53 protein-coding genes and 1 riboswitch (2 of these 54 only partly in view) are annotated in these 57,671 nt (G+C 41.5%); of the genes, 28 read left to right on the plus strand and 25 right to left on the minus strand.

Annotated elements, in window-relative coordinates:
* From J2W55_RS04965 to J2W55_RS05015, 11 genes are all read left to right on the plus strand, one after another.
* Positions 1 to 1,045, plus strand: partial view of a glycosyltransferase gene (locus J2W55_RS04965; protein WP_310092622.1) — the 3' portion only. 140 nt of this gene lie to the left of the window's left edge; 1,045 of the gene's 1,185 nt are visible here — the last part of the coding sequence; the start codon falls outside the window, past its left edge; its stop codon occupies positions 1,043 to 1,045.
* Positions 1,046 to 1,076: 31 nt separating this feature from the next.
* Positions 1,077 to 1,766: a glycosyltransferase gene (locus tag J2W55_RS04970; RefSeq protein WP_310092627.1), complete on the plus strand. Its 690-nt coding sequence runs from the start codon at positions 1,077 to 1,079 to the stop codon at positions 1,764 to 1,766.
* The gene (locus tag J2W55_RS04975) at positions 1,756 to 2,601 is read left to right on the plus strand and encodes a glycosyltransferase (RefSeq protein ID WP_310092630.1); all 846 of its coding nucleotides are present in this window, start codon (positions 1,756 to 1,758) and stop codon (positions 2,599 to 2,601) included. Before J2W55_RS04970 ends, J2W55_RS04975 begins: the two co-directional genes overlap by 11 nt.
* Before the next feature lie 18 nt (positions 2,602 to 2,619).
* Positions 2,620 to 3,972, plus strand: a complete 1,353-nt coding sequence (locus J2W55_RS04980; protein WP_310092633.1) for a hypothetical protein — start codon at positions 2,620 to 2,622, stop codon at positions 3,970 to 3,972.
* Between the two features lie 114 nt (positions 3,973 to 4,086).
* Positions 4,087 to 4,779 carry a glycosyltransferase family 2 protein gene (locus J2W55_RS04985; protein WP_510184526.1) on the plus strand — a complete coding sequence of 231 codons (693 nt, stop codon included), beginning with the start codon at positions 4,087 to 4,089 and terminating at the stop codon, positions 4,777 to 4,779.
* Between the two features lie 5 nt (positions 4,780 to 4,784).
* Positions 4,785 to 6,029 carry a WcaI family glycosyltransferase gene (locus J2W55_RS04990; protein WP_310092640.1) on the plus strand — a complete coding sequence of 415 codons (1,245 nt, stop codon included), beginning with the start codon at positions 4,785 to 4,787 and terminating at the stop codon, positions 6,027 to 6,029.
* Between the two features lie 302 nt (positions 6,030 to 6,331).
* Positions 6,332 to 7,681 (plus strand): sugar transferase, encoded by a 1,350-nt coding sequence (locus J2W55_RS04995; protein ID WP_310092644.1) that lies wholly within the window; start codon positions 6,332 to 6,334, stop codon positions 7,679 to 7,681.
* 153 nt (positions 7,682 to 7,834) lie between these two features.
* A complete protein-coding gene (locus tag J2W55_RS05000; RefSeq protein WP_310092647.1) occupies positions 7,835 to 8,422 on the plus strand; it encodes an RNA polymerase sigma-70 factor in 588 nt (195 codons plus the stop codon).
* Positions 8,423 to 8,494: 72 nt separating this feature from the next.
* Positions 8,495 to 9,463 carry a FecR family protein gene (locus J2W55_RS05005; RefSeq protein WP_310092649.1) on the plus strand — a complete coding sequence of 323 codons (969 nt, stop codon included), beginning with the start codon at positions 8,495 to 8,497 and terminating at the stop codon, positions 9,461 to 9,463.
* A 185-nt stretch (positions 9,464 to 9,648) separates the two neighbouring features.
* Positions 9,649 to 12,330: a TonB-dependent receptor gene (locus J2W55_RS05010; protein WP_310092651.1), complete on the plus strand. Its 2,682-nt coding sequence runs from the start codon at positions 9,649 to 9,651 to the stop codon at positions 12,328 to 12,330.
* A 5-nt stretch (positions 12,331 to 12,335) separates the two neighbouring features.
* On the plus strand, positions 12,336 to 13,157 hold the full coding sequence (locus tag J2W55_RS05015) for a DUF4249 domain-containing protein (RefSeq protein WP_310092654.1): 822 nt from the start codon (positions 12,336 to 12,338) through the stop codon (positions 13,155 to 13,157).
* Between the two features lie 51 nt (positions 13,158 to 13,208).
* Here the strand turns inward: J2W55_RS05015 and J2W55_RS05020 are convergent, their stop codons facing one another.
* The gene (locus J2W55_RS05020; protein WP_310092656.1) at positions 13,209 to 14,489 is read right to left on the minus strand and encodes a hypothetical protein; all 1,281 of its coding nucleotides are present in this window, start codon (positions 14,487 to 14,489) and stop codon (positions 13,209 to 13,211) included.
* 235 nt (positions 14,490 to 14,724) lie between these two features.
* Between J2W55_RS05020 and J2W55_RS05025 the strand changes: the two genes are divergently transcribed.
* From J2W55_RS05025 to J2W55_RS05040, 4 genes are read left to right on the plus strand one after another with little or no spacing between them, the layout of a single operon-like run.
* On the plus strand, positions 14,725 to 15,657 hold the full coding sequence (locus J2W55_RS05025; protein ID WP_310092658.1) for a hypothetical protein: 933 nt from the start codon (positions 14,725 to 14,727) through the stop codon (positions 15,655 to 15,657).
* Between the two features lie 7 nt (positions 15,658 to 15,664).
* Entirely contained in the window at positions 15,665 to 16,309 is a 645-nt protein-coding gene (locus J2W55_RS05030) for a LamG domain-containing protein (protein WP_310092660.1), read from the plus strand.
* The gene (locus J2W55_RS05035) at positions 16,306 to 16,953 is read left to right on the plus strand and encodes a hypothetical protein (protein ID WP_310092662.1); all 648 of its coding nucleotides are present in this window, start codon (positions 16,306 to 16,308) and stop codon (positions 16,951 to 16,953) included. Before J2W55_RS05030 ends, J2W55_RS05035 begins: the two co-directional genes overlap by 4 nt.
* A 5-nt stretch (positions 16,954 to 16,958) precedes the next feature.
* The gene (locus J2W55_RS05040) at positions 16,959 to 17,597 is read left to right on the plus strand and encodes a LamG-like jellyroll fold domain-containing protein (RefSeq protein ID WP_310092665.1); all 639 of its coding nucleotides are present in this window, start codon (positions 16,959 to 16,961) and stop codon (positions 17,595 to 17,597) included.
* A 61-nt stretch (positions 17,598 to 17,658) separates the two neighbouring features.
* Here the strand turns inward: J2W55_RS05040 and J2W55_RS05045 are convergent, their stop codons facing one another.
* The 7 genes from J2W55_RS05045 to J2W55_RS05075 all read right to left on the minus strand — a co-directional run bounded on the left by J2W55_RS05045 (position 17,659) and on the right by J2W55_RS05075 (position 26,105).
* On the minus strand, positions 17,659 to 18,255 hold the full coding sequence (locus J2W55_RS05045) for a phosphatase PAP2 family protein (RefSeq protein WP_310092668.1): 597 nt from the start codon (positions 18,253 to 18,255) through the stop codon (positions 17,659 to 17,661).
* Positions 18,256 to 18,605: 350 nt separating this feature from the next.
* Positions 18,606 to 20,465, minus strand: a complete 1,860-nt coding sequence (locus J2W55_RS05050) for a DNA topoisomerase 3 (RefSeq protein WP_310092671.1) — start codon at positions 20,463 to 20,465, stop codon at positions 18,606 to 18,608.
* Positions 20,466 to 20,627: 162 nt separating this feature from the next.
* Entirely contained in the window at positions 20,628 to 20,858 is a 231-nt protein-coding gene (locus tag J2W55_RS05055) for a DUF4287 domain-containing protein (RefSeq protein WP_310092674.1), read from the minus strand.
* A gap of 121 nt (positions 20,859 to 20,979) precedes the next feature.
* The gene (locus tag J2W55_RS05060) at positions 20,980 to 21,624 is read right to left on the minus strand and encodes an START domain-containing protein (protein ID WP_310092679.1); all 645 of its coding nucleotides are present in this window, start codon (positions 21,622 to 21,624) and stop codon (positions 20,980 to 20,982) included.
* A gap of 135 nt (positions 21,625 to 21,759) precedes the next feature.
* Positions 21,760 to 24,444, minus strand: a complete 2,685-nt coding sequence (locus J2W55_RS05065; RefSeq protein WP_310092682.1) for an alpha-L-rhamnosidase — start codon at positions 24,442 to 24,444, stop codon at positions 21,760 to 21,762.
* Positions 24,445 to 25,325: 881 nt separating this feature from the next.
* A complete protein-coding gene (locus J2W55_RS05070) occupies positions 25,326 to 25,880 on the minus strand; it encodes an arylesterase (RefSeq protein WP_310092685.1) in 555 nt (184 codons plus the stop codon).
* A gap of 15 nt (positions 25,881 to 25,895) precedes the next feature.
* Entirely contained in the window at positions 25,896 to 26,105 is a 210-nt protein-coding gene (locus J2W55_RS05075) for a YtxH domain-containing protein (protein WP_310092688.1), read from the minus strand.
* A gap of 126 nt (positions 26,106 to 26,231) precedes the next feature.
* Here J2W55_RS05075 and J2W55_RS05080 point away from each other — a divergent pair, with 126 nt between their 5' ends.
* From J2W55_RS05080 to J2W55_RS05100, 5 genes are all read left to right on the plus strand, one after another.
* Positions 26,232 to 26,987 (plus strand): YdcF family protein, encoded by a 756-nt coding sequence (locus J2W55_RS05080; protein WP_310092690.1) that lies wholly within the window; start codon positions 26,232 to 26,234, stop codon positions 26,985 to 26,987.
* A gap of 116 nt (positions 26,988 to 27,103) precedes the next feature.
* Positions 27,104 to 27,805, plus strand: coding sequence for a response regulator transcription factor (locus J2W55_RS05085; RefSeq protein WP_310092692.1), 702 nt, complete (start codon positions 27,104 to 27,106; stop codon positions 27,803 to 27,805).
* Positions 27,789 to 29,162 carry a HAMP domain-containing sensor histidine kinase gene (locus J2W55_RS05090; protein ID WP_310092694.1) on the plus strand — a complete coding sequence of 458 codons (1,374 nt, stop codon included), beginning with the start codon at positions 27,789 to 27,791 and terminating at the stop codon, positions 29,160 to 29,162. The genes J2W55_RS05085 and J2W55_RS05090 overlap by 17 nt, the downstream gene beginning before the upstream one ends.
* Positions 29,163 to 29,265: 103 nt before the next feature.
* Positions 29,266 to 29,745 carry a hypothetical protein gene (locus tag J2W55_RS05095; RefSeq protein WP_310092696.1) on the plus strand — a complete coding sequence of 160 codons (480 nt, stop codon included), beginning with the start codon at positions 29,266 to 29,268 and terminating at the stop codon, positions 29,743 to 29,745.
* 20 nt (positions 29,746 to 29,765) lie between these two features.
* A complete protein-coding gene (locus J2W55_RS05100; protein ID WP_310092698.1) occupies positions 29,766 to 30,698 on the plus strand; it encodes a bestrophin family protein in 933 nt (310 codons plus the stop codon).
* 271 nt (positions 30,699 to 30,969) lie between these two features.
* Here J2W55_RS05100 and J2W55_RS05105 read toward each other — a convergent pair whose 3' ends face one another.
* Positions 30,970 to 32,064, minus strand: a complete 1,095-nt coding sequence (locus J2W55_RS05105; protein ID WP_310092701.1) for an acyltransferase family protein — start codon at positions 32,062 to 32,064, stop codon at positions 30,970 to 30,972.
* Positions 32,065 to 32,258: 194 nt separating this feature from the next.
* On the opposite strand from J2W55_RS05105, the gene J2W55_RS05110 reads away from it, so the two are divergent.
* Positions 32,259 to 32,996 carry a proteasome-type protease gene (locus J2W55_RS05110; protein WP_310092702.1) on the plus strand — a complete coding sequence of 246 codons (738 nt, stop codon included), beginning with the start codon at positions 32,259 to 32,261 and terminating at the stop codon, positions 32,994 to 32,996.
* 2 nt (positions 32,997 to 32,998) lie between these two features.
* Positions 32,999 to 33,847, plus strand: a complete 849-nt coding sequence (locus J2W55_RS05115; RefSeq protein ID WP_310092704.1) for a transglutaminase-like domain-containing protein — start codon at positions 32,999 to 33,001, stop codon at positions 33,845 to 33,847.
* Here the strand turns inward: J2W55_RS05115 and J2W55_RS05120 are convergent.
* On the minus strand, positions 33,825 to 34,229 hold the full coding sequence (locus J2W55_RS05120; protein ID WP_310092706.1) for a transmembrane 220 family protein: 405 nt from the start codon (positions 34,227 to 34,229) through the stop codon (positions 33,825 to 33,827). The two genes, J2W55_RS05115 and J2W55_RS05120, sit on opposite strands and share 23 nt — an antisense overlap.
* A 384-nt stretch (positions 34,230 to 34,613) precedes the next feature.
* On the opposite strand from J2W55_RS05120, the gene J2W55_RS05125 reads away from it, so the two are divergent.
* The 4 genes from J2W55_RS05125 (at position 34,614) to J2W55_RS05140 (ending at position 39,098) form a co-directional block, all read left to right on the plus strand.
* A complete protein-coding gene (locus tag J2W55_RS05125) occupies positions 34,614 to 35,984 on the plus strand; it encodes a DUF3943 domain-containing protein (RefSeq protein ID WP_310092709.1) in 1,371 nt (456 codons plus the stop codon).
* 458 nt (positions 35,985 to 36,442) lie between these two features.
* A riboswitch (SAM riboswitch) is annotated at positions 36,443 to 36,551 on the minus strand.
* A 146-nt stretch (positions 36,552 to 36,697) separates the two neighbouring features.
* Positions 36,698 to 38,032: an argininosuccinate lyase gene (argH, locus tag J2W55_RS05130; protein WP_310092711.1), complete on the plus strand. Its 1,335-nt coding sequence runs from the start codon at positions 36,698 to 36,700 to the stop codon at positions 38,030 to 38,032.
* A gap of 84 nt (positions 38,033 to 38,116) precedes the next feature.
* Positions 38,117 to 38,320 carry a YwbE family protein gene (locus tag J2W55_RS05135; protein ID WP_112572483.1) on the plus strand — a complete coding sequence of 68 codons (204 nt, stop codon included), beginning with the start codon at positions 38,117 to 38,119 and terminating at the stop codon, positions 38,318 to 38,320.
* A gap of 79 nt (positions 38,321 to 38,399) precedes the next feature.
* Entirely contained in the window at positions 38,400 to 39,098 is a 699-nt protein-coding gene (locus J2W55_RS05140) for a DUF1345 domain-containing protein (protein ID WP_310092717.1), read from the plus strand.
* 7 nt (positions 39,099 to 39,105) lie between these two features.
* Here the strand turns inward: J2W55_RS05140 and J2W55_RS05145 are convergent, their stop codons facing one another.
* The 3 genes from J2W55_RS05145 to J2W55_RS05155 form a co-directional block, all read right to left on the minus strand.
* Positions 39,106 to 40,023 carry a DUF72 domain-containing protein gene (locus J2W55_RS05145; protein ID WP_310092719.1) on the minus strand — a complete coding sequence of 306 codons (918 nt, stop codon included), beginning with the start codon at positions 40,021 to 40,023 and terminating at the stop codon, positions 39,106 to 39,108.
* 45 nt (positions 40,024 to 40,068) lie between these two features.
* Positions 40,069 to 41,694, minus strand: a complete 1,626-nt coding sequence (locus J2W55_RS05150; protein ID WP_310092721.1) for an amidase — start codon at positions 41,692 to 41,694, stop codon at positions 40,069 to 40,071.
* A 166-nt stretch (positions 41,695 to 41,860) separates the two neighbouring features.
* Positions 41,861 to 43,132 (minus strand): alkaline phosphatase family protein, encoded by a 1,272-nt coding sequence (locus tag J2W55_RS05155; RefSeq protein ID WP_310092723.1) that lies wholly within the window; start codon positions 43,130 to 43,132, stop codon positions 41,861 to 41,863.
* Between the two features lie 179 nt (positions 43,133 to 43,311).
* Between J2W55_RS05155 and J2W55_RS05160 the strand changes: the two genes are divergently transcribed.
* On the plus strand, positions 43,312 to 43,770 hold the full coding sequence (locus tag J2W55_RS05160; protein WP_310092726.1) for a hypothetical protein: 459 nt from the start codon (positions 43,312 to 43,314) through the stop codon (positions 43,768 to 43,770).
* A gap of 11 nt (positions 43,771 to 43,781) precedes the next feature.
* On the opposite strand, the gene J2W55_RS05165 is transcribed toward J2W55_RS05160, so the two are convergent.
* Positions 43,782 to 44,543 (minus strand): MBL fold metallo-hydrolase, encoded by a 762-nt coding sequence (locus tag J2W55_RS05165; protein ID WP_310092728.1) that lies wholly within the window; start codon positions 44,541 to 44,543, stop codon positions 43,782 to 43,784.
* A complete protein-coding gene (locus J2W55_RS05170) occupies positions 44,540 to 44,812 on the minus strand; it encodes a hypothetical protein (RefSeq protein ID WP_310092730.1) in 273 nt (90 codons plus the stop codon). Before J2W55_RS05170 ends, J2W55_RS05165 begins: the two co-directional genes overlap by 4 nt.
* Positions 44,813 to 44,948: 136 nt before the next feature.
* On the opposite strand from J2W55_RS05170, the gene J2W55_RS05175 reads away from it, so the two are divergent.
* Positions 44,949 to 46,013, plus strand: coding sequence for a polysaccharide deacetylase family protein (locus J2W55_RS05175; protein WP_310092732.1), 1,065 nt, complete (start codon positions 44,949 to 44,951; stop codon positions 46,011 to 46,013).
* A 20-nt stretch (positions 46,014 to 46,033) separates the two neighbouring features.
* Here J2W55_RS05175 and J2W55_RS05180 read toward each other — a convergent pair whose 3' ends face one another.
* The 10 genes from J2W55_RS05180 to spt all read right to left on the minus strand — a co-directional run.
* Positions 46,034 to 46,603 carry a CAP domain-containing protein gene (locus J2W55_RS05180; RefSeq protein ID WP_310092735.1) on the minus strand — a complete coding sequence of 190 codons (570 nt, stop codon included), beginning with the start codon at positions 46,601 to 46,603 and terminating at the stop codon, positions 46,034 to 46,036.
* Positions 46,604 to 46,772: 169 nt separating this feature from the next.
* Positions 46,773 to 47,540, minus strand: coding sequence for a hypothetical protein (locus tag J2W55_RS05185; protein WP_310092737.1), 768 nt, complete (start codon positions 47,538 to 47,540; stop codon positions 46,773 to 46,775).
* A gap of 214 nt (positions 47,541 to 47,754) precedes the next feature.
* Positions 47,755 to 48,693, minus strand: a complete 939-nt coding sequence (locus J2W55_RS05190; protein WP_310092740.1) for a phosphatase PAP2 family protein — start codon at positions 48,691 to 48,693, stop codon at positions 47,755 to 47,757.
* Between the two features lie 2 nt (positions 48,694 to 48,695).
* On the minus strand, positions 48,696 to 49,322 hold the full coding sequence (locus J2W55_RS05195) for a sterol desaturase family protein (protein ID WP_310092742.1): 627 nt from the start codon (positions 49,320 to 49,322) through the stop codon (positions 48,696 to 48,698).
* 234 nt (positions 49,323 to 49,556) lie between these two features.
* Complete coding sequence (locus J2W55_RS05200) at positions 49,557 to 50,273, minus strand: CDP-alcohol phosphatidyltransferase family protein (protein WP_310092745.1); 717 nt, start codon at positions 50,271 to 50,273, stop codon at positions 49,557 to 49,559.
* A 28-nt stretch (positions 50,274 to 50,301) separates the two neighbouring features.
* A complete protein-coding gene (locus tag J2W55_RS05205; RefSeq protein WP_310092747.1) occupies positions 50,302 to 52,860 on the minus strand; it encodes a DUF5686 and carboxypeptidase-like regulatory domain-containing protein in 2,559 nt (852 codons plus the stop codon).
* A gap of 593 nt (positions 52,861 to 53,453) precedes the next feature.
* Positions 53,454 to 54,776 (minus strand): inositol-3-phosphate synthase, encoded by a 1,323-nt coding sequence (locus J2W55_RS05210; protein ID WP_310092749.1) that lies wholly within the window; start codon positions 54,774 to 54,776, stop codon positions 53,454 to 53,456.
* A gap of 209 nt (positions 54,777 to 54,985) precedes the next feature.
* Positions 54,986 to 55,972, minus strand: coding sequence for an NAD-dependent epimerase/dehydratase family protein (locus J2W55_RS05215; RefSeq protein ID WP_310092752.1), 987 nt, complete (start codon positions 55,970 to 55,972; stop codon positions 54,986 to 54,988).
* Positions 55,969 to 57,087: a hypothetical protein gene (locus tag J2W55_RS05220; RefSeq protein ID WP_310092754.1), complete on the minus strand. Its 1,119-nt coding sequence runs from the start codon at positions 57,085 to 57,087 to the stop codon at positions 55,969 to 55,971. Before J2W55_RS05220 ends, J2W55_RS05215 begins: the two co-directional genes overlap by 4 nt.
* Before the next feature lie 104 nt (positions 57,088 to 57,191).
* A protein-coding gene (gene spt / locus J2W55_RS05225) for a serine palmitoyltransferase (protein ID WP_310092756.1) crosses the window boundary here: on the minus strand, positions 57,192 to 57,671 show its final stretch. It continues 726 nt past the right edge of the window; 480 of the gene's 1,206 nt are visible here — the last part of the coding sequence; its start codon lies off the right edge, out of view; it ends in the stop codon at positions 57,192 to 57,194.

Below are 57,671 nucleotides of genomic sequence, written 5' to 3' on the forward strand. Positions count from 1 at the left end.
ACAGGAATATATCGATTTATTTTCACCTTATGCGAAAGTTATATATACAGATATATTTAAAACTTTTACAATACCCTGGTTTTTAAATAAAGCGTTTAACCGTGCGTTTAAATATCAATTGCCGTTATATATGCTTTTTAAAAAGCATAAAATAAATGTTGTTTCACATTCTTTTTTTTGGGGAAATTATCGATCCTTAAAATTAATTAATTGGATTCCTGATTTTCAACGACTCCATTTTCCGGAATTATGGACAAAAGAACAACTGGACAATATCACGAACATTGATAATAATATAGTAAAGTATAGTGATGTAGTAATTTTGAGTAGCTATGATGCGCTAAATGACTACAAAAAATTTGTCCCCGAAAAGTTACGTAAAGCAAGAGTTTTACAATTTGTTTCTCAACCCGGTTCAATTTCTGATGTAAATAAATTGTATCCGCAGGTTAGAAAAAAGTATAATTTGTTAGATGAATTCTTTTATTTGCCGAACCAGTTCTGGTCTCATAAAAATCATATTGTTGTGTTAAAAGCGATTAACCTGATGGTAAAATCCGGATTGAACCCGATATTGGTAACAACAGGCGTAATGAATGATTTTAGAGGTAATAACCAGAATCTGGTTATTATTAAGGATTACATAGAAAAAAATAACCTGACGAAGAATATCCTGCTTTTAGGGCTTATTCCTTATAATGAAGTACTGATATTAATGCGTAAATGTGTAGCCGTTATTAATCCTTCTTTTTTTGAAGGCTGGAGTTCCACTATTGAGGAAGCCAAGAGTATTGGAAAAACGGTCGTTTTGTCAGATATACCTGTGCACCATGAACAAAACCCCAATCACGCATTTTATTTTAATCCTAGAGACGAAAAAGAGCTCGCCCACATTTTGACAAATCTATGGAGCAATCGGGATGTCCTGCTTATTGAGCCAACTGAAAAAATTAAAGAAGAACTTAAGGATGAATTATTGAGAAGAACAAGGGCATTCTCTGAGAATTATTATAAAATCATCAAAAGCTTGATGCAGAATAACTAAGCGTTGTTTTGTTAATGAATAATATCAATTTATGAAGCATGTTAATGGCCCTTTAATTACTGTAATAACAGTTACATATAATGCCGTAAGTTCAATTGAAGCTACCATTCAGTCTGTTATAAATAGGGTTAATAATAATATTCAATTTATAATTATCGACGGAGGTTCAACTGACGGCACCATTGATATAATAAATAAGTATAAAAACCAAATAACTTACTTTGTGAGTGAACCCGATAGTGGGTTATACGATGCTATGAATAAAGGATGGAAGGTAGCCAATGAATTTAGTTATATTTTATATTTGGGTAGTGGCGATAAAATAATAAGTTTTCCGCACAATGATTCTTTTGCAAAAGCAGGCATTATAGCTGGTGTAGTTTCAATAGGCAATAAATTTTTATATGAGCCTAAAATAGATATAAGACTTAAATTAGGCAATACTCTGCATCACCAGGCTCTACTCATAAAAAAGTCCCTTCATCCATTACCGCCATTTGATATCACTTTCAAAATATATGCAGATTTTGATTTTAATCAGCGGTTATTAAAAGCTGGGTATAAAATTATTATCGACGAAAGTTTTAAAGCTTATGCAATGGAAGGTGGCGTTAGCTCAAGTTTTAATGAAACGGAATCACTTGAAATAGTGAAGAAAAATTATGGGTGGTTTTATCATAAATTTGCACAGTTATATTATTTGCTAAGACATGAAATTTAATGAAGGCATACTGGCAATAATAGTTTTATACAGAACTAAACTCAGTGATTCAAAAACCTTTTTGTCGTTAACGGAAGCTTTAAAGTTTAGTGATATGAAGCTTGATTTGTTTGTATACGATAACAGCCCGCAATATAATATTGACAGTTCATTTGAACATGACAATTGGCAAATAACCTTTAAGCCTGATATAAATAATGGTGGTGTTAGTGAGGCATACAATCAAGGGGCTGATCTCGCTGTTGAAAAAGGGAAAAAATGGATTATGCTTTTTGATCAGGATACTACTTTCCCTCAAAATACTATTAATAAATATATAGAAGCAATAACCAATTACCCCGAGGATAAATTGTTTGCACCCATAATGTTAGTAGATAGCCAAAATATTGTTTCTCCATGTCATTTTAGATTTATGCGGGGCTTTTATTTACGTCATATAGACGTAGGACCTAACAGCTTGAACAAACTTTCCATAATCAATAGTGGTATGTGTATAGCAGTGGAGGCTTTTAAAAAGAACATGGGTTATAATGCGCAAATAAAGCTTGATTTTAGCGATCATGACTTTATTAAGAGGTTCAAAAAAACGGTAACCGATAGATTTATTGTTATAACTTTAAAAGTTCATCATGAGTTATCAAGTTCTGGGAAAAATTCAATGAATAGTGACCTTACTAGGTTTGATTACTATCTAAAAGGATCGGAACAGATGTCATCATCTATGTATGAAAAAGTGTTTCTGAAAGCTCATGCAGGTTTACGATCGTTAAAATTATCCCTAATTCACAGAAACCTTTCATTTGTTTTTAAATTTTTAAAATCATGGATGGTTTAATTACTGATCGCTGAGTTCATGGAAGAATTAGTATTTTCATTAAATCTAGTCTCGCTGTTCATTATAGGGGTATGTATATTTACGGCTAATTATTTTCTTTTAAAAAGGTACATCTTTTTTTGGTTTGATCCATTGCTCGTTTATACCATATTTAATAGTTTTTCCATCGCTTTTGTCATCTATCTGTTTTTTGTGGATAAACAGATAAAAGAGTTTTATCTAATAACCTATTTACTCTCCACAATCGGACTTTTAACTGGATTAATCATTGGTTCAGAAATAGCTCTCAGAAGAATTTCTGTTGCTAAAAAAACAATTAATAAGACAGTGCTTAGTAACTACGACCAAGTATTTGAGGTTTTTTTGGTGATATGTCTTTTTATTGTCGTCACTTCAAATTTAATTATGCTCGCTTCTGTAGGTACGTTACCAATTTTATCTGCCGATCCTAGTAAGGCCAAAGTTGAATTGTATACAGGAGGCTGGGGAATTATTAGGCGTATTGATCTGATGTGTGTTAATTTTATATTTTCAATTGCGCTCTTAAAGTTATTTCATCCGTTAAATGAAATTACTAAGAAGAAAAAAATCTTTTGCTGGCTTAGTATCCTCATTGGTACTTTGATACTGTTTACCATGGGATCTAAATCCTCCTTAATTGGTATCTTAAATTCCTTGTTTGGTGTCGCCATGATAAATCTTTACTTCGGTAAGAACATTTTTGAAGGACAACGCAATATGATCAACATCAGTACCATTAAAACATTCGGAAAATATGCGCTCATTATAGGTTTGGCCTACATGTTTTTAATAATTTTAAAGGATGGTGTTGAAACCAACGCGCTCAATGTCTTTATTACCAGGATGGTTGGCTCGGGTGATACATTCTACTTTTTTTATGTTTATGATCTTTATGACAATTTTAAATTAAATCCGATTGATTATATTGTTCATGTCGTAAACCCCATTCTTGGATTTTTTCGCATAGTGCCATATGAATATCCTGTAGGAGCCTATATACTATTATATGCCTTGGGAGTACCCTTAGGTTCATTTGGCCCTAATGCACAACACCCTATAGAAGGATTGTTGTACTTTGGGAAAACTGGAACTTTTTTTTATTCTCTGGCCATTGGTGTTTTAATTGCTCGCATGCGTATATCATTGCTTAACAGGGCCCTTGATAATCCTAACTTTTTACAATTGATTATATACATATCGATTGCTTCAATAGCGGTAAACCCAGCTATTGAAGTGGATTTTTTTCTCTTGTTATTTTATGATATTTTCATGTTTGGTACCATTATATTTCTGATCTCCCTGACGTTAGTTAACTATGTAAAGAAAACCAGAAATCTTCCAACCGCATAATAAAAAAGAATGTCGGTTTATTTGACCTATGTTAAACAATAAAGCCGATTTAAGTTAATTCCATCTACTGGAAACTAAAAAAAATAAAAATTGAAAACAAGATGTTCAGTTTGTATGGCAACATACAATGGCGAAAAATACATAAAGCAACAAATAGAAAGCATATTAGCGCAATTATCTGATGACGATGAGGTAATCATTAGTGATGATTCATCAACTGATAATACAATTGGAATAATAAAATCGTTTAATGATAAGCGCTTAAAAGTTTTTGTAAATACGCACGCAAAAGGACCGGTAGGTAACTTTGCCACTGCCCTGGCAAATGCCAGTTTTGATTTTATCTTCCTTGCTGACCAGGACGACTTATGGTTGGAAGGAAAAGTAAAAAGACACATGGAGTTGATGCAGCAATTTGAACTGGTTGTTTCTGATGCAATTGTGGTTACAGAAGACGGAACTATTTTATTTGAGTCGTTTTTTAAAGCAAGGAATTCAGGTAAAGGTTTTTTTAAAAACTTAAAGAAAAATTCTTACTTAGGTTGCTGTATGTCATTCAGACGAAGCTTGCTGAACAAAGCTTTTCCTTTTCCAAAAAAACTTTACATGCATGATTGGTGGCTGGGGCTGGTAGCCGAAATAGAAGGAAACATTTGCTTTTGTGAAGAAAAGTTTCTGCATTATATAAGGCACACTAATAATGCCACGCAAACACTTCAAACAAAGTTGCCGTTATCAAAGATGATTGCTAACCGTTGGGGATTTATTAAGGCCCTTATCATTCTGAAAATCAAAGGTCAATTTTAGTTATAATGTCATTCAACAAAAGTTTCTTGTTAATATCCACTAATTATTTCCCTGAACCAACTGCAACAGGTAAATATAATGGCGAACTGATTGATTGGCTCATAAAAAAAGGGCATGATTGTACAGTTATCACAACTTATCCGCATTATCCCTTCTGGAAAATTCAGCCGCCTTATAAAGGCAGGTTCTTTAAAAAAGAGATTTTTTCATCAGCTGACAATGGCAAATTAACGGTTTACAGATGCCCTTGTTATATACCTTCTGTACCATCAGGTGCAAACAGGCTTTTGATGGAATCTACCTTTTTATTTTCTTCAATTTTTATTATTGCCCGTTTGTTATTTAAAATGAAGTTAGATTATGTTTTAGCCATTGCTCCTCCTTTTCACATGGCTTTACCGGCACTTTTATACAGGTTTTTTAAAAAAGCAGTTGTCATATTCCATATACAAGATTTGCAGGTTGACGCTGCTCAGGGCTTGGGAATGTTAAAAAATAAGTCCCTTTTCAATGTTTTGTATAAAATTGAGAGGGTGTTTTTGAAGAAGTCAAACTTCGTAAGCAGTATTTCCGATGGAATGATCCGTAAGATCAAGTTCAAAATCGATAGGGATGTGATCTTATTTCCCAATTGGGTTGATACAAATCAGTTACATTATATTGCAGATAAAACCTTATTGAAAAATAAGTGGGGATACTCTACCAATCAATTCATTTGTCTTTATTCGGGTGGGATAGGTGAAAAACAGGGTTTGGATACCATCATAAATGCAGCAAACCTTCTTAAGGGCAATAATAAGTTCAAATTCGTTATATGCGGCTCGGGGCAATATAAATCTGTTCTGCAACAAATGGCCAAAGAGTATAACCTTCAAAATGTTGACTTTTTGCCGTTACAGGATAAAGTTGTTTTTAACGAGTTTTTGAACATGGCCGATCTGCATTTGATAATTCAAAAGTCACAGGCAGGTGATTTAGCTCTTCCATCAAAATTAACAAGTATACTGGCTGTTGGTGGTATCACTCTGGTAACAGCAAACCCCCAAACTACGCTGTATGACCTTATAACTAAAAACGATGTCGGATTTATATGTAAACCAGAAGATCCCCAGTCGCTCGTGGACACATTGCTTAATATATATGATGACAATATTGAAGGGAAAAGACTAAATGCCATCAGTTATGCAAAAAAATATATTCATATAGATAACGTTATTAATGATTTTCTTTTAACGATAGAAAAACCATAAATGTTCTTTTGTGTTAAAACTATAAAGAAGGTAATTCTTGGTGTTATCGGGCTATTGATTCTGAGTGAATATCATTTAATTACAAAGAAATTATGAGATATGTTCCTGGCCTCCAACTGATCATGGCTGGCAACAATAAATGGAGTATAAAAATAACATGTAATGAAATTTTTACATGGAGGATAATAAAAATAATTTATTTGTAGCGTTTCTTAGGTTTTAAACGTATGGGTGATAAAATATAAATTTTTTAACAAACCGTATTATAACGTTATAAGATTTATATTTGCAAAATATAATATATGGCAATACGTTACTCAAAATTCCTTCCGGCTATTACCTTTATAAGCGATTTAATAGTATTAAATATATCCCTGCAATGTGCTCATTCATTGGCTTTTAAGTACTATTCGCCGGAAATACACTCCGTTAATTTTATATTATTAGTTAATTTGGTATGGGTTTCCATTACTACATTAACTAAAAATTACGTTATTCAAAGGCCGTTGGTGCTGAGCGATAATATCAACAGATTTTTATCGTCTCTGCTTTACCACTTATTAGTGGTTTTGGGAGTAATATACTTCTTCAAGTTGTATGAAATTAGCCGGTGGGAATTATTTTTTACCTATAATGTATTCTTCTTTTTAACCATCATACACCGGTCGGTTGTTTTTTTTACCCTTGATTACATCAGGAAAAAAGGCTATAACAAAAGACACGTGCTTGTTATCGGCGACGAAGATATTGCAAACCGCCTTATCAGTTCATTTGCCAGGCACCCGGAGTACGGGTATTATTTTACAGATTTTATTTCCGAAGAAATGATAAAGGATTACCCTGAATCAGTTCTGATGGAAAAACTAATAAGTGGAAACCCCGACGAGATATTTGTATGCTATAAATACTTGCATCCTGCACTATTGCAAAAACTGGTTGATTTTGGCGACCAGAATGCTATCAAGATCAAATTGGTATCTGATCTGGTATTAAATAATAGTTACGCAAGCATAGTTAATTATGCAAACCTGCCGGTTATTCAGCTATCATCAGACCCAGGTCTTAGCCTTAAAGTTAAATTCTTTAAAAGAAGCTTTGATATTGTATTTTCAATATCCGTAATGACGGTTGGCTTTCCGGTATTTGTTTTATTGATACTGGTTACAAGGCTAACATCTAAAGGCCCCGCTTTTTATAAACAAGTGCGCATCGGGAAAAATCATAAGCCTTTTACCATATATAAGTTCAGAAGCATGTATGTAAATGCCGAAGCCGCAGGGCCGCAGTTATCAAGTGAATCAGACCCGCGCATAACCGCATGGGGCAGGGTTTTAAGACGGTCACGGCTGGATGAATTACCACAGTTTTGGAATGTTTTAAAAGGCGAAATGTCTGTAGTTGGTCCGCGCCCCGAGCGGCAGTATTTCATTGAACAGCTTATTGAAAAATCTCCAAGCTATAAAAAGTTATTGCGCATTAAACCGGGTCTTACTTCAATAGGCCAGGTAGCCTACGGTTATGCAGAAAACTTGGACCAAATGCAAAATCGCCTTCGTTATGATTTGATCTATCTCAACAATATTAATTTCAATAGCGATATGGGGATAATCTTAAAAACCATCCGGGTAATGGTGCAGTTAAAAGGTAAGTAACCTTTTCCTGCCCTCTGCTTTTCTTCAGTTTAATTTAACGGAATAGGTAAATAACTGATAAAACACGCTCAGGTATAGCGCGATCGGATGATTTCTTGTAAACTTGCATTATTGCTGTGTAACGAATGCAGCAATTGATCGTCATAGCTTAATATGCAGCGTTACCAACTCCAGACAGCAACAGATCATCAGTTATTGGAATTGATCGGCAAAGACGACAGGGAGGCATTTACAGAACTATATAATCGTTACTGGGACAAATTATTTACCGTAGCGATGCACCGCCTGGCCGATGAACACGAAGCCGAGGAGGTAGTGCAGGAAGTATTTTTAAGCCTTTGGCAGCGCCGCCATACATTAAAACTTACCCATACTATAAATACCTATTTATCGGTAGCTGTCAAATACAGGATCATTAACCACCTGGACAAGCAATATCGTAAAAAAGAACATATCAATAGCCTGGCTGTTAGTTTACCACAGGGCGAAGACAGTACCAGCAGTTGGTTGTCTGAGAAGGAACTAAGGGCTCAGCTTGAAAAAAGCATCAACCAACTACCTCCGAAATGCAGGATAGTTTTTCTGCTAAGCCGCGACGAACAAAAAACCAACGCGGAGATTGCCGCCGAACTGAACATAGCCGAGAAAACGGTTGAAGCACACATGACCAGGGCACTGGGCGCCCTTCGTCAAAATCTTAACTTATCTGTTCCGCTGCTGCTTTATCTTCTCCATAAATAATTTTTTTTCATTTTTTACTAAGGGTAAAGCCGGGGATAGCTGACTATAGCCATAGAAACACCAAGAGTGAATATGGACAACAGTAGTTTTAACCCGCAGGAACTGGCGCATAAATGGCTGGCAGGCACACTCACACCCGAAGAAAGATCGCGGTTTGAGCAATGGTATGCTGATTTTAATGATGAAGAGCTGCTGCTGTCTGACAGTAAATATACTACTGCCGATCAGATCAGAGCTACCATGCACAACCGGCTCACCGAACAAATGGGTAAGCCGGAAGTACCGAAGATGAAAATATATACTCTGTGGCCAAGGGTAGCCGCTGCAGCGGCTATTGTATTCGCCGTTGGTATGGCGGTGCTTTACCGGGTGCCCATACTCAACCTGATCAACCCGGTGAGGCAGGTACAGTTAACAAGCAAGCCCGGCCAGTACAGGCAGATCTACCTGGCCGATGGTACCCATGTTTGGCTCAGCCCGGCAACTACCATCAGTTATCCCGAAAAATTCAGAGGTAAACAACGTGAGGTAACCATTACAGGCGAAGCGTATTTTGAGGTGGAGCATGATGCCGCGCATCCTTTCGTTATTCAATCTGGGGCTGTAAAAACAGTAGTGCTGGGCACCAGTTTTGATATACAGGCATACCCGCGGTCTGCTTCAATAGAAGTAACAGTTGTAAACGGGAAAGTAGGTGTATCAGCAACCGGTAAAACACCCGAACTGATAACTGCCGATCAGAGAACGATATATCACAAGGCCACCGCCACACTTATCAAAGAAAATTATCCTGCAGCTTCAAAATTTCTTAACCAGCGCAAGGGCATCTTTGATTTTAAAGGCACATCGCTGCAGCAAGTGGCCCATGAGCTGGAAACTCAATACGGTGTACAGATAAGTTTAGCACCGGGCTTAACCAACAAAGCTTTTTATGGCCGCCTGCAAACCACCACCCCAATTAACCGTACGCTTAATAAGTTGTGCGCGGTTATGGAAACCCGCTGGGAAAAACAAGGCAGCGCTTATATCCTGCATCCTTAAAAATAATTCATTTATTCATCCCCATTATTTTATTACAAACAACTATGAAATTTTAGCCTTTGCCCTACACATCTATGAAAAAGCCCGGTCCGGGGAAACGGAACGGGCATGTATTTAATTTAACGTTTTAACCCGCCTTTGCCTTCCAAAACTAACGGCCGGTTATTATTAAACCCCTTAAAGTTATGAAAAAAAACGAACCGATAAGGTTCTTTAACCTGATTTACCCTTTAATGAAGCTGCACCAGTTTTTAAGAATATTTTTTTGCATCTCGGCGCTGGCCGTTACGGGCAGTTTGTCTGCCTTTGCACAATCTTCACTTGATAAAACAGTTACTATCAGCCTAAGCAATGTGCCGCTTAAACAGGCGCTTGACAAGCTTACTGCTGTTACCGGCGTCCGATTTACTTATAACGAAGCGGTGGCCGCCAGCAATATCAAACTAACTATAAATGCTCAGGCACAAAGTCTGAAAACGGTTTTAGATGTTGCCCTGACCAATTACCCCTACAGTTATTCGGAACTGGATCAGGACATATTGATCCGTTATGACGCGACGAAGCTAAAAAAGCCCGCGGCCGCACCGGCGGCAAAACCGGCAGCAGGAAAACACACCATAAGCGGAACCATTACATCAAAACAGTCTGGTGAAACCATGATAGGCGCTACGGTACGTGTGGCCGAAGGCAACCAGGGAACTGCAACAAATGGTTATGGTTTTTACTCACTCACTTTGCCCGCAGGCGACCATCAGCTCATCATCAGCGCGATAGGGCAAAAAACGGCCGTTATCCCCATTAGCCTTACAGGCGATAAAAAGCTGAACATTGCACTGGAGGATAACGCCCAGGAATTGCAAACCGTAGTTATAACTGCCAAACAAAAAGGCGCGCGCGACTTAAAAAGCCCGCAAATGGGGGTTGAGCAACTTAGCATCAGGGAAATTAACAATGTGCCGGTATTGCTTGGCGAGCATGATGTGATCAAAACTATACAATTGCTGCCCGGTATCAAATCTGCTGGCGAAGGCAGCGGCGGCTTTTATGTACGCGGCGGCGGGGCCGACCAAAACTTGCTCATGCTTGATGAAGCTACGGTTTACAACGCGTCGCACCTGCTTGGTTTCTTTTCTACCTTTAACTCAGATGCTATTAAAAATGTAAGCGTTTATAAGGGCGATATGCCGGCGCAGTATGGCGGCAGGTTATCGTCGGTAATAGATGTTAAAATGAATGATGGCAACAACCAGAAGTTTGGCGTAAGCGGCGGCATAGGCCTTATAGCTGCCAGGCTGAATGTGGAGGGACCTATACAAAAAGGTAAATCGTCGTTCCTGATATCGGCACGGCGCACTTATGCCGATGTGTTCCTGAAATTAGCAAAAGATACAACCATTAACCGGAGCAAACTATATTTTTATGATTTTAATGCCAAGGCAAATTATGTTTTAGGCGATAAAGACCGCGTTTATCTTTCGGGCTATTTTGGGAAAGATGTACTCTTGGCTGCCAATGTTAGTGGGATCAACTGGGGCAATACCACGGGCACCCTGCGCTGGAACCATATTTTTAATAACAGGTTTTTCTCAAACACCTCGCTTATTTACAGCAATTACGACTACGAAATAAAAATAAAACAGGATGTAAACAATTACAACATCACCTCGCGCATCAGGGACTGGAACCTAAAGGAGGATATGCAGTATGAAGCAGGCGACAACCATGCACTGAGTTTTGGTTTTAACAGTGTTTACCATACCATTAAGCCCGGCGAGATCACGGCTACCGGTAACTCAGGCGTCATATCGCAAAAGCTCGAAACCCGTTATTCCTGGGACAACGCAGCTTATGTAAGCGATACCTGGAAAGCTACCGACCGGTTCAGCTTAACATATGGGGTCCGGGTGTCTGCCTTTAGCATAATGGGTGAGGGTAATTACTATAACATTGATGCCGATGGTAATATAACCGGTTCTACACACTATAACTCCGGGCAGGTTGTTAAAACATACGTTAATCCCGAGCCCCGGGTGGCTGCAGCTTTCCAGCTTAATGATATTAGCTCGGTTAAGGCGTCGTATGCGCGTAACGCGCAAAACCTGCACCTCATCAGCAATTCAACACCGGGGTCGCCAACTGATAAATGGGTGGCCAGTACCAACATTATCAAGCCGGAGCTTGCCGACCAGTATTCTATTGGCTATTACCGCGACCTGAGCGAGCATAAGTATGAACTGACTGTTGAAACCTATTATAAAAGGCTTCAAAACCAGGTTGACTACCGTAACGGAGCCAATATTTTTACAAATCAGCCAATTGAAACCCAGTTGCTGTATGGAAAGGGCAGGGCTTATGGAGCTGAGTTTTATATCAAGAAAAAAGCGGGGCGCTTAACCGGGTGGATAAGCTACACGCTTTCAAAATCAGAACGCCTGATTGATGGCATAAACGACGGCCAATGGTACAATGCCCGGCAGGACAGGACACATGACCTGGCTGTAGTTGGCATTTACAAACTCAATGAAAAGTGGACGTTGTCAGCCAACTTTGTTTTTTACACCGGCGATGCGGTTACTTACCCCAACGGCAAATACCAGATAGACGGAGCCAATTATTACTATTATACAGATCGTAACGGATCAAGGCTGCCAGCCTATCACCGGCTTGACCTGGGTGCGACCAAACAGCTAAAGAAAACAAAAAAATATAGTTCGGAACTTAGCTTTAGCCTTTACAATGCTTACGGTAACAGGAATGCTTACCGCATATTTTTCAGGGACAACAAAACAGACCCGAACAGAACCGAAGCGGTACGTACCACTTTATTTACCTATGTACCTTCTATAACTTACAACTTTAAATTTTAATGACTATGAACACTATACGTTTTTTTGCTTTTTTACTATTGCTGGGCCTGTTTTGTTCCTGCGAAAAGGCGATAGACCTGAAACTGGAGGATAGCGCACCCAAGTATGTGATTGAAGGTACGGTATCAAATGAGGCCGGCGGAGCCAAAGTGTTGATCAGCCAGTCAAAAAAATTCACCGACGACAATACTTTTACCGGGGTAAGCGGCGCGCAGGTTAGTATTGAGGGCGATGGCGCCGTTTATGCTCTTGATGCTGCCGGTAACGGTGTTTATCAAAACAACACGTTTGCCGGTATCCCGGGGCACACGTATCATTTAACGGTTAAGCTAAATGATAAAACCTTTACTTCGCTAAGTACTATGCCGCAGCCCGTAAGCCTCGATAGCATTTATGTAATTACAGATGAATTTAATACCAATAAAGACGGCAGCAAGCAGCGTTTGGCTATCGTAAAATATAATGACCCGGCCGCAGTTAAAAACTACTACAGGTTTATACAATACATTGATAACAAAAAGGAAAAAACCTTATTTGTAAGTGAGGATGAGTTTACCAACGGTCAAACGGTAAACAGCCGCCTTAACTATAATAATGACAATGATGACCCGGCCCGCGAGATCAGGACGGGTAAACAATTACTGATTGAGATGCAATGTATTGATGCCGCCGTGTACAAGTACTTTTTTAGTTTAACCGCGGGCGCCCTGGGCGATGGAAATAACGCGGCCCCATCAAATCCCATGAGCAATATTTCGGGCGATGCACTGGGTTATTTTAGTGCTTATACCATAACCCGTAAAACCATAACAGTACCGGCCAATTAAATGTTAAAAAACACCTGACTTTATTCAATAATGATGCGAAAGACTCCTTTTTTAAGGAGTTTTTTGCGTTAAAAATGCCTGGAATACCACCTTGTCGCCGCGCTTCAGCTCAACATTTCTTACAGACCCCGTTCCCTGAAAATAATAGCCGAGGCCAACAATACTTATTTTTGCATCCGGCATAACCGACTCATAGGCCAGCTTGTCATTAACATAATACTGTATTTTATTGGCCGTGCTGCAGCACCTAACCCTGATCCAATCAGATAACCCGGTGCCAAAGCCAGACAAGTCCGTTTTTTTACCCGATATCATGTGTTGTCCATCAAGCAGGTTGAGTTCAGATACACAGCCGTTGGCAGATAAGGGGATAACTACAGGCACCTTGTTGGTTATAAGGCCAACTTCCATAAACCGGCAGGTGGCAGCCCCTTCGTAATAGCCGCTTTTTACCTCAACGCTAAATGAAAAATCTTTAAGCGGCACAGGTTCAAAGTTGCCCACATTATAAAACTCAACTACAGGTGGCTGAGGCTCAAGCTCTATGTTTTTTTTCAGGATAGTTGATACCGGGAGGTTTATTATATCCCTGGTAATAAATTCGTTATTATTAAGGTAAACCGGAACCGGTTTGTGCGCTATTAGGCCAAGCCAGCCATTGGTTGCTATTAGCAGGGGGCGCTCTTTTACTATTTGATTATTGACCACCAGTTTGGCATGGTATGAACCCGGCCGGTAATAAACTGAAGTATGCTGATGTTGGTTCTTGTCAACAAGTGTGCGGGTTTGCGGATCCCAGGATTGCTGTATAAAAACAGAATCGCTGGGAGCGGCCTTGGCGTCATAACTAAAAATCACTGAGTTAGGAATATCGCGGGTAACCGGTTTAAAGCTGAAGGTATAGGCGTTGGAAGCAACCGGGGCTGGTTCTTTCCTGATATACATGGCGATAAGGGTGGTGGCAGCAACAGTAATAATGATCAATGCTGCCTTTAATCCCCAGCTGTTTTTTTGTTTTGGAGGCGGTGGGCCAATGTTAGTTTTTTCGTTTGCGGATATGGCCGTGGGTTTTTGTTGCCTTGTAAATGACCGCCAGTTTTCAAATCCGGCAAAGCAGGCCAGGGTATCCAGCGTAGTGCCGCTTGGTAAGTGATGATATTCTACCCGTCCCCACAACCTCCTGAGGGTACTGGCGCTTAGTGAAACTTTTGTTTTTTCAAAAATGAGCAGATTCAGCTTTTCAAAATCTTTGCTTTGCCATGTTGTAGCATCTCCCCAGTCAAGTTGCTGTTCAATAATATCTAATAATTGTTTTATAGCTGGAGTATCCATATTATGACCAGATGAGTTTTAAGATACCGTATACTGCAAGACGCATCAACATACGGTTTCGTGACATCAGAAAAAATATCTTTGACATTAATTAACTTGCTTATTTTCAAAAAGATATAATTTGAAAAAACTTGAATAATAAATGAATTGCAGCTTTGGGCCTGCAATTTTAAGTTTGTTACCGACTGATCACTTATCGAGATAAAAATAAATCAATTTACCTTATCGGCAAATAATGAAAAAGCTATTTCTTTTACTCCTGATAGTCCAGTCGGGATTAAGTATTAAACTCACCGCGCAAACAAACTTTTGGAACAGTACCGCTGCCTGTCTGGGGCAAAAACCTCCGGGAGATAAACCTGAGGTATTTGCTCAAAGCCTGTTATCAAAGGCCGATACCTTTGCATTTGACCGGGTTGCTTTCTCTGCAGATGGAAAAGAATTTTATTATCCTACCAATACTACCTGGTTTAATAACAAAACATTAGAGATCAGATACTTTAAACACGACGGGAAAAAATGGAACGGCCCATTTTTGTTGAACGAAAAATATAGCGCGCCTACTTTTTCAATGGATGGTAACACCATGTATTTTTTAGGCGGTAAACGCGATAGCCTGCATTCGCAAGTATGGCAATCACAGCGAAAGGGCGGAGGTTGGTCCGAACCATCTTTATATCTCAGCAAAACCTATGGGCTTTATGATTTTATGCCCACCAAAAGCGGCGTTTGTTATGTAGGAAGTAATGCGCACCAGGGAAGCCTGCGCGACTTTAGTACCTACGATATTTGTGAGTTACGCATGTCGGCAACCGATACCACTATTACAAGCCTGGGCAAGCCCATAAATACTCCCGGCTTTGACGGCGATTTTTATGTTGCGCCCGATGAGTCATACATTATAGTAAGTGCCAAAGAGACCAAAGATTTTGAGTGCGAGCTGTATATCACTTTTCATAAACCCGATAGAACCTGGACAACACCGGTAAGCCTGGGGCCAAACATTAACGACGGTGTGGCCCACCGCTGGGGCGAATATGTTACACCAGACGGTAAATACCTGTTTTACTCAAAAGGCACCAGTCCGAAAGATTGCCATATTTATTGGGTACGGTTTGATAAACTGCTGGCAAAGCTGAAACAAGAAAACTTAACGACAAGTAATTGAAACAACCATGAAGAAGATCACTTTCATAATCTCATTTTTACTGACGGGCCATATATGGGTAGCTTATGGCCAGCAGCAGGTTTTCGATTTAAGCCGTATGTTAACCGAAAACAAGTTAGTCGCATCTCCGGGTAAACAGGTTACCGCTTTTAAGGATGGCGATAAACAAGGCGTTAGCTGCAACAGTATTGTTTGGCTAAAGGACGTTAACTTTAAGCACGGCACAATTGACGTTGACCTGCGGGGCAAGGATGTTTTCCTGAAAAGTTTCCTGGGCATTGCCTTTCATGGGGTAGATACAACCACCTGCGATATCCTCTATTTCCGCCCGTTCAATTTCAGGCATGCAGATACGCTGCGGCGAAAATGGTCGGTTGCGTATATGAGCCTGCCTGATAATGATTATGCCCGGCTGCGTAAAGAACACCCGCTGGTATATGAAAACGCGGTAAATCCAGTTCCAAAAGCCGATGAATGGTTTCATGCCAGGCTTGTTCTTAAAGGTAAAAGGCTCAGCGTCTACGTTAATCACTCATCCCGGCCATCACTGGAGGTTACGCTGCTTAATGAACGGGCCGACGGACTTTTTGGCCTTTATGCTGATGGCCTTCCGGGAGATTTTGCCAACCTGACCATCAATACAGAACCATGAAAATAGCAGGCACAACATTAGCATTACTTTTTAGCTTATCTGTTGTTTTTGGACAACAAAGTAAGCTGCCCGAACATACCACGACCGAGAAATTCAAAGTATTTAACAGAACAGTCAGTACCGAAAAGGATGCCGGTGCAGCGGTGGTAAAGGTAAACGAGGCCAACGGCCCCGGCATTGTATGGATGAGCGGAGAGCAGTTCACCGAAGGTATTATAGATGTGGATATAAAAGGCAGGAACCTTTTTCAGCAAAGTTTTGTAGGGATAGCCTTTCATGGTGTAAATGATACCACTTATGAGGCGGTTTATTTTCGTCCGTTCAACTTTAACTCTAATGATCCTGTAAGAAAGCTGCATGCGGTGCAGTATATCTCCAATCCGCAATTTGACTGGCCAAAGTTACGGGCTGATTTTCCGAATCAATATGAAAAACCCGTAAGCCCGGCACCTGATCCTGATGAATGGTTTCATGCCCGGCTGCAAGTAAAAGGCGGAATGATCAGTGTATTTGTTAACGGCAGTACATCGCCCGCGCTTACAGTAAAGCAACTGGTTGAGTCCCGCGGAAAACTGATTGGTTACTGGGCCGGTAGTGGCTCGGCCGGAAGCTGGAAGAATTTTAAGATCACTTCATTAAAATAAAAACGATGAAAACTATTCTTTTTATCCCTGTATTGTTCATAGCCTTATACGGCTCCGCCCAAAACAGGCAACTTGATTATTCCAATGTTAAGCCTGCCCAATGGGTTATCCCCAAAACTGATACCCTGGGTTATGGTTTGAGCAGCTATAAAGGAAAGCCGGCTTTTCTTTTAAAACGGAAATTTGCAAATTACAAATCGGCCAGTGTTGCATATCCTAAAGCCCTTAATTTTAAAGACGGTATCATTGAGGCAGATATTGCCGCGCCCACCGGGAAGGCTGGGTATGTAGGTTTAGCTTTCAGGATCAGGGATGCGCATCATTATGAAACCCTTTATTTCAGGCCAGGTTCGTCAGGTACCATTAACGCCATACAATATATGCCCGAAAAAAAACCGGAATTCAACTGGTGGGATTATGAAGCTGAAAAATACCAGGCAAAAGCCATACTGCCCCTTACCGACTGGTTTCATATTAAGGCCGTAATAAAAGCGCGTGTACTTACTGTTTATATCAATAATCAGCCCAAACCGGTAATGGTATTCAATTCGCTTGATCCTGATCTTAAAGCGGGTTCTGTAGGCTTTTGGCTTGGCAACAGCGCTGCCGGTGCTTATAAAAACCTAAAAGTGAAAACCTTTTAAGATATACGATGCTAATGGTAAACCAGCCTTTAAATTGCCGATAGAAGGTGCAATTTCCTGTTTACTTTTTAAGCGATTGTAAAATAAACGCCGAGCCCACGCCTAATGCTGCCCCAGCCGCCACATCGGTAGGGTAGTGCACACCAAGATACATGCGCGAATAGCTAACCGAGCCGGCCCATAAATAAGCAGGTGCTATAACATACCATTTAGGATAAGCCCGTGAAAGGGCTGTTGCGGTTGCAAAGCTGCTGGAGGTATGCCCGGAAGGGAACGAGGTACTCCCTGCCCGGTAAACGGGTACAATATTAATATTTTGAACAAAGGGCCGCGGGCGTTTAACAATATGCTTAATTAAAAAAGTAAGCCCGAATGAGAGCGCCGTACTGCTGGCTATATACAATGAATTTTGCCGCATTTCTTTATTGTTGCTGATGATACCGCCTGCCAGCAAGCCCGCCGGAATGCCAATATCTCCATATAAATTGGTGCGCGACAAAAACAGGAATACGCCGGTTTGCTCGGGTGTTCGGTGATCCTGCAGGTCAATCATAATGCGGTCATCCAAACGCTGTAAGCCCGACTGTGCAAAGGAGCCGGGAGCAAATGCCACCAATTGCACCAGGCAAAGAAGATATATTTTTTGAATGAACTTCATAAATAGCAGGAGTAGTACAAGGCTTGTTTCATCATAAATACACTCAAAGGTAATTGTTAATCAACTTTAACAATTGTTAAAAATGAAATATGGCTCAATTTTTAATTTAATGATAAGGTAATATCGTTAATAACGAGAGACGATAACTTTGCAGCGTTATAAAAAACGAAAGTCCCCTAAGCGCTCGCCGCCGGGGACTCTCAACCTAAACCTTATCACAATGAGTAAACAGAATGTTTACCCTATAGATAGGCGCAAGTATATAAAAAAAAATTAAACACCAATAGGCCAGAATTATCTTTTTAATGGAAAATTATTGACAATAACGATTTAGTAGCACCTAAATTGGCCTATTTTACCATTTGCTGACTTTCGGCTGCCTCCAGGCGCTTCGCCATTAATCCTTTACCGGCCTGTAACAACTCCTGGGTAATATTGCGGGTGTAGGTTTTAATCTCCTGCTGAAATTCATTTACCGACGCGCCCGATCTGATTTCTTCCAGGCGTTTCTCCCAATTGCCGGTAAGTTCCGCCTGGGCTATTTTTTGATCTTTTACCACATGGTATACATTCAGGCCGGTTTCCGTTGGCACCAGGCTCTTTTTTTCGCGAATTATGTAATTCCGCTTAATAAGGGTTTCAATGATAGCCGCCCTCGTCGCGGGTGTTCCCAGGCCGCTATCTTTCATGGCATAGCGCAGCTCCTCGTCTTCAATTTCCTTGCCCGCTGTTTCCAGCGCTTTTAATAAGGAGGCCTCATTGTACAACGGCTTTGGCTTGGTTTGTTTTTCGAGCAGGGCTTTTTCAGGTATAGGTAAACGCTCGTCCTGCTGTACTTTGGGCAGGCTCGCGTTTTCTTCGTCTTTCTTTTCTTCGTCAGGCTCATTCAATACGGCCCGCCAGCCGGCCGAGCTGATCACCGTTCCGCTGGCCGTAAATATCGCGCCCGATTGTACCGTAATCTTAGTGATCTCTTTGATACATTCCTGGTGAAAGGCCTCCAGCATGCGTGCGGCTACCAGGTCATAAACCGCCTGCAGGTCATTTGACAGCTGATAAGGCTTTTCGCCGGTAGGGAGTATAGCGTGGTGGTCGGTCACCTTTTTTGCATTTACGCTCCGTTTGTTGAGCTTTGTACCTGTAAGAAAGGTTGCCTGTTTGCCAAATTCCGGATGCGCCGTAAATTTATCTATCAGTGCAGGTACGGTGGCAAATACATCATCGCCAATATAACGGCTGCCCGTACGCGGGTATGTTACCAGTTTGTTTTCGTACAGGGTTTGCAGCAGGGTGAGCGTTTGATCGGCGGTAAAGCCTTTGCGCTTATTGGCTTCCTGCTGCAGGCTGCTCAGATCATGCAGCAGAGGGGGCGGTTCTTTACGGGGCTTGGCCTCAACACTGATGATGTGCCCGCCCGCAGCAAATCCCGAAGGTACATCTTCTACCTTATCAACAACAGCCTGCGCCTCTTCTTTGGTTTTAAAACTTTCGACCGATATAGCCCTGAAAACCTGGCCGTCCTTATCAACCTGGATGCTTACCTGGTAATACAGCTGGGGTATAAAGTTTTTGTTTTCGAGATACCGCGAGCAGATCATGGCCAGCGTAGGGGTTTGCACTCTGCCCAAAGAGAGTACCGACCGTGTACCTGATGAGATACTGAGTGCCTGAGTTGCGTTCATGCCCACCAACCAGTCCGACTGTGAACGGCAATGCGCCGAATTGAACAGGGTATCATAATCACTACCTGGTTTCAGGTTGCGAAAGCCATCTTTAATGGCCTCGTCAGTTTGTGAGGATATCCAAAGCCGCTTAAAGGGCTTTTTGCATTTTAGGTAATAATATATGTATCTGAAAATGAGCTCGCCTTCGCGCCCGGCATCCGTAGCTACTATAATCTCGGTGGCTTCGTCAAACAAAGCCTTAATGGTATCCAGCTGTTTTTTTACCGAAGGGTCTTCAACAATGCCATCCTTTGTTTTTACTTTTCGGATGCTGAGCTTGAACTTAGGCGGCAGCATAGGCAGATTTTGAACGCTCCAGCCGTAAAATCCGTATTCCTGCGGCGGCGCAAGCTGTAACAAATGGCCAAATGCCCAGGTAAAAGTATATCCCTTACCTTCCATATAACCGTCTTTTTTAGTAGTAGCACCAAATACTTTGGCAATCTCCCTGGCAACGGACGGCTTTTCGGCAATAATAACTTTCATGTACAGGATAGTTCAAGATCAGTATAAGGGGTGAAAGTTAGATAAACCCGGCGGCTGTCACAATGGGTGTTGAAAAATGAATATAGGCCGGTGCCAATCGCCATTTAAGGAATGGCGATAGATAATTTTAACATCAGTCCCTGAATGGCAGCTGCTGTGGGGCTACTCGCTGTCTTCGTTTTTTATGCCTTTAAGCAACGCGAAAATAGCCATGGAATGGCCGTGCCCAAGCTCAAAATCGTCCTTGAGCCACTTTACAATATCACCGGCTTTAGTGCTTGCCTTAAGTTCGCCATTTTGCGTAAAACCCTTTTCTTCGGCAAGTTTTCTGAACTCCGCGGGGCCTTTGCCGGTTTTTGATCTGATGGTAGTAAGATATCCCTGAAATGACATGTTATAGGTTATTTAATTGGTTTATACTATGGGTGGTGGTTGAAACCTCGTTGTTATCCAACAGAAGAACAATCAAGTACAATATCAGCATTTTCCGCCTATAAAACCGCTTTTGTTATTGTCAATCAGTAATGTAAGCCAGCTTTACATTTTTATAGGCTGGTTTTTGGAGCTGAACTTTGAGCTTTTTAAAGCTTTCTGTTGGCCCCTGGGTAATGAACATATTTAGCAGCCAGGCAGGCACGCTGCCGCCTGCATCAAGGTGCAGGGTATATTCAATTTTTACGTGGTTATTATCAACGGGGGTAATTATCCATTTACCTACGGAGTGTTCAATGCGCACTATTCCATCTTTAACGGGTACCATATCGGGCAAACAGGGGGCGTCAACGGTAACAACCCTGGTTACGGGATCCTGGGTTACTTTAATGTGCGCTATAAAATCGCGGTTGTGCAGCGGCCACGGGATAGATACTTCTGAATAATAATATAACTCTGACGGCGAAACCTGTTTTATAAGGCTTACCGACTTGGTATGGTATACCCACTCTATACTGCCTTTAATATCAAGCAGAACGGCTACCAGTTGCGCGGCCGAAGCATCAAACTGGCACTCCACCTTAATGGCCTTTATTTTTGAGTTTGATACATGGCGGGTATAAACCTTTACGCCGTCTTTATTGGTACTTAACGCCCAGGGTTCTTCGGCATTGGCTATAGTCAGCGATAACAGGAACAGCAGTAACAAGGATATTTTTTTGTACATGATAAGCAGTACCAATATTTATTGGCGTAACAAAAATATATACAAAACAGGCCGGTTAATTAACCGGCCTGTCAACAAAAGGTCATTTGATATTAAGACAATGTAAATATGATATATTAATGTCAATTCAGCTCGTCATGGTTTCACTTCAAAAACATAACTCCCGGCGGTAACTTTATATGGCTTTGTGCCGGTTATCAGCTTTTTCCCTTGATAAATTTTGCCCTGGGGAAATTTGATAGTAGCCGTTGAATTGGCCGGTACGGTAACCTTATAGGTAACACCGTTATTGCCGCGTTGCCATGAGGATATTATTTTACCGTAGGGTCCGTTATGTGTGGCGGTAAATTCATTTAACCCTGCTACAAAATGCGGCTGCAGGATAATGTTTTTAAAGCCTGGGTTATCCTGGTCGGGGTAAATGCCGGCAATGCCCTTGTAAAGCCATGCGCCAATTTCGCCAAACATAATGTGGTTAAGCGATATGTCTGATTTGGCATCTATTTTCCAGTTTTCGTACAGGGTGGTAGCCCCGTTAACCATCCACCATCCCCATGAAGGGTAGGTTTCCTGCGATGCTATTTTATAAGCCACATCCGGATAACCGTTATTACTTAACGCGCCTAAAATGGCTTTGGCGCCTAATATCCCTACATCAAGGTGATAATTATCGGCCACCACACGGCTGGCCAGCTTAGCGGCTACTTTGCCTTTGAGGTTTTGGGGCACTACATCCCAGTAAAGTGGCACGCTCAATTCTGTTTGTAAACCCTTGCCGTACATGCCGGTTTCGGTATTCAGGTATTTGGCGTTAATGGCATTTTTTATTTTGGTCGCCAGGGCCGAGTATTTTACAAAATCAGCTTGTTTACCCAATATTTTTGCGGCTTTGGCCAAAATGCTGGCATCTGCATAGTAATATACCGACGAGGTAAGCTCAACCGGTGAAACGGACTTAACCGGAACCCAGTCGCCCAGGCCCCAGCTGGTAAGGCCCGTTGGATAAAGCTCATCAATATGGTTTACATATTTTTCAATGCTGTTGTAGTTGTCTGCCAGCAGCTTGCTATCGCCATAAAACATATAAATGTTCCACGGAATAATGGCGATGGTGCTGGTCCAGTCGGGCCCGTTACCCCATTCATAACCCCAGCCCGCAGTTGGAATAATAGATGGCAGTACGCCGTTTGGTTGTTGTTCATCGCGATGATCGGCAAGCCATTTTTCATAAATAGTTATGGCATCGAAATTATAAAGACCCGTTTCATTGGCAATATGCGCATCACCTGTCCAGCCATTCTTTTCGCGTTGAGGGCAGTCTGTAGGATAACCAAACAAATTGCTGAGGTAGGAGTTATTGGTGGCGCTCCAGATTTGGTTAAGCACCGGGTTTGATGAGGTCACCGTGCCTACGGGTTCCACATCGCTATGCATAAAATATGCCTTGAGGCTTTCTTTGGTGAGTTCAACTGGCTTGCTGCTGCTTACCTCTATATATTGAAACCCCTTGTAGTTAAATTTGGGCATAAATGTTTCCTGGCCGGCTCCTTTGAGTATAAAAATATCGGTTTGAAAAGGGTCTTTATCGTCAGTAGGGCGATAGTGAAGGTCGATGTTGGATTGATCAACATGTCCGTTCTTATTCAGCCGTTCGGCATGTTTGAGGCGGATAACGGTACCGGAGTCACCTTTTACGGTGATCTTGCTCACCCCCGATATATTGCGGCCAATATCAAACACCCATAGGTTGTTATCAATTTTGGTGATGCCTTTGGCAGCAATTTCCTCTACATTGCGGATAGGCTGCAAGCTTTGTGCTACTATGTTTTGCGACGGCGCGGAGCGGTTGATGACCGGTTTCCAGGCGGTATCAATAAAATCGGGCGTGTTCCAGCCTGGTTGTTCGCGGCGCGCGTCATAATGCTCGGCGGTATAAATGCTGTTAAATACCACCGGGCTCAGGGAGGTTTTCCATCTGGTATCGGAAGATATGGTTTCTACCGAACCATCGGTATAGGTAATGCGCAGGTCCATACAAAATGTGGGGCGACCGCGCCAGGGGGCCTGGTGAAAAAACCACACCGCGGTGCTCTGGTGGTTATACCAGCCATTGCCCAATAACACACCGATAGCGTTTTTGCCGCTTTGCAGCTGGTGGGTAACATCATAAGTTACGTATAGCGTACGCCTGTCAAACCGGGTGTACATGGGGTCGAGCCGGTGGTTACCAATTTTTTGCCCGTTGATATACATTTCATACAAGCCCGCCACTGCGATATAGGCCCGTGCCGAGCGGATTTGTTTGGCAACCCTGAACGTGTGACGAAAATAGGGGGCAGGGTTAACCGCGATGCCCTTGTTATCGCTTATCCATGAGCCTTTCCAGTTGCGCATATCCATCATGCCGGTTTCAAAACTGGCAACCGCCGATGTACCCAGTTTTTTACCCGCCTGATCCCACAGCTGCACACGCCAGTAATATTTGGTAAATGGCTTTAAGGCCTTACCCCGGTAACTCACTAAGTTTGCCGGTGATAAAACTTTGGCGGTTTGCCAGTTATCGCCCTTGCCGGCGTTTACCGCTGCAGAATCGGTGCCAACAAAAAGCTGGTAAGCGGTTTGGGCGGCACCCTGCCGGTCATCAGCCAGCAACCATGTTAAACGGGGGTGTGGGGCATCAATGCCTATGGGATTGAGCAGATGCTCGCATTGTAAACCGTCAGCCTTGCCCGGAATATCCGCAACGGCATTTTGAAATATAAGAAGGCAGTTAAACAGTAAGGCGATGTAAAGCGCAGACTTACCTAAAGTTTGTTTCATAGGATAGGATAAAGCGGTTATAAATGCAGACAAATGCTTTTAGCAAATATTTATTAAAAAAGTAAAAGCTTATTGTCGCCATCGGTTTTAATTGGGTTAATAACAATGTTAAGTGGATATTTTTGTTTATGCAACATCAACTGTCCTGTACTGTCTGGTGTAAACGCCGCTCGCTTGTTTGAACGCGGGCTCGACTCACCCCGGCTACGCTGCGCTGGCCGACCCTCTCTTTGGCTTCGCCATAAAGAGGGTTGAGGAGATGATTGGTTTTTGCATTGATTTTTTCCCGTTCCCTCTTTGCGCCGGAGGCGGAGAGAGGGATGTCGAGCGAAGCGATGACAGGGTGAGTCAAAACGCGGTGGACTCACCCCGGCTCCGCTGCGCTGGCCGACCCTCTCTATGGCTTCGCCATAAAGAGGGTTGAGGATAATTGTTTTTTGTATTTGATTTTTTCCTTTCCCTCTTTGCGCCGCAGGCGTAGAGAGGGATGTCGAGCGAAGCGATGACAGGGTGAGTCAAAACGCGGGGCAGACTCACCCCGGCTACGCTACGCTGGCCGACCCTCTCTTTGGCTTCGCCATAAAGAGGGTTGAGGAGTTGTTTTTTCTTTGCTCTTTGTTCAATTATCTTTTATTTGATTTTTTCCTTTCCCTCTTTGCGCCGCAGGCGGAGAGAGGGATGTCGAGCGAAGCAATGACGGGGTGAGTCAATTCTAAAAGCGCTTAATTTTATGTTAAAATTAAGCTATAAAGATCAGATAAATTGCGAAATGAAACAAAAACGCATCAAAAATCACCGGTTTTTATGCTGAAGATACTGACACTATTTTGTCAGTGTTCGAGGCGTCGTGGGGGTTTTGCTTTTGCTGAACCGAGTGTTATCTATAGCAATTTTCGCAATACAGGCCAAACATTGTCGGCCATAATGTGGTAGCCATCTGCAGATGGATGCAGCATATCAGGCAGGTTCAAATGGGCTTTACCGGCTACACCGGCCAGGTAAAAAGGTACAAAAGCCATCTGATTATCATCAGCCAGTTTTCTGAATATGGCCCTGAACTCCGCCGCGAACGGGCCAGGGATAAAAGGCGGTATCTCCATACCCAACAACGCAAGCTTAATATCAGGAAATTTTAGTTTAACCTTATTGATTATCAGCTGCAAGTTTTTATAAGTGGTTTTGGGTGATATACCCCTGATAATATCATTAATGCCCAGTTCCAGAACAAAAATGTGAATGGGCCGGTTAGTCCAGTAGTCTAAACGAAAAAGGCCCCCGGCCGAGGTATCTCCACTAAGACCGCCATTAATAACATGATAAGGCAATTTTTCAGCGTCTATTTTTTGTTGTACCAGGGCCGGAAGCGATTCTGTTTTTGCATCTTTAAGACCATAGCCAGCGGTAAGGCTATCGCCAAAAAAAAGAATATTGTACATGCAGGATAATGTGATCTAAGACCTGTTATTATCCCTGAAATTTTGTGCGCGAACAGCTATTTGCTCCAAAGTGAGCTCGCCGTATTTTTTTGCACGGTCCATCCATTCGGGTCCGTTTTCAGTAAGATCATCAATGATCGATTTACCATCAGGACCTTTTTTTGTAACATAGTTTATGCCGTAAGCAACTGCTGCACCAACGACCAGAAATTTCAATAAGCCCATAATTTTGTTTTTTTAATATTTGTATGACAATGATGATGCCAGTTTGTTACATGGCTTATTTATAAGATGCTTTTGCCCAAACAAAGTTTAATGTTTTAATTACTTTTACGGCAAAGCAGGTGCAATATGTTTTTTATCTTATCAAAAGTATTAGCCTTTTTACTTTTTCCGATATTGTATGTATTTGTTTTGCTGCTGGTATCACTTTTTTCAAAGAATGCTAAAAGGAAGCGCATATGCCTGTTGTTGGCTGTGGCGATACTGTACTTTTTTTCGAACCCATTCCTGATAAACCGTTTTGCGAAACTTTGGGATGTCCCTCCTGCGAAACTGGAAAATGGCAAAGTATACAGCACTGCCATAGTATTAGGCGGTTTTGCATCGTATGACAGTAAGGCTAATGGATTATTTAGCACCGCAGCCGACAGATTTATACAAGGAGTTCTTTTACAGAAAAGCGGCCGGGTACAACATATTTTAGTAACCGGGGGCAATGGCAATTTAAACCCGGGAAGCTTTAGGGAGGGCAGTTGGGCCAAAACCCAGCTCAGTGCAGCACAGATACCCGATAGCTGCATATTGATAGAAGATCAGTCACGCAATACACTTGAAAACGCATCGCTCTCAAAAGCGCTGCTTCAAAAATATAAACAGCAAGGGCCATATTTGCTGGTTACTTCGGCCTTTCATATGCGGCGCTCGCTCAGAATATTTAAAAAAGCCGGAATTGATGTGATACCATATCCCTGTAATTATATTGCCGGAACGGGCGATTTTTCTGTTTGGGAATTTGTACCTGATGCGGATACTTTAAGTAAATGGAATAACTACATTAAAGAAGTTGTTGGTGTTACAGTTAATTTAATTTTAGGACAGGGTTAATTGACATTTTAGCTTTTGCAATTGTCAAACTTTAAAACTTAATAAAGGTTTATTGCTTTATAATGACCTGGAAGAGGTATATGTTAAGTTATACTTGAAATAAAGCATAAGCGAATATGGGGATACTGTTAGTTGAAGACGAGCCAAATGTGGTATCGGTAATAAAGCGCGGACTTGCGGAGTATGGTTTTGAGGTAAGTGTGGCGGCTAATGGTGTAACCGGCTTACAAATGGCGCTTGATAATGATTTTGACCTGGTGATATTAGACGTAATGTTACCTGTAATGGATGGGATACAGGTGTGTAAACTTATCAGAGAACATAAACAGGCGATACCTATTATTATGCTTACCGCGCTTGATTCGACCGAGAATATTGTAAGCGGATTAGACAGCGGTGCTGATGATTATTTAGTTAAGCCTTTTAAGATAGCCGAGCTGGCGGCCCGCCTGCGTACTTTAATGCGCCGCAAAAATGGTGACATACTGCATAAAAATAACACATATACCATTAATGATCTTGAACTTAATGCCGAATCGAAGATAGCCTATCGCAAAGGGGAGCCTTTAAAACTCACCGCCACGGAGTTCAGGCTGCTGGAATATTTTGTTAAAAATCAAAACAAGGTATTGTCACGTATACAAATCCTGGAAAATGTGTGGGATATTGATTTTAATATGGGTACCAACGTAGTTGACGTATATATAAATTATCTGCGTAAAAAGCTGGAAAAAAACGGAGCCGCAAAACTTATACATACGGTTTTTGGCATGGGATATATGATGAAAGACAAGGACCCGGATGAAAATACAAAGTAAAATAACCTTACTGTTCCTGCTGCTGTCCGGAGCAATATTACTGCTGCTTAACTTAACTATCTTTTACCTGGTTTACAGGTTTGGTTTTGATGATTTTTTTAAACGGCTTGAAGCAAGGGTAAATATATCGGCCGAGGTAAATATTTTTGTCAGTGCAAAAAGCAAGGCTTATCTGGAAGTGCGAAACAAATACCTTGAAAGGCTGGAGGCCGAAAAGGAATATATTTTTGATATTGATACTTTAAATACGGTTCATATCCCCGGAAGCATTAAAGTAAAAAGCGATTTTATTCAGCAGATCTTAAGAGACGGAAATGCCCGTTATAAAGTTGATAACATCTTTTATGCCGGGAAAGTGTTTAAAAGTGGAACCAAAAAATACATAATAATTGTTTCAGCAGCCGATCCGTCGGGTTTTCAGGAGTTGAGAGATCTGCAAAAAATACTTGTATACGGTTTTTTGGTTGCTATGATCCTGGTATATTTTGTGGGAAAAATATTTTCGTTTTACACCTTTGAGCCGGTAAGGCGCATTATTAATAACGTTAAAAACATAACCGCTAATAACCTGCATTTCAGATTGGATGAACTAAGCGGCAGGGACGAAATAGCAGAGCTGTCATATACATTTAATGATATGCTTAACAGGCTGGAAACAGCTTTTGAAACACAGAATAACTTTGTAAGTAATGCTTCGCATGAACTGCGCACACCGCTAACGATTATCAGCACTGAAGCTGAGCTGGCTTTGAACAGGAATGACATAAACCCGCAACAGCGCCAAATATTTAGTACCATTTATTCAGAATCAGAAAAACTTGGCCAGATACTGAACAGTTTGTTAACGCTGGCACAATCAGGTTTTGATGGCAAAAAACAACAATGGGAGAATATCAGGGTAGATGAACTTTTAATGATCGCTTCAGAATCAGTTAAAAAGATCAATCCGGAGAGTTATATCCAGATAGATATGGCGGATATGCCTGATGACGAAAATTTGCTTTACGTAAGCGGCAACAGCAATTTACTCAGACTTGCCATTACCAATATTATCAGCAATGCTTCTAAATACTCTGACAATCAAATAGTTAAAATAAGATTGCTGACTGAAAATAATAAAGTGATCATTTCTATCACTGATCAGGGCATTGGCATTCCGCAAACTGAGTTGCAGCATATTTTTGAACCATTTTTCAGAGCTTCGAACGCGCATAGTTATGAGGGCCATGGTGTGGGTTTGCCGTTAACACTTAATATTATACGCCTGCATAAGGGCAGTATAGGTATACGCTCTGAGGTTGGGGTAGGTACGGAAATAAAAGTGTTTTTGCCGGTTAGTTCTTCATCAAACAAGTAAAACTCTAATCAAATTCTAATAACTTTCTTAGATCATCTTAATTATTGCTGGCTACTCTTGTATCAAACAAATATACAAGTAAAACCAATAAATTAAAATGTCTATGAAAACTCTGCTTGTCCCCACCGATTTTACCTACCAATCACTTCAAAGTATTCCAACCATAGCACAGCAATATTATCCTCAAAAGCTGAATATTGTGTTGGTACATATGCTTAAGATAACCGATTCCATAAGCGAGTTGTTGATGCTTTCGCGCCGCTCTGCCGAATACAGGCATATTCCTGATAATTTTTATATACGCTGCCGTGAGCTTGAAAAGGATTACAGCCATTTGATCAACAAAATAAGTATCGATTTTTTTTATGGCAGTACGCTGGCTGTGTTTAACAATTATCTGGATGGCCATCAGATAGACGGGATTGTAACACCGCATGACAATTATCAATTACTTTTTAAAAACAGTATAGATCCCCAAATACTGATAACACGTTGCGGAAAACGGATAATACCTGTAACCGAAACAGCAGGGTTGATGACTGATGTTTTTGCAGGCGACCCCGAATTAATTGAACAACAATAATTACTTAATCAATAAATATCATGCTACTAAAAGAAAACATACCGGTAACCTATGTATTGGGTAAAATAAGGAAAGAGCTCATTTTGGTGGCCATTTATTCGTCGGCCATCTATTTTATCCATCAGTATTATAATTTTAAAGAGGTATCCATCCCATTAACAGTGCCGACTATATTGGGTACTATTATATCATTATTGTTGGCTTTCAGGTCAAATCAGGCGTATGACCGCTGGTGGGAGGCTCGTATTTTATGGGGGGCTATTGTAAATGATTGCCGCACATTTACCCGCCAGGTGTTAACTTTTGTTGACAGCAGTTATGATGGCGACGAAAAGCGCGCCCTGAAAGAAAGAATGGTTAAACGGCAAATAGCCTGGTGCTATAGTTTAAGCCGGCATTTACGCAAACAGAACGCCAGGCAAAATCTTGAGGCCTATTTAAGTGATGATGATATTAAAAACATAGAGGCGATGGATAACGTACCCGTAGCTTTAAACGAGTTGCAGGGGCATGATCTGCGCACCCTGTACAAATTGGGCTGGATCAATGAGTATCAGCAGGTAACTATGGACAGTACCCTTACTGGCTTTATCAACTCAATGGGAGGGTGCGAACGTATAAAGAATACGGTGTTCCCTTCTACCTATAGTGTTTATATTCACTGGCTTGTGTTATTTTTTGTATTGCTGCTGCCCTTTAGCCTGATTGAGTTTTTTGGCATATTTCAGGTGCCGCTGGTAATAGCTATCTCGTCGTCATTTTTCCTGATCGAGAAAATGGCCATCCATTTGCAGGACCCGTTTGAGAACATGCCAACCGATACGCCTACCACGGCCATCAGCAGGAAAATCGAGATCGACCTGACGCAAATGCTGAAAGATGAATTGCCAAAAGATACCGATATGGTTGCCGACAAACAGCAGCAAACGCAGGCAGTGTTTTATATCTTATGATAAGTTTTAAGAAAACTTTTTGAAGTTTATTTTAACATTAATCAGTGAAAAAAAGCGATCAAAAACGCATTAAAAACTGTAGTACACAATAAAAAAGACGTTGATTTTAACACTTTTTATTAAATTTTTTTGAGGTTTAAAAAGTTTTGATGCACGGCTCGTTATATTGATACTAAATTCCTTTTTTTTGATCTTTTACATACCTCATAAAAACAGCCCGGCACTTTAAAATAAGTGCCGGGCTGTGGTGTTATATAAGTGAAATTTGTTGCTAAACGCTTGGGGCTTGTTTCCTTTTATTTGTTAAATATTTTCGGACAGGCATGTCATAAAACACCATTACCAAATAGGCTATCCCAATTAAAAGAATTACACCGGTTATGATAATGAAAGTTACCTGTGTTGCGCCTGGTTTTTGGCTGGTGTAATAATTTCCGAATATCCATATCACCGCGTAATGTGTCATATACAGGGGGTATGATATTTTTCCGGAAAATACGCATAGTTTTTTAACCCCCGGTGTTAGTACGGTGCCGGCTCCCAGCACAATCATTAATGGAAAGTAAAACAGCACCACCAGGGGCTCGGTGAGCCAGTTCCATTTGGAGAATGGCATAATGAATGATAAAGCTAATAATACCGCCAGGCCGATAAAACCCAGTTTGTTTTTGATGATCCAGTTTGAGCGGTAAATAAGCATCCCGGCTAAAAATGAATAGCTGATGCGCGCGCAGCCGTCCCAAAAGGTACCCTTACTCCAGCCGCCCATTAAATTCCCGGATTGATAAGCCACAAGACAGATCCATGCGCCCGAAAGTATAGCCAGCAAAAATAAATAACGGCGACCAACCCTGTAAAGGACAAGCGCGTAAAAGATATTGGCAATGTACTCCCAAAATAACGACCATGCCGGTGCATTTAAATTAAACAAATTGAAATACCGATCGGGCATGGCCGGATAGGGAATAAGCAGAACAGAACTCAGAAATATTAGCGCTATGCTGCCTATATTATATAGTTCGGGATGGCCGCCAAAAGGGTCGAACAAAAAAGCTAATAAACCCAATATCGAACCTGAAATAACCAAAGGGTGAAGCCTTATTATCCTTGATTTAAAGAACTCTGTAACGCCCATTTTCCCAATGCGGTCGTCATAAGCGTACGCGATAACAAACCCCGACAGGCAGAAAAAGAAGTCGACGGCCAAAAAACCATGCCCGATGAAGTTTTGGCTGTAATCAGAATATATCATTTCCATAAAATGGAAAATTACAACCGCCAAAGCGGCTACCCCCCTTAAGCCGTCGAGGGTGTCAAAATGTTGTTTTGTTGTTAAAATGTCCGGGCTCAGTTTGTTTGTGTTCATGTGTTTTTAGTAAGAAAGCTGATAATGCCATGGTACGCCGGGGCTGCGTACAACGCCAAGAATACCGATAATACCGGTTAGCGCCAAATTAATTTTGAAACAGATGGGGATAATATGTGGCGTTTGCAGTGTAATATCCCATTATTTAATTACTTTGGCGGCTTCACACTTTTTAACGCGTTACGTTTTTTAAAATGACTTATTGCCTGGGAATTAAGGTTAAAGAAGGGTTATTGGCCATAGCCGATACCCGCATCACTTCGGGGACTGATACTACCGAAAAAAAGAAGATCACCATCGAACAAAAGGATCATTTTTCGCTTTTTATCATGACAAGCGGTTTGCGGTCTGTGAGGGATAAAGCAATTACTTACTTTACCGAGCAGCTGGAAACCCACGAATTTAACAAACTATACAAAGCGGTTAACGCCTTTGGCGAGCAGGTAAAGCGGGCGGCCACGGAAGACGGAAGTTCGCTGGAGAAGGCTGGTTTCAGATTCGACTTAAATACCATTATCGGGGGGCAGCTGAGGGACGATAATGAACATAAACTTTTTTTACTTTATCCCGAAGGTAACTGGGTTGAACTGGGGGAGGGTGCACCCTATGTGGTGATAGGTAACTCGGGCCATGGCAAGGCTATATTGAACCGCATATTAAATGAAAATTCAAGTTTAAAGCTGGCGCTTAAAGCCGGGTTCCTTTCTTTTGATTCCACCAGGGTGAGCTCTAACAATGTTGATTTCCCGATAGATGTAGCGCTATATAAAAAGGATAGTTTTGAGATGATTGAACAGCGGTATGAGAAAAAAGATCTGGAACATATATCTGCCGAGTGGGCCCTGGAACTAAAAAACGCCCTTGATCATATATCTGAGGACTGGATGGATGTTACATTTAACAAATTAAAAGAAATTAAAACAGGAAGCTGATCATGAAATTCAATGTGTTTACCCAAATGGAATATGTAGTACGGTCGCCGGGCACATTGATATTGAACATCCACGCTTTGCGTTCGCCGCAGCAAACGGTTCTGAATGAGGAATTTACCATAGAGCCCTATATTAAGGCCGAAGAGTTGATGCTGGCTCTGGGCGAAAACCGGCTGGTGCGTTTTGAGGTGGCCGAACCGGGTACTATAAAAGTAACCTACAAGGCGCTGGTTGACAATTGTTATGAAATAGCCGATTATTCCCGGCAGGAAGAAACCATGGTTGCGCAGTTGGATGTATCTGTACTTCCTTACCTTAATCCCAGCCGTTATTGCCAGTCAGACAAGTTGTACAGGTTGGCGCATAACCTGTTTGGGCACATCACCAACCCCTTTGAAAAAGTGGTGGCGCTTACTAACTGGATACATAGTAACGTACAGTATCTGAGCGGATACAGCAACACGCAAACATCGGCGTTTGATACCGTTACCGAACAGGCAGGTGTATGCCGTGATTTTGCCCACCTGGGGATTGCATTATGCAGGGCATTAACCATACCTGCACGTTATTTTACAGGTTATGCTTATCATTTAAAACCGGCTGATTTTCATGCCTGCTTTGAGGCTTTTTTGGGCGGCAGCTGGGTGTTATTTGATGCTACCCAATTGGTACCGCTTAACGGCCTGGTTAAGATTGCCACCGGCCGGGATGCTGCCGATACCGCCATAGCCAATATTTTTGGCGATGTAACTTTTACCACCATGCAGGTAAGCTGTGAACTGGCCGAAGAGGAAAACTTTGAACCGGTTTATTATAAGCCCGATGAATTTAAAGGACTGTCGTATTTGTAGCTTTATTTATTCTTTTAAATTTAGCGCTATATAACCAGTTAACAGTAAGCACGGCCACACAAATTAACAGCCCAAAAAATTCCCGTACTTCTTCTATCCATGGCTTTTGGGCCTTCATGCTTCCAACCAGGCTCTCGGCGTTGTGGTATTCAAACCAGTCAATTAATCCGTTGCGGTCAAAAATTTTGTAGGTGGCGTAAACTAAATAAACGAATATACCAATGGCATAACCTATAGGGTAAAACTTTTTACGTGCAGCCAGGTAGCAAAAAAGCGCGCTATATAAATATATAGGTACCCAAATATAAGGATCGGGATCATTATACTGTAAGCCTGCGAAAATGATAAACAGAACAACAAAAACAATATTAAATACTTTCATAATGAACAAGCCGCGGTACTTTGTTTAAAACCAGGATTTATGAGCGGCATTTTAATATACCCTCCGTATAAAGATATATAATTTAATAAAATCAACTCCATAACATCCCGGTTACAAATATGGGTTAATCCTTATTAAGTTATTGTAAATTTAATGCGTGGTGATAAAACAAATACACCGTTTATTTATTTCTTGAATATAGTTTATGCCGGATCTGTTATAGAGTGATTGTGAAGTATTAACTGTAACGGTACGCTATGGGCAATATGATTATGCCAACGGTTAATGGGTCGTAATTGCAAAAAATTATTTTAGATGAAGTTTACCAATACCTGCTTCACAAAACAAAGTCTGCTGTTATCGTTTTTTTTCGCATTGTTAAATATGCTGTTTTTTAATGGCGGCAGGGCCTTTGCCCAGGTGCCATTGCCAAAAATGCCGGTTATCTATAATGGGTCGTCAAATGTTTTGAACGATAGCGTGGTGAAAAAGAGGTTTGGCCGCGCCGCCGGCGAATTGCTTACGGCCGAATTGGTCCCCTGGATATTTGACCGCTACGTTACCAATGTTGATTACGCCCGTATATCCTGGAAAACGGTTGGCCATAATATTAAACCCAGCAGCTGGACCTGGGATAATGATCCTTTTCAAACCAATCAGTTTGGCCATCCTTACCACGGCAGCATGTTTTACAGCGCGTTTCGCAGCAATGGTTATAGTTTCTGGCAGTCGGTTCCTGCTACTATGGCGGGCAGTTACCTTTGGGAAACCTTTGCCGAAAACCAGGCGCCCGCGCCCAATGATTTTATAAATACCAGCTTTGGCGGTATTGTGCTGGGCGAAATGACCTATCGTTTTTCAAACAAGATCATCAATAACCGGCAACGTGGTTTTAAAAGGCAATTTAGGGAGGTATTGGGTTTTTTGGTCAATCCAATGAACGGGCTTAACCGCTTGCTTGATGGTAAGTGGGGCAAGGTTTATGGTAACCCTAAGGAAAGGGACTCTACTCATATCAGTGCCGAATTTGATCTCGGCCTGCGAAATGTGAATTCCAGCGGCAGTAAAAATTTGCCCGTAGGCGGGCCTTTTGGCTGGTATGGCAGGGCCAGGTTATTGTATGGCGACCCTATAGAAAATTTAAAAAGCCCTTTTAGCAATATTATTGTTACCGCGGAGTTTGGCCAGGACGATAGCACCAATGTTAACGTGATCAGCGTATATGGCTCGCTCGCCGGTTGGGATATTTCCAACAAGGACAATATAAAGAACCTGCTCATCTTGTCGGCCAACTATGATTACATCCACAACCGGGCATTTTTTTATGGCGGCCAAAGCGTAAAGCTCAATATGTTGTCTGAGTTTCGGTTAAATTCCCAGTTAAAGATCAACACCGCATTTGGCGCAGGCCCGATATTGCTGGCCGCGATACCTGATCCATATCTTTTTAAAGGCCGCAACTATGATTACGGTCCCGGATTTGCCATAAATGGCGGCGGTACCATCAGTCTTTTTAACAGGATATTTTATGGTGTTAATTATAGGGGAGGGTGGGTGATAACGGTTAACGGTAACCGGTCGCACTATTTTTTACATACAGTTTCCAGCGAGCTGAGCTTCATGATTATTAAAGGGCTTTCCATTTGCGCAGAGCCAGGCTATTTCAGGCTGGAAGGCAATTACAAAAATCACGCTGATGTGGATAATACTTATCCTTACTTAAGGTTTTCAACCCGGTACAGCATCAATTTCTGATTAAATTTAACACGCGTCCATCCCACTTTGTCATGCTGAACGGAGTGAAGCATCTTCTTCAATAGAAAAGGCGGCGCCAAACTGGGCGAAGAAGATCCTTCGCTATCGCTCAGGATGACAACATTCCCTGCGCGTCATTGCGAGGAACGAAGCGCTCGCAATGACATAAAAAAGGGCCTGTCATCCTGAGCTTGTCGAAGGATAGCGGGGAAAGGCCTGTACACGCGCCCTTCGACAAGCTCAGGGTGACAGCCTGTCCTCTATGGGTATCGAGTGAAGCATCTTCTTCAACAGAAAAGATGCGGGAGGGTAATCGTAAGAAATGTATTGGGAAATTTGATGTCGCGGGCAGATTCGAACTGCCGTAAAAGGTTTTGCAGACCTTAACCTATCCTCTCGGTCACGCGACTTTTAAAAAAACTATAAATCACTTATTGAAGATGATGCGGGTAAGATCTTTTTTATCTCTCTCCTTAGCGGAGCAGGAATTAGCACCTTTTACATTATGCGGATGTACAGGTTGCTAAGACGTCTTTGGGCCTTTCCCTCAGTCTTTCTTGATAAGTTAAATAAAGAACTATTTGTCTGTTGACACAGCAAATATAAAAACTATTTATATAATTTCTATAGAATTAGTAGAATATTTTAAAAAATATTATTTGGGAACTATTGGGAACTTTTGTGAACGTGTTATTAATTCACATATTTGCACTATGAGCAAGTTATGGCAAAAAACTACCAGTGTAAACGAACTGGTAGAGAACTTTACTGTTGGCCGCGACAGGGAATTTGATGAACAAATGGCAGCTTTTGACGTATTGGGATCATTGGCGCATACCCGCATGCTGCAAAGCATAGGATTAATGGATACTGCCGATCTTGACCTTGTTCAACACGAGTTAAAGGCCATTTATGCCGATATTGAAAAAGGCGGCTTTACTATTGATGACGGGGTAGAGGATGTACATTCACAGGTTGAAATGCTGCTTACCCAACGTATTGGCGATGCCGGTAAGAAAATTCACAGCGGCCGCTCCCGTAATGATCAGGTATTGGTTGACCTTAAATTGTTTTTCCGCCATCAGTTGCAACAGGTGGTTGAAGAAACCGAAACATTGTTTCGCCAGCTTATTGAACTGAGCGAAAAGCATAAGGATGTTCTGTTACCGGGTTATACCCATTTACAGGTGGCTATGCCGTCGTCATTCGGCCTGTGGTTTGGTGCCTATGCCGAGAGTTTGGCCGATGACCTGGAGCTTGTTTTGGCGGCCTATCGTATTACCAATAAAAATCCGCTGGGCTCGGCGGCTGGTTACGGATCGTCATTTCCTTTAAATCGTACTTTAACAACACAGCTCTTAGGCTTTGATAGCTTAAATTATAACGTAGTATATGCCCAGATGGGCCGCGGGAAAACCGAAAGGGTTATAGCGCAGGCTATATCATCTGTTGCCGCCACCCTGGCAAAAATGGCTATGGACCAGGCCCTTTATCTGAGCCAGAACTTTGCCTTTGTAAGCTACCCTGATACTTTAACTACCGGCAGCAGCATTATGCCGCACAAAAAGAACCCTGATGTGTGGGAAATTATGCGTGGTAAATGTAACCGCCTGCAGGCCCTGCCCAATGATGTGGCCATGATGACCACCAACCTGCCATCGGGTTATCACCGCGAACTGCAATTGCTGAAAGAACTGTTGTTCCCTGCTTTTACTGATCTGAAAAATTGCCTGCATATGGCTACTTTCATGCTGCAAAATATCACTGTAAATGCCGATATATTAAAAGACCCTAAATACGCTTACTTATTTAGCGTGGAAGAAGTAAACCGCATGGTGTTGAATGGCACACCCTTTCGCGATGCCTATAAACAAGTAGGACTGGCCATTGAACAAGGTGATTTTAATCCCGATAAAACCGTAAACCATACCCATGAAGGCAGTATCGGCAACCTGGGCAACGAGCAAATAACTGCTGCCTTTAATAAATTGCTCACCAATTTTGATTTTGAAAAAGTTGAAGGAGCGATAAAGGAACTGGTGCAGTGATAATTAAACAGGTTATTGCGGGGAGGAATGACGAAGCGATCGCCATATCTATTGTATTTAAACAGAAAATAACCATCACAGATCATGAACGGACAAAATAGAAGCGATATATATCCCGGTCTTGAGGTTGATATCATCCTGAAAAAAGACCAGCGTACGGGTACCTTAACCAGGGGCTTTGTAAAAAGACTGCTTACCAGTGCGGCCTATCACTCACGAGGCATCAAGGTGCAGCTTGACGACGGGCAAGTAGGCCGCGTAGCCTGGATAGTGGAAGAGGAAGATTAATTATATTTTATAATTCATCATTTCTACAGAATTCATTGCCATATTTACATATATACCAATAGCAAAACAGCATTCAAATATGTCGGCAGTTACAAAAAACAAGGCAAAGGTATGGCTTAAGTTCGACGCGCACGTCCGTTTGTTTATCTCGCTTATAGCGAGCGCCATTGCCCTGTTTCTTTGCTGGGGCCATTTTAGCGCACCGGCTACAGTACTGATCACCTGGATAGCTTTTGCGCTGATGATCATTATTATGGACTGGATAATTATCATGTCATCGCATCCCATGGAGGTCCGCAGGATAGCCAGCATCGAGGATTCCAGCCGTACCTTAATATTTTTGTTTGTGATAATAGCTTCGCTCATCAGCATGCTGGCTATTTTTTTCCTGCTAAAGTCGTCAAAGGAACTGTTTCCTGAGGCGGTTACCGGCCATGTTTTGCTGGCCATGGCATCTGTTATAATTTCGTGGTGGCTGGTGCATACTATTTTCGCCCTGCGTTATGCGCACATGTTCTATGCCACTGATCCCGACGATGATCAAAAGAAAAAACCATTAGGCGGCCTCGAGTTTCCGGGTAAGGAGAAAGATCCTGATTACCTCGATTTTGTTTATTTCTCTTTTGTAGTGGGCATGACCTTCCAGGTATCGGATGTGGAGATATCTTCCCGTTTCATCCGCCGCCTGGCCTGGATTCATGGTTTGATAGCGTTTGCCTTTAATACCGCTATAGTGGCTTTAAGTATCAATGTAATATCGGGCCTTGTGGCCAAATAGCGGTTATTTAACTAAACAAACTTTTTTGTTCGTCTATAAACTGGGGGCGTTGCAATTGCAGGCCCAGGGTTTCGTTTAGTTTAACAACCACATAATCGGCAAGTTTAGGCGAATACTGTTCATCATGCTGGTGCATAAAAAACCAAACAGATCGCAAGCCCATTTGCTGCCACTGTTTAATTCGCTCCACCCACTCATCAACACGGGCATAATCAGAAGGATGCAGTCCGTTGCCAACAAAGCGAATAAAGGCATGCGGAGTGGGTAGGTTCATATGTACCACATCGCGCCTGCCGGTAGCATCAGTTATTACAGCGCCAATGTTAAGGTCGCGAAGCATGGCAAATACCTTTTCACGGTTTTCAGGTATGGCAAACCATTCTTTATGCCGCAGTTCTGCAAATACGGGCACATCTTTGGGTAGTTGTTCCAGATATAATTTCAGTTCGGGAAAACTTTTAGGGGCGTAATTATCGCTTAGCTGCAAAAACATTGGCCCCAGCTTTTCACCAAAAGCCATAACGCCTTCATAATAGCTGGTGGTAATATCTTCGGCATTTTTTAACCTGCGGATGTGGCTGATGCTTTGCGAAAATTTAGGGCAAAACTTAAAATCGGGGTTGCTGTCGGTTTTGGCTTTCCACTTGGCAATGGTATCCGGACCGTACACATTATAAAAAGTAGCATTCAGTTCAATGCAGTCAAAATGCTTTACATATTCGTCTAAAAAATTAGCCTCTTTGGTTTTGGGTGGATAGATCTGTCCGATCCATTCCTTACGGCCCCACTTGGCACAACCCACATGTACCTGTAAGGGCTCATTGGTTTTGGCGGCTTTGAGGGTATTGATGGTAAGTTCAGGGTCGGGTGGAAGGGTGAAATCTACTGTTGCAAGTTCCTCAGGTTTTACGCGGCCAAATTCCATAAGCGGGGTTTGTTTAATTGAATAAAGTTCGACTAAGTTAAATAATCACCCCAACAGATCAACCTTAAATATTGGCGCTGTTCTTTTTTTTGATGCCTGTTCATAGGCATAGGCAAGTTTAATGATGTCGCCCTCTTTATAAGCCGTACTAAAAAACGACAAGCCGACGGGCAGTTCATACGCCTTGCCCATTGGCACCGTAATGTGAGGATAACCCGCCATTGCCGCCGGGCCCGAGAACGAAAAGCCATTGTCATAATCGCCGTTCACCAGGTCAATGCAAACGGCGGGGCCATTGGTAGTGCCAATAATGGCATCCAGCTTATTATCAGTTAATATTTTATCAATTGCTTTTTGGGTGCCCGAACTGGTGTTTTTTAAAGCGTCGAGATATTCCTTGCTGTTTAAATCGCCTTTGCTTTGAGCCAGTTCCAATGTTTCCTGTTTAAAAAAAGGCATGGCTTTAGCTTCGTTCTGTTTATTAAAAGCAATTACATCGGCAAGGGATTTAATTTTGCTGTTGGCATTACTCAAATACTGGTTAAGCCCGTCTTTAAACTCATAAAGCAGCACCGGAAACTCACCCTTGCCTATCTCTTTTAACTGTTTGTTGAGCTCAATTTCAATTATGGTAGCACCTTTACTTTTTAAGGTTTTAATAGCGTCCTGTAATAATGCTGCAACAGCCGGATTGCCCTCAAAGGCCGATTTCTCGACACCAAGCCGCTTGCCTTGTAAGCCGTTTATATCTAAAAACTTGGTATAGTCGGTTTCTGCTTTTCCTTTACTGCCTAAGGTATAGCTATCCTGTGCGTCGATACCGGCAAGCAGGCCCAGGAGTATGGCGGCATCTTTAACCGTGCGTGTCATTGGGCCAGCGGTATCCTGTGTTTTTGATATGGGGATAATACCTGTACGGCTCCAGAGCCCTACTGTTGGCTTAATACCCACCAAACCATTCACCGATGCTGGCGACACGATAGATCCGTTTGTTTCTGTACCGATGCCAACCGTGCATAAGTTTGCCGCAACGGCTGAACCCGACCCAGCGCTTGACCCGCTCGGGTTGCGGTCAAGTATATAAGGGCATTTTGTTTGACCGCCGCGGCTGCTCCATCCACTGGTGGAGCGGGTGGACCGAAAGTTTGCCCATTCGCTTAAATTAGTTTTGCCAAGCAGTACAGCACCTGCTTCACGTAGTTTATATACAATAAATGCATCCTGTTTGGCAAAGTTATCGGCCAATGCCAATGAACCTGCCGTTGTGTGTATGTTATCGCCTGTGTTAATGTTGTCTTTTATCAAAACCGGTATGCCATGCAGTGGTCCCCGTATCTTACCGTTTGAACGTTCTTTATCCATAGCGTCGGCCATGTTCAGTGCATCTTTATTTATTTCGATGACGGAGTTTAGCTTTGGCCCGTTCTTGTCAATCTCATCAATGCGTTTCAGATATAGCTCGGTAAGCAAACGTGATGTGTACTGTTTGGCCTGCATTTTCTGCTGCAGATCAGTAATAGTAGCTTCAGAAAGTTCAAACAGATCGTCTTTGCTATCTGTTGGGGCGTCGGCTTTTTTTTCTGCTGACGGCTGGCTGCAAGAGGCCGCCACTAAAGTTGATAAGGTTAAGCCTGCTACTGAACCTGTTTTAAGAAAATTTCTTCTGTGCATACGCCGCGATTTTAAAGCTGTTACAAGTAACAAAATATTTAGCTAATTAAAAATAGCAAGCCGCATATGCGCGTGTAAAGTTACACGCGTCTCAAAACAGCCACAGGTTACTGCGATGAACTAACCAGTGTGGTCCAATTGACAAGGAGGTGAATATCAATCCGTCTTACTGATGTTCTTTTATCAGAATATCATGTGCCAGTTTATCGGTACCATCAACCTTGCCGGTATATTTAAGCCCTAATATGCTTTTTACCAGGTTAAATACATTTACGTTCTCAAACGCTGGAATAAGCGTATGAGGTTTAAAAGCTGGCCCCCAGGCTAAAAAGGTGGCATGCATGTCTTTAACTAATGCCGGGTTATACCCATGCCATCCGGGGTGCGTTTTTTTGTTATACAGATTAAATACCCGGGGGTAATGTGGTATCAATAATATATCGCCAATGCGATTGTGCCAGTCGTCGGTTTGGGCATAGTGCAGGCTTGCCGGAACATTGGTTTTAAGGTAAACATCATAATCCTTGGCTTCTTGTTTTAAGCAATTATAAGTGGTTTTAACATCGGCCCGGTCTTTGGCATAAAGCTCAACCAATATTCCGTCGCCCGACACTATAAATTTTGAAGTATCAATAGCCGCGGGAATGCCTATTGGATGGTCCATGTCAACAGTGGTCATGCCGTGGTCAGACACAAAAACAAAATTCACATCAAGACCGATAACTTTCACGGCTTGGGTTAATTCATTTACGGCCGAGTCGACAAAATGTACCTCGCGGCCTGTTTCCGGCGCATCGGGTCCATACATATGGCCCGCATGATCAACCTGCGGAAAGTAAAAGGTAATAAAATGCGGCCGCTTTTCGGGCGGCAGGTTCAGCCAGTTCACTACTTCATTAATGCGGTTATGTATGGATATTTTTTCGTTATAAGTATAATAGTAGGTAGGGGTGATGTTTTGTATGGCAGCCTCGGATGCTACCCAATAAAAACTGGCCGAAAGTATATGCTGTTGCTCTGCAAGCACCCACAACGGCGAACCATAGTACCACGATCCATCGGCAACCTTTACTTTATCGCTCATAAAATACGAGTCGTGCCTGTTACGGTCATAAAAAGCATTGTTCACCAGGCCCGAATGGGAGGGATATAAACCACTTACCAGGGCGTAATGATTTGGAAAAGTAACCGAAGGATAAGACGGGATCATAGATGCCGCCCTTACCCCTTTATTGCTTAAAGCGAGGAGATGCGATGCCTGATATTTTTTAACATAATCATACCTGAAACCATCGGCCGATATGAGGATAACATAAGGTTTTTTCTGCTGGGCAAGGCTGTTTGTTCGGCCTGGTACAATTTTCTGAACGGTATCTGTTTGCCCAAAGGCAGCTACCGCCCATAAAAAGAAAAGTAAAAGCGTGGCGTGTTTTTTCATAAGTACGGTTGGGCAAATGTATGTAATTGTTGTTATGGGCATAATAACAACATATTAATACTGTTAAACTTCAACATTCTATAAATTGAAATTACTATGTAATAATCCGGATATAATTTGCTTTTGGCCTATCCTGGCAGGATGTTTTTTGTTATATTCAACATACCGAATTTTAAGCTATGGCGCCGGATAAAATAAATAGATTGTTGTTGGTTATTGTCCCGGTGCTGTTTTTGTCATGTGTTAAAAACAACAAAGTTTTTGAAAGCAGATGTAATGATGGTATCACATTTAAAAAGGTTGAGTTTACCGAGTTAGTGGATCATCTTGATCATTACGACAAGCAATATGTGGAGGTTAACGGAAAATATGTGGAAGGCTTTGAACAATCTGCCTTGTTTAACGACAGCTTATTTGCAGATCATTCATTAAAAAAGGCTTTGTGGATTGATTTTAGTCAGGAATGCCCCTTGTATTTAACCGGTACCCGAATTGGCTTATTTGAATACAATAATGGCACATTCACCCAGATCAATAAAAGATACATCACCATAAAAGGCCAGGTTAATATGCACAATACCGGGTATTTAAAAAAGTACAAAGGAGCGATAGACCGGGTGAGCTTTATTAAACTATAGTATATCAATTATTAAATCTCAAGCTTTAGGCCATCATAAGCAAGTGCGATATTTGAGGGCAGTTCTTTTGATATATCTTCGTGTTTGCCCAACCGGTGACTTATGTGTGTGAGGTAGGTTTTTTCCGCACCTATATCATTGGCAAATGCAATAGCTTCATCAAGCGTAAAGTGCGATATATGCGTTTGTTTCTGCAGGGCGTTGATCACCAGGATCTTTGTTCCCTTCAATTTTTGTTTTTCTGCCTCAGATACCGTTTTGGCATCAGTAATGTAGGTGAAATCGTTAATGCGAAATCCTAATACCGGCAATTTATAATGTAAAACCTCTATCGGCGTAAATTTTACACTTCCTATACTAAAAGGTTCAAGGTCAATAGGGTGCATCACAATCTGTGGTATACCCGGATACCCGGTGCCATCAAAAATATACGGAAACTCGCGCACCAGCGCTCTTTGCACGCGGGCATCTGCATACACATCAACAGGGCCCCGCTGCCAGTAATTAAAAGCTCTGATATCGTCCATTCCTGCAATATGATCTTTATGCTCATGGGTAAACACAATAGCATCAAGGTGCTTTACCCGGGCACGCAACATCTGATACCTGAAATCGGGTCCCGAATCAATAACGATGGTTTTGTCCGGAGCTTCAATTAAAATGGAGGTACGGAGCCGGTTATCATTGGCATTTGTTGAAGTACATACCTCGCAGCCGCAGGCAATAACAGGCACGCCCTGTGAGGTTCCGGTTCCTAAAAATGTTATGGTCACAGTTGCAGTTTAGTTTGTTTAATTTCCTGCAAAAACGCGACCTGTTTTTCATCGAGCAGTTTATAATCCACCTCAAGTTCGCGTAATAGTTCAACTATAGCCAGTATTTTGCTTTCCAGGTTTGAGAAACGGTTAACAATTACCAGGCGGCTGTTGAGTAACAGACAGGAGCCCGTTTTAAAATTACCTTTTTCATATCGTACCCTATACCCGGCTGATTTGAGCAGCAATTCGAGTTTTTCGAGCGTATGGTTGGTAGCGGGCAGCATTATTTCAAAATTAATAAAAGTAAGCGTAATTGCACTTTGAATTCCGTGAAATTTAAAAAGCTGACGTTAGTATTGCTTGAATTTACCACTATCATGCACTATATTTAATTAACCTTTAACTCCTTAACATCCCCAAATGAGAAAGCTTTTATTATTAACAGCTGCCATAAGCCTGGGCTTATCTGTTGCGGCACAGCAAACCAAAACCTATGCCGAGCGGCTTGGCTGGCCCAAAGGCGCCCGTGTAATTATTTTGCATGTTGATGATGCGGGGATGTCGCATGATTCAAATGAAGGAGCTGAGAAGGCCATGAGCGAGGGCGTAGCCACATCAACCAGCGTAATGATGCCTTGCGCATGGGTGCCTGAATTTAAACAGTTTTTGGATAAGCACCCTGATATTGACGCGGGGCTGCATTTAACCCTTACCTCAGAGTGGGATAATTACCGGTGGGGGCCACTGGCCGGTAAAGCGGCAGTACCCGGGCTGGTTGATAAACAGGGCTGTATGTGGCCTTCAGTAGGCGCTGTTTATTTCAAGGCAACCGGTGATGAAGTTGAAAAAGAGATAAGAGCGCAGCTTGACCGCGCGCTTAGCATGGGTTTTACCCCAACGCACATGGACTCGCACATGGGAACATTGTTTGCCAAAGACGCTTTCATGGAGCGCTATATTAAAGTGGGTATTGAAAAGCAGATCCCCGTTATGTTTCCTGGCGGGGATGATCTTTTTTTCCGCGCCGAAGCCAAAACGGCTGCCATTAACGAGTTAAAAAAGCAGGGTAAATACACCGATGGCATGGAAATACCTGAACCGGCTGTATTAAGCAAGGTAAAGGAGATAGGGGCCATGATATGGAAGAACGGCCTGCCGGTGCTTGATGACCTGCATAACTCCAGCTATGACTGGCAAATGCCGGATATTGATAAGAAGACCGATGCTGAAATACAAAAATGGTATACCGATCATTACATAGAAAGTATTGGCCGCCTGTCGCCGGGTTTAACTATGGTAATTATGCATTGCACCGTGCCATCGGCCGCATTTAAATATATTTCTGATACGGGTCAAAAACGCAAGGGCGACCTGCTGGCCATGACCGATCCCCGCCTGAAGGCTTTTTTAAAGCAAAAGGGCTTTATTTTAACTACCTGGCGCGAAGTTATGCAGCGAAGAGTTAAGGCCGGCAATGTGGAATAGCAATGGATCACACAACCGCGTTAGTCGTGCCCGGATGACTTTTGCTGAACCATACGGTACCTGCCCGATTTGATCAGCTTTTGCTGCTGGGGCGAAAATGATTCGCGCCCGCCGAAATCCTGCACCCAGTAGGTTTTATACATAGCTACGCCAACTTCTTTAAACGAGGGGTTCATGAGGTTTTTACAGTGGCCCTCGCTTTTAAACCATCCATCCATTACCTCGGCTATGCTTTGCTGGCCGGCCGCAATGTTTTCGCCAATGGCGAAGCTTTTAAAGCCCTTGTACGTGTAACCGGCAGATAAAATGCGGTCTTCCATACTGCGGCCATCTTTACTGGTGTGGCTAAAATAATCTTTGCGGGCCATATCTTTGGCATGGCCTTCGGCGGCATCCTCCAGCTTGTCATTCCAGGTTAAAGGCGGTGCGGGCGGGTAGTATTTAACTCCGCAATTACAACCACTTTGCCGGGTTAAGTTTATCCTATATAAAAACTCTTTTTTAAACTGACGACCGCCCTGGCCATAAGCGGTGTTGAATATTATTAGAACAATAAATGTAAATGCAATTTTCGCGATCAACTTCCTCATATCAATCTTTTAGACGACTTTGCCAGCAATTGGTTTAGTTCAATTTACCGGCGATATAAGAAACGTTATGAACGGGGTTTTCTTATCCTCAGCCGCCATTTACGCTGTTTGCGGCGCATGTAGTAAACTATTACCGCAACCGAAATTAAAGCAAGGGCAATAATAAGCGCTATAGTGACACTATACGTTTTGCTGAGCCTTGCTTGTAAGGCTTTTTGCTTTTGGAGATATAAACTTTTTTTTTGACGATCACTGAGTCGCGCTTTTTAATCTGCAATGAATCCTGCGCAGTGATGCGTGCCAAGCTATCTACCTGGGCTTTATGTATGCTGTCGTCAATTTCTTCATGCCGCTTTATGGCAAGCGAGGCTTTGGTAAACTCTTTCATTTGCCGGTATAAGCCCGCATAGCCTACCTGTACTGCCGATTCACTTTTAGGGTCTTTGCGTTTAACCGAAAGGGTTAAGGCTTCGTTTAAATCACGCATGGCAAGTTTATAATCCTCCATGTCGCCTTTTATAGCCGAAAGTTCAATTAACGAAGTTATAACATTGGGTGTATCCTTCTTGTGGCGCGATATGGAGTTTGATTGCAGTATGAACCATTTGGCCTGGATATATTTGCGCTGCAAACGATAAATTTTTGATAAGCTATTATAACAGGTGCGTAAGCCCAGGGTATCCTCGTAATTGGAATAGATGTGCAGGGCCAGCATAGTATAGTTCAACGCCTCCAGCTGGTTAAGAAATTTCCAGCGCCTGCTGGTTATAGTATCGTTCTTTAGTAAGTACTGGTCGGCAATTGCTATATAGATAGGGCCCTTTAATGAATCTTTAGTAACCTGTAATTTTTGTTTCAGGCTGTCAAGGTCACCCGCATGTGCTGATAATTGCAACCCTGTTAAAAGAATGAAAAGGCATGTAATGAGTTTCTTCATGTATGGATTATCGAACGTCGGCTAATTCGTTATCCCTTGTCAAATAGTGTGCCTGTTTATTGGTTAACCGCCGCGTTTATGGTTAATAATAACCTGTTTAGCTGGTTTTTAAGCATTAACGTTATTTTATAGGTAAAATTATAAGGCCAAATAGTATTCCATATTTGGTTATGACCAGTCGGCATGGTTTATTGGTATAGTAAATAGTACAATGTTAGGCTATAACCTTTTCGTATCTGTTAATAAACGCCTGCAGCCATTTTACCCGGCTTATTAAAAGATTAAACAACGCGATACCAATGATTGCGGTAGTGATGCCTGCTAAAACATCAAGCACATAATGATGACTGGCATAAACGGCAGTGAACCAGATACCCAGCATTACGATTGCAAAAAAGATACTGCCGATTTTAAACCGGTTTTTTATGCCATAATACAATACAATAACCGGGTAGGAGGAGTGCAACGACGGCATAGCCGCGAATACGTTAGAGCCTTTAGTATATATGGATTTGAAAATGCCGGCATGAAAATAGGCGTCGAACCGGGCAAGGCCGGCAGTATTACCCATTGTTAGGGGGGTAAAATGAAGGCCATAATACTGAACATACCACGGCGGTGCTGCAGGATAGGTATAATATACTACAAACCCCAGTAAGTTTACCAATACGAAAGTGAGTGAAAAATACAGGAACTGCCGTTTGTTTTTGAAAAACAAAAAAGCGGCAAATCCTAATGGTACAGGTATCCAGCACAAATAAAACAAACCCGATACCACATCAATAAATGTATTGCCGTGAACAAGCCAGTACTCATTTGGCGTTAATAATTTGCCATGGTCATGAATGCCAAAAAGGTGCTTTTCAAAATTGTACAGGTCGCCAATATGAACGGGTGTATAATGATAATTAGGAAAAGCCTTCATGTAATCAAATATGATCCAATACACAATGAATATGGAAAAGCCTAAGATGAACTTGCGTGTAGTTGCCGAAAGGTAAAACAGCGAGTTGAACAGTAACACCAGTACCAGTTCAGATGAATTATAGCCGATCAGGAAATAAGAAAGCCCGAGATATGCTAATGAAAGGAGGAAAACAACCAGTGCCGTTTTAATATTAATTGTAACACTGTTATTGGCAGTACTATCCACTCTTATTTTTTTATGAAACCTGAACGGAATATTTTGTCCCAAAACGGAGAGCTTACCCCATAACCTTTTTCAGGATCCTGGTAATGATGCAGCATGTGGTGCTGTTTTATTTTTTTAAATAAGCCGCTTTTAAAGTTAAAATGATGCATGGCATAGTGCGATATATCATAAAATAAGTAGCCTAATATAAAACCGGGAAAAAAACCGAATATGTAATTGACCGGTAACAGGGCATTAAATAAAAAATAAAAGCCGGTTGCTAAAGGAATACTTAAAGACGGGGGCAACACCAGGCGTTTGGCATCACTTGGATAATCGTGGTGAACACCGTGCATAATAAAATGCAGTCTTTGAGCCCATTTCCAGTTTTCATTTGGCTTGTAATGAAAAACAAAGCGGTGCATTATGTATTCAACAATTGTCCAGATGAAAAGGCCAGCTATAAATAATCCGCAGTATAAAAGAAAGCCAAGGCCAGCCTCAAAGAATGCCTTGTAGGTGCAGAATAAAATTACCGGTACAAAAATATACAATGGTACGGTGTAGTGTACCTTTGATAAGCCTTCTAAAAAGTCACTTTTAAACATCCTCACAGACTCCTGTGAATTGGAGACATAATTCTTTTTCATAGCATATCAGGTTTTAAAATGTTTAACGATCTCTCCGCCTGTTATTTGGAATTTTTAATATTTGAATAAGTAATATCCAGTGCTTAAAACCTAAGCGCCTTCAATTTTAATAAAGATTTATCTACTTGTATATACCTTTATTTAATTGTTACGAAGATATGATATTTTTTAGTTTTGAGTGCCGAAGGAGAGGTAATTAAAAACTCAGGGCCCACCGTTATCACTTAAAAAAAATTATCTTTTCTCTGCTTCAATAAGGGCTTTTTTAGCCTCCCTTAACCTGTTAAACGCGGTAATATTGGTAAGTACAGCAAGTATTACAAGTGGTATGGTAAATATTGATATGGTTTCAAACACGTGAAACTTAATACCTGGGATAAACAGCTTATAATTACCACCAATATATTGTGCCACTATACCGCTTAAGGCAGCGCATAAGCCAATGGTTACCACACGCTCTGGTCTTTGCATTAAACCGCCCTTAATTTCAACACCCAAACCTTCGGCACGGGCCCTTACATAACTAACCATCATTGAGCCTATCAACGCAATAAAGGCTGCAATAGAGCTTAAAAAATAATGATGGGCAACCAGGTAATAACAAATGCCCAAAAACATAATGAGCTCACTATAACGGTCAAGAACAGAGTCATACAGCGCGCCAAAAGTTGATTTCATATTGCCCAGGCGGGCTACTTGCCCGTCAAGCATATCAAACAGGCCGGCAAATAAAATTAAACCGCCTGCCCAGCCCACGTAGCTCAAATCGCCGCGGTTGCCTTCTTCGGCACCTAAAATAAATATGGCGGCTACCCCTACATTTAATACAAAACCAATTGATGTAACCGCGTTTGGAGTTAAACCAATTTTAATAAGAATTTTTACAACCGGATCAATAACCTTATAGATGCCTAATTGCAGGTTTGTTCTTATTGATGTTTGCTGTTCCATTTTCTTGTAGTTAATGTTTTGTACAAAGTTAAAAATCAAATTTGACCCTGGTACGGAAGCCCCAACTTGGCACATTGGGATGGTCTAAATAATTAAATCTCTTCACAAAATCAATGCGTATAAATTTAAATATATTTTCGATACCAACACTACCTTCTACATAAGGTGTTTTTCCAAGCACGTAAGTGATTGGCAGACCATTGGCATCAACTGGCAACTGGTATAATGACGGGTGAAGCGTTGGGTTATTATTATCGCTTAAACCACCATAAAGCACCTTAGCCGAAGCTACCTCGCGCCATTTTAACTTTTTAAGCAAAGGTATTTTGTTGAAGAAAAACCCACTGAAATGATGGTCGATCCTGAAGCTTGCATACTTGTCACTTGCAAATTCCAAAAAGTTCATCAGGTTATAGGAGTTAAGATCATAGGCGTAAGTTTGGTTGGCCTGATGAATAGTTAACAAAGGGAACGGTACTTGCCCAAATATGCGCCCTGCCGATATGTTAAGGTCAGAATAGCCCAGTTGCGACAGGTACAAACGCTTATCGATCCTAAAATCGAGCCTGCGGTAATTGTATTCGCCTCCAAAAAAGTTTTTAATACCCGCCGCGAAATCAAGCTCAAGGGTTGGATATTTATTAGGAATAGGAATACGGTAAATTTTACCCTGGTAAAACTCTTCATGAGGCGACCAGCGTACGCTGGCTGTAAGCTCAGTTGTGGTTAAATCATGTATAGAGTTTGGCTGGCCATTTACAATATTATTGAAGTATAATGATCCGGCAGGTTCCTGTTTCCAGTTTTTAAAGCCTGCGCCAAATGATAAATGGCTTTCCAGTTCATGCACATAATCTAAACGGTAAAAATCATTGTACAGATACTTATCATTTACACCGCGTTTAAATGATAATAAAAAGTTGTCTTCCTGAACAAATTGCAGGTTGGCGCCCGGGATTTTAGTATCCCTTTGGTAGCTGGCTCTGATATAGTTTTGCGGGAATTTATATATGGATTTTTTGTTAAGCGAGTAGGTGGCGCTTAAAAAGTACTTCCACCGCTTGTCTTTAAAACCGTAGGCAGCATAGGTTTCAAAATAATAACGTTTGCTTAGCTCAGGCGTGGTCCGGCCGCCAAGTCTTAATCTAAAACCTTCAACCGGGTTAAAGCTGTAAAATGTATTTGCCGGGCCAATTTCAAATTTCCCAAAACCTTTATAACCGGCAAGCAGTAAAGTCGCGATATCAACCGTACGCTTGTATGACGGCATGTTCCTCAGGCTGTCAACGTTTTTATATACTTTGGCTTCGGCAGTTGATAGGGTATCCAGGCGGTTACGCTCCCAAAATTCGGCACTCTTATTCTTGGACTCATCCGTTGATTCTTCAGATTGTTTCACGTAAGCCGTATCCCCGAGCGGATGGTTTACAAGGTAATCTTTATACGTTATGGTACGCATGCCCAGCAAACCGCTTTTGCCCTCCTTTTTGGTGGCCCCAAACTCGGCAATAGTATTGCTCCGGCTCAGGTGGTAACGGTTGTCGGGATTTTGTTCAAAATCAAGATCAACTTCCATTGAACGTATGAAGTTAATATTGATGTGTTTGTTGATCTTTAAAACCGCTTTCTGAACAGCATAATTACCATCGAGGGTAATATATATCATACCTTCAAAAAGCACATCGTTACTATTACGGGGGGTAAAGCTCAGCTCAACCAGTTTTTGGTTTTTGGCATCGGTAATGGTATCGGTTATAAAAAATTTATAATAGTTGGGAGAATTATTTGATATAGGGCTTAAGAACTGACTGGTGATCAAAAATATATCGTTATCATATATATCAACCTTATTGTACAAGTGTTTAAAGTATTGCTTAACACCTTCATTATCAACCGCCGGGCCAAAGTTTACACCACGCTGGCCTATTACAACTTCGCGTGTTTTTTCGGGGTTCTTGCGGTAATAATTTTGTGATAGTTTTTCGTCAAGATAAACAGGCAATATTGATTTTCCGGGTAAAATGGTACTGTCGCGGTTATCAATAATGAACTTGTATTTTCTGAAAAATTTCCTGTCCGAAAACTGGGCCGATACGTTAATGAAACCGAACATCATTTTGTCATACTCACGGTATTGTACATAGTCGTAAGCTTCGGGGCGGTTCTTTTCTTTATTCTCTATTACTTTACGGATCAGTTCAACAGCAGGATTGTCCTTATTACGATACTTAGGCTTTTTGCCCGACTTGATCACAACCTCGTTCAGTTGTTTTGATGCCGGAAAAAGTTTTACATTAATTACTTGCTCTTTACCGGGTTCAACTGCTAAAAAAGCATCTTTATATCCTAAAAATGATATTTTTATTTGTTTGTATGGTTGGCTGGTTGCCAGGCGGTATTTTCCGTTATTGTCTGTAGCTACTCCGGTGGTGGTACCTGTAAAGGAAACTACAACATAAGGAAGGGGCTGTTTGTTACCGGCATCAGTAACGGTGCCTGTAACCACAGTGGTTTGTGCAAATACTGATGGGGCAGAAAAAAAGAGTATTAAAAAAAATAAACTTTTATAAAAATTTTTAAAATTCATGTACTTTATGCAATTATGCAAATACAAACACTTTGTTTGACTTAAACCCTGATTTACCGGTGGCAAATTATCTAATCAAATTTGAGGGATATAGATAATTAATTATTCATTCAAAACACCGGTCATATCAACGTCAATCCGCCTGATATTTCTTTTATCCATCTGCACCAAACAAAATAACCTGCTTACGCTTATTTGCGTGGCGTAGCTATTCCATCAGCTTGTAACTGCGGCTCAAAGGTAGAAAAATTTATTACAGACTAATGTGGTCAAAAAGTCAAATATTCCCTATTTCAAGCATGAAAACCATGCTCCCCTGTCAAATATTACCGTTAAATTATATTACACTGCAAACGATAGTATCTGATAGATATTATAGGATTTTTGTTACAAGCTTGTTGCAATAATGTTATAAGATATTGATTTTTAGGAAGGTTAAAAAAAAGCATAAAGCTCACAATTGCCCGCAAAGGTGTTTAAACACATAATAGTGCCTGTTAAGGATAGGAATAAACACAACAACCAGCTGCAGAAGGATGAACTTTGCAGGCTGGTTGTTTTTAACTTATAATATAATAAACTATGCCTTTAAACTATGCCTCGGCAAAAGCTTCTTCATAGTAATCAAGGCCCAGGTGAGTTATCAGGTCTTCGCCCATTAAATAACGTAAGGTATTCTCCAGTTTAATGAGTTGTTTAAATATATCATTCTCTGGATGCAGACCTTCTGCGGTTTGCGGCGATTTTAGATAGAATGACAACCATTCCTGTATTCCGCTCATGCCCGCTCTTTTTGCCAGATCGCTAAATAAGGCCAGGTCAAGGGCAATAGGGGCAGCCAGGATTGAATCGCGACAAAGGAAGTTGATCTTGATCTGCATTTTATAGCCTAACCAGCCAAAAATATCAATGTTGTCCCAGCTTTCTTTATTATCGCCATGCGGAGGGTAATAATTGATGCGTATCTTGTGGTAAATGTTACCATAAAGTTCTTCGTTATCTTCTGGTTTAAAAATGTCTTCCAGTACGCCTAATTTGGAAACTTCCTTAGTTTTAAAATTATCCGGATCATCCAATACCAACCCATCCCTGTTACCCAGTATATTGGTTGAAAACCATCCATGTACACCTAATGAACGCGCGGCCAGGCCCGGAGCCAGGATAGTTTTCATCAAAGTTTGCCCGGTTTTAAAATCTTTACCGGCAATAGGGGTTTTGTTTTCTTTGGCAAGTTCAATTAGCGCTGGAATATCAACTGTTAAATTAGGGGCGCCATTTGAGAACGGAACACCCAGTTTTAAAGCCGCGTAAGCGTAGATCATGCTTGGCGCTATCAGTTTGTCGTCGTCAATTAAAGCTTGTTCAAAAGCAGCCAGCGTTTGATGAATGGCCGATGCTTCATAATATATTTCGGTTGAGCCGCACCATACTAAAACAACCCTGTCTAACCCGTTTTTTTGTTTGAAGTTCTCAATATCTTCCATTACTTGCTGGGCAAGTTCGTACCGGGTGCCTTGTTTTATATGCGTACCATTAAGGTTTTTTGCATAGTTTTTATCAAAGGCGGCTTTCATTGGCTTAATTGCTTCTAACTCAGCCTTAACTGAGTTTAATAATGCCGGTTCAAGCACTTTGGCGTTTGATGCAGCCTCATAAACGTTATCCTCATAAACATCCCATCCACCAAAAACTATATCATTCAGGTTAGCAAGCGGAACAAAATCTTTTATTTTAGGATTCCGGTTTTCTGTTCTTTTACCTAAACGGATATGGCCCATTTGCGTAAGAGAACCTATTGGTTGTGAAATCCCTTTTTTTACAGCTTCAACGCCTGCTATCAGGGTAGTTGCAACTGCTCCCAAACCAGGTATAAGGATACCCAGTTTTCCTTCGGCAGGTGAAATTTTACTTTTCATTGTATTTACTTATTGTTTTAAATTTATTAAGATTAAAATGTTGTCTTTGGTTATGGTTAGCTTACTTAAACGTTTAAGTAGGCCAAAACAGTGTTAAATATTTAGAAATCTCGCTCTTTTTAGTATACTTAAACGTTTAAGTAACTAACTAAAGCGGGCAAAATCATACTTTTCATTACATTAATTTTTTTGTGTTACAGTTTTGGACGTTAAAGCCATTTATTGGCTTTATACCAGGTTAGTGTTTCGGCTAATCCCGACTGCAGATTGTATTTAGGATAAAACCCCAGTTGCAATTTTGCCTTTTCATTATCACATGACCAGTTTACGGCCATCAGTTCATCTATCTTTTCAATATTTACTACAGCCGCTTTATTTCTCAAATAACTCACTTTTTCTGATACGACCGCAATTATTTTTACAAAATTTACAGGCAAATGAAACTTTAAGGTTTTTAAATTCAACACTTCCTTAGCTATATCACCTAATTCGTACTTGCCGTAAAAGTTTCCATCGCTCAAATTAAAAGTTTCATAGTCACCACCATACAACGCTTTAATTGCGGCTTTGGCTACGTCTTCAACATATATAAAGCTTAGCTTTTGCGGGGCTTTGCCTATGTAAGGTTCAATGCCTTTTACAATTTGCTTAAAAAAAATGAATATACCTGTATCCCTTGGTCCGTAAACGGCTGTTGGGCGCAATATAGTATAGTTTAAATTTTTAACCGTCCTTAACTGTTCTTCGGCAAGTAATTTACTACGGCCATAGGCGGTAACAGGTTGGGGGGGGGTAGCTTCGGTAATGATACCGGTTAGTGTTTTAAGCGGACCTACGGCGGCAAGGCTTCCTATAAGCACAAACTTTTTTAAATTACCGCCAATTTTTGCGGCTATTGATGCCAGGTTATAGGTATGGGTTGCGTTGATATAATTATATTCTGCCTGTGAGCGGGCCGATGTAACCCCTGCCGCATGAATGATATAATCAGCGTTAATATCAGTGAGCTGCTGTTTTAAAACCACCGGATTTTTATAATCAAGGTAGACGTAATTTATATCCAGGTGCTTTAAATGATCGGTTTGGCTGCTTTTGCGTATGGCGGCATAAACTTCAAGATCATGATGCAGCGCCTCTTCAATTAAATGGTAACCCACAAACCCGCTTGCACCGGTTATTAAAACCCGTTGTTTCATATGGCCTTTTCGTATATCCTGTATTTTTTATACGGATCGCCGTTAATGGCCTCTATGGCGCGGTTCATCAGTTCATTGTGTTCTAAGGTCCAGCCAGCCTCAGCATGTTTAAAGCCTTTTCTTTTATATTCCTTTATTATTGTGCCGTATAAACAAGCTTCAATGCCCATTTTACGGTAACCGTCAATAACACCAAGCGCGTAAATTCGCAGGCTTTGTATTTTGCTTTTGCCAAATAATAATTTAAAAATACCGGTAGGGAACAGTCGTCCTCTTTTTATTTTTTGGAAGATCTCGTTGTAGTTGGGCAAGGCAAGTCCAAAGGCTACAATTTTTCCCTCCTGTTCTGCAACTATCGCAAAATCCGGGTCAAGTATTAACTTAAGGTCTTTGGCGAGGTAATCGTATTCATCATTACTGAGGGGCACAAAACCACTGTTTTGATCCCATGCAGAGTTATAAACCTCGCGCAGTTTAACTGCCTCCTCTTTAAAATTCTTTAAGTTGATTTTACGAATGACGATGTTGTTGCGTTTTAACCGCTCCTCCAACGCGTTTAACAACCGTACGGATTTATCGTCATAAGCATCACCTTCCCAGTGCCAGGCAATAAGGTCCATGCTTTTCACAAAGCCGGTATGTGCAATTAAATCAGCGTAATAAGGCGCATTATAGGTTTGCATCAAAAAAGGCGGGCTATCAAATCCCTCAATCAGCAAACCACAGGGTTCATTGGTCGAAAAATTAACCGGGCCTATAAATTTATCAGTTACTCCCTTTTCCCTAAGCCAGGTGTTGGCGGCATTAAAAAGCGCTGTAGACACCTCTGTATCATTAATACAGTCAAAAAAGCCAAAAAAGCCATCATTAACCTTGTTGTATTTATTATGCGCATTATTAAGTATAGCCGCTATGCGCCCAACAATTTTGTCGCCGTTATAAGCCAAAAAGGTTTGTAGGGAGTTATGCTTATGAAAAGGGTGTTTAGTTAAAAGATCTCTTTGGGCAATAAATAATTCCGGAACGTAGTTAGGATCGTCCTGATACAAATCATGCGGAAAATCAATAAATGAGGCTAATTCTTTTTTAGAATTAACAGTTACAATTTTTATCATGAGCGTATTATAAATCAGGTTGCCACAAGGCAGTAAATATTAAACGTCCGTGTACAAAGGCTTGTTTATTAACAGCTGCATGTACACGGACGTTTTATTTATTATTAGATATTTTCTTTAACAGAAGTTACACCAACCTCTTTAAATACTTTAGCAAGTTTTTCAACTGCTTCGTCAATTTGGTCAAAGGTGTGGGTAGCCATTAATGAAAAACGGAGCAATGACGAATCAGAAGGTACGGCCGGCGAAACTACCGGGTTAACAAATACGCCTGCTGCTTGCAGATGTTTGGTAACCAGAAACGTTTTTTCATTGTCACGTACATAAATTGGTAATATCGGGCTTTCAGTAGGGCCAAGGTCAAAACCTTCCTCTAAAAGAAGCTTTGAAGCGTAATTGGTATTATCCCAAAGCTTTTGGATCCTTTCTGGTTCCGATTCAATGATATCCAAGGCGGCGATCACACTGGCAACAGAACCCGGAGGCATACTTGCGCTGAACATTAATGAACGGGCGCGGTGCTTGATATAATCAATGGTATCCCTGTCGCTGGCTATAAAACCACCCAATGAAGCCAATGACTT

The sequence above is a fragment of the Mucilaginibacter pocheonensis genome, assembly GCF_031456535.1.
GTDB classification, from domain to species: domain Bacteria; phylum Bacteroidota; class Bacteroidia; order Sphingobacteriales; family Sphingobacteriaceae; genus Mucilaginibacter; species Mucilaginibacter pocheonensis.

Coding starts and splice junctions, on each gene's coding strand:
- J2W55_RS05155 (WP_310092723.1), bottom strand. CDS start 43,132: ATGAAAAAACACGCCACGCTTTTACTTTTCTTTTTATGGGCGGTAGCT.
- J2W55_RS05010 (WP_310092651.1), top strand. CDS start 9,649: ATGAAAAAAAACGAACCGATAAGGTTCTTTAACCTGATTTACCCTTTA.
- J2W55_RS05140 (WP_310092717.1), top strand. CDS start 38,400: ATGTCGGCAGTTACAAAAAACAAGGCAAAGGTATGGCTTAAGTTCGAC.
- J2W55_RS05080 (WP_310092690.1), top strand. CDS start 26,232: ATGTTTTTTATCTTATCAAAAGTATTAGCCTTTTTACTTTTTCCGATA.
- J2W55_RS05060 (WP_310092679.1), bottom strand. CDS start 21,624: ATGTACAAAAAAATATCCTTGTTACTGCTGTTCCTGTTATCGCTGACT.
- J2W55_RS05085 (WP_310092692.1), top strand. CDS start 27,104: ATGGGGATACTGTTAGTTGAAGACGAGCCAAATGTGGTATCGGTAATA.
- J2W55_RS04985 (WP_510184526.1), top strand. CDS start 4,087: ATGGCAACATACAATGGCGAAAAATACATAAAGCAACAAATAGAAAGC.
- argH (WP_310092711.1), top strand. CDS start 36,698: ATGAGCAAGTTATGGCAAAAAACTACCAGTGTAAACGAACTGGTAGAG.
- J2W55_RS04975 (WP_310092630.1), top strand. CDS start 1,756: ATGAAATTTAATGAAGGCATACTGGCAATAATAGTTTTATACAGAACT.
- J2W55_RS05220 (WP_310092754.1), bottom strand. CDS start 57,087: ATGATAAAAATTGTAACTGTTAATTCTAAAAAAGAATTAGCCTCATTT.
- J2W55_RS05035 (WP_310092662.1), top strand. CDS start 16,306: ATGAAAATAGCAGGCACAACATTAGCATTACTTTTTAGCTTATCTGTT.
- J2W55_RS05050 (WP_310092671.1), bottom strand. CDS start 20,465: ATGAAAGTTATTATTGCCGAAAAGCCGTCCGTTGCCAGGGAGATTGCC.
- J2W55_RS05040 (WP_310092665.1), top strand. CDS start 16,959: ATGAAAACTATTCTTTTTATCCCTGTATTGTTCATAGCCTTATACGGC.
- J2W55_RS05210 (WP_310092749.1), bottom strand. CDS start 54,776: ATGAAAAGTAAAATTTCACCTGCCGAAGGAAAACTGGGTATCCTTATA.
- J2W55_RS04970 (WP_310092627.1), top strand. CDS start 1,077: ATGAAGCATGTTAATGGCCCTTTAATTACTGTAATAACAGTTACATAT.
- J2W55_RS05100 (WP_310092698.1), top strand. CDS start 29,766: ATGCTACTAAAAGAAAACATACCGGTAACCTATGTATTGGGTAAAATA.
- J2W55_RS05135 (WP_112572483.1), top strand. CDS start 38,117: ATGAACGGACAAAATAGAAGCGATATATATCCCGGTCTTGAGGTTGAT.
- J2W55_RS05170 (WP_310092730.1), bottom strand. CDS start 44,812: ATGCTGCCCGCTACCAACCATACGCTCGAAAAACTCGAATTGCTGCTC.
- J2W55_RS05200 (WP_310092745.1), bottom strand. CDS start 50,273: ATGGAACAGCAAACATCAATAAGAACAAACCTGCAATTAGGCATCTAT.
- J2W55_RS05185 (WP_310092737.1), bottom strand. CDS start 47,540: ATGAAGAAACTCATTACATGCCTTTTCATTCTTTTAACAGGGTTGCAA.
- J2W55_RS05030 (WP_310092660.1), top strand. CDS start 15,665: ATGAAGAAGATCACTTTCATAATCTCATTTTTACTGACGGGCCATATA.
- J2W55_RS05175 (WP_310092732.1), top strand. CDS start 44,949: ATGAGAAAGCTTTTATTATTAACAGCTGCCATAAGCCTGGGCTTATCT.
- J2W55_RS05115 (WP_310092704.1), top strand. CDS start 32,999: ATGAAATTCAATGTGTTTACCCAAATGGAATATGTAGTACGGTCGCCG.
- J2W55_RS05150 (WP_310092721.1), bottom strand. CDS start 41,694: ATGCACAGAAGAAATTTTCTTAAAACAGGTTCAGTAGCAGGCTTAACC.
- J2W55_RS05005 (WP_310092649.1), top strand. CDS start 8,495: ATGGACAACAGTAGTTTTAACCCGCAGGAACTGGCGCATAAATGGCTG.
- J2W55_RS05045 (WP_310092668.1), bottom strand. CDS start 18,255: ATGAAGTTCATTCAAAAAATATATCTTCTTTGCCTGGTGCAATTGGTG.
- J2W55_RS05070 (WP_310092685.1), bottom strand. CDS start 25,880: ATGTACAATATTCTTTTTTTTGGCGATAGCCTTACCGCTGGCTATGGT.
- J2W55_RS05195 (WP_310092742.1), bottom strand. CDS start 49,322: ATGAAAAAGAATTATGTCTCCAATTCACAGGAGTCTGTGAGGATGTTT.
- J2W55_RS05090 (WP_310092694.1), top strand. CDS start 27,789: ATGAAAATACAAAGTAAAATAACCTTACTGTTCCTGCTGCTGTCCGGA.
- J2W55_RS05000 (WP_310092647.1), top strand. CDS start 7,835: ATGCAGCGTTACCAACTCCAGACAGCAACAGATCATCAGTTATTGGAA.
- J2W55_RS05055 (WP_310092674.1), bottom strand. CDS start 20,858: ATGTCATTTCAGGGATATCTTACTACCATCAGATCAAAAACCGGCAAA.
- J2W55_RS05075 (WP_310092688.1), bottom strand. CDS start 26,105: ATGGGCTTATTGAAATTTCTGGTCGTTGGTGCAGCAGTTGCTTACGGC.
- J2W55_RS04980 (WP_310092633.1), top strand. CDS start 2,620: ATGGAAGAATTAGTATTTTCATTAAATCTAGTCTCGCTGTTCATTATA.
- J2W55_RS05110 (WP_310092702.1), top strand. CDS start 32,259: ATGACTTATTGCCTGGGAATTAAGGTTAAAGAAGGGTTATTGGCCATA.
- J2W55_RS05205 (WP_310092747.1), bottom strand. CDS start 52,860: ATGAATTTTAAAAATTTTTATAAAAGTTTATTTTTTTTAATACTCTTT.
- J2W55_RS05160 (WP_310092726.1), top strand. CDS start 43,312: ATGGCGCCGGATAAAATAAATAGATTGTTGTTGGTTATTGTCCCGGTG.
- J2W55_RS05025 (WP_310092658.1), top strand. CDS start 14,725: ATGAAAAAGCTATTTCTTTTACTCCTGATAGTCCAGTCGGGATTAAGT.
- J2W55_RS05020 (WP_310092656.1), bottom strand. CDS start 14,489: ATGGATACTCCAGCTATAAAACAATTATTAGATATTATTGAACAGCAA.
- J2W55_RS05015 (WP_310092654.1), top strand. CDS start 12,336: ATGAACACTATACGTTTTTTTGCTTTTTTACTATTGCTGGGCCTGTTT.
- J2W55_RS04990 (WP_310092640.1), top strand. CDS start 4,785: ATGTCATTCAACAAAAGTTTCTTGTTAATATCCACTAATTATTTCCCT.
- J2W55_RS05065 (WP_310092682.1), bottom strand. CDS start 24,444: ATGAAACAAACTTTAGGTAAGTCTGCGCTTTACATCGCCTTACTGTTT.
- J2W55_RS04995 (WP_310092644.1), top strand. CDS start 6,332: ATGGCAATACGTTACTCAAAATTCCTTCCGGCTATTACCTTTATAAGC.
- J2W55_RS05125 (WP_310092709.1), top strand. CDS start 34,614: ATGCTGTTTTTTAATGGCGGCAGGGCCTTTGCCCAGGTGCCATTGCCA.
- J2W55_RS05120 (WP_310092706.1), bottom strand. CDS start 34,229: ATGAAAGTATTTAATATTGTTTTTGTTGTTCTGTTTATCATTTTCGCA.
- J2W55_RS05145 (WP_310092719.1), bottom strand. CDS start 40,023: ATGGAATTTGGCCGCGTAAAACCTGAGGAACTTGCAACAGTAGATTTC.
- J2W55_RS05180 (WP_310092735.1), bottom strand. CDS start 46,603: ATGAGGAAGTTGATCGCGAAAATTGCATTTACATTTATTGTTCTAATA.
- J2W55_RS05105 (WP_310092701.1), bottom strand. CDS start 32,064: ATGAACACAAACAAACTGAGCCCGGACATTTTAACAACAAAACAACAT.
- J2W55_RS05215 (WP_310092752.1), bottom strand. CDS start 55,972: ATGAAACAACGGGTTTTAATAACCGGTGCAAGCGGGTTTGTGGGTTAC.
- J2W55_RS05095 (WP_310092696.1), top strand. CDS start 29,266: ATGAAAACTCTGCTTGTCCCCACCGATTTTACCTACCAATCACTTCAA.